This window comes from Sphaerisporangium sp. NPDC005288 (genome assembly GCF_040607475.1).
GTDB classification, from domain to species: Bacteria; Actinomycetota; Actinomycetes; order Streptosporangiales; family Streptosporangiaceae; genus Sphaerisporangium; species Sphaerisporangium rhizosphaerae.
In genome coordinates, this window is record NZ_JBEXGT010000017.1 from 1 (window position 1) to 57,671 (window position 57,671).

General features: G+C 71.2%; 36 protein-coding genes (1 of these 36 running past the window's edge). 19 read left to right on the top strand and 17 right to left on the bottom strand.

The genetic code is table 11. The features are described from left to right. Together ABZU32_RS17655 and ABZU32_RS17660 are read right to left on the bottom strand one after the other, a co-directional pair. The coding region (locus tag ABZU32_RS17655; RefSeq protein ID WP_354923347.1) for a putative Ig domain-containing protein at positions 1–4,185 on the bottom strand (4,185 nt) is incomplete at its 3' end. After that, positions 4,178–5,161 (bottom strand): hypothetical protein, encoded by a 984-nt coding sequence (locus ABZU32_RS17660; protein ID WP_354923349.1) that lies wholly within the window; start codon positions 5,159–5,161, stop codon positions 4,178–4,180. The genes ABZU32_RS17655 and ABZU32_RS17660, both read right to left, overlap by 8 nt. 293 nt (positions 5,162–5,454) lie before the next feature. Here ABZU32_RS17660 and ABZU32_RS17665 point away from each other — a divergent pair, with 293 nt between their 5' ends. Further along, the gene (locus tag ABZU32_RS17665) at positions 5,455–6,189 is read left to right on the top strand and encodes a hypothetical protein (protein WP_354923352.1); all 735 of its coding nucleotides are present in this window, start codon (positions 5,455–5,457) and stop codon (positions 6,187–6,189) included. A gap of 39 nt (positions 6,190–6,228) precedes the next feature. Here ABZU32_RS17665 and ABZU32_RS17670 read toward each other — a convergent pair whose 3' ends face one another. Beyond that, positions 6,229–7,662, bottom strand: coding sequence for an MFS transporter (locus ABZU32_RS17670; RefSeq protein ID WP_354923355.1), 1,434 nt, complete (start codon positions 7,660–7,662; stop codon positions 6,229–6,231). Between the two features lie 216 nt (positions 7,663–7,878). Between ABZU32_RS17670 and ABZU32_RS17675 the strand changes: the two genes are divergently transcribed. The 10 genes from ABZU32_RS17675 (at position 7,879) to ABZU32_RS17720 (ending at position 31,078) form a co-directional block, all read left to right on the top strand. Then, positions 7,879–8,457 carry a helix-turn-helix domain-containing protein gene (locus tag ABZU32_RS17675; RefSeq protein ID WP_354923358.1) on the top strand — a complete coding sequence of 193 codons (579 nt, stop codon included), beginning with the start codon at positions 7,879–7,881 and terminating at the stop codon, positions 8,455–8,457. Between the two features lie 788 nt (positions 8,458–9,245). Beyond that, entirely contained in the window at positions 9,246–10,991 is a 1,746-nt protein-coding gene (locus tag ABZU32_RS17680; protein WP_354923361.1) for a hypothetical protein, read from the top strand. Continuing rightward, a complete protein-coding gene (locus tag ABZU32_RS17685) occupies positions 10,982–11,311 on the top strand; it encodes a hypothetical protein (RefSeq protein WP_354923364.1) in 330 nt (109 codons plus the stop codon). The genes ABZU32_RS17680 and ABZU32_RS17685 overlap by 10 nt, the downstream gene beginning before the upstream one ends. A gap of 37 nt (positions 11,312–11,348) precedes the next feature. After that, positions 11,349–13,916 (top strand): ATP-binding protein, encoded by a 2,568-nt coding sequence (locus ABZU32_RS17690; protein ID WP_354923367.1) that lies wholly within the window; start codon positions 11,349–11,351, stop codon positions 13,914–13,916. Then, positions 13,913–15,067 (top strand): hypothetical protein, encoded by a 1,155-nt coding sequence (locus ABZU32_RS17695; RefSeq protein WP_354923370.1) that lies wholly within the window; start codon positions 13,913–13,915, stop codon positions 15,065–15,067. Before ABZU32_RS17690 ends, ABZU32_RS17695 begins: the two co-directional genes overlap by 4 nt. A gap of 355 nt (positions 15,068–15,422) precedes the next feature. After that, the gene (locus tag ABZU32_RS17700; RefSeq protein WP_354923373.1) at positions 15,423–22,643 is read left to right on the top strand and encodes an amino acid adenylation domain-containing protein; all 7,221 of its coding nucleotides are present in this window, start codon (positions 15,423–15,425) and stop codon (positions 22,641–22,643) included. After that, the gene (locus ABZU32_RS17705; protein WP_354923376.1) at positions 22,640–28,708 is read left to right on the top strand and encodes an amino acid adenylation domain-containing protein; all 6,069 of its coding nucleotides are present in this window, start codon (positions 22,640–22,642) and stop codon (positions 28,706–28,708) included. Before ABZU32_RS17700 ends, ABZU32_RS17705 begins: the two co-directional genes overlap by 4 nt. 1 nt (position 28,709) lies before the next feature. After that, positions 28,710–28,895, top strand: a complete 186-nt coding sequence (locus tag ABZU32_RS17710; protein ID WP_354837141.1) for an MbtH family NRPS accessory protein — start codon at positions 28,710–28,712, stop codon at positions 28,893–28,895. A 67-nt stretch (positions 28,896–28,962) separates the two neighbouring features. Further along, a complete protein-coding gene (locus tag ABZU32_RS17715; RefSeq protein WP_354923379.1) occupies positions 28,963–30,372 on the top strand; it encodes a condensation domain-containing protein in 1,410 nt (469 codons plus the stop codon). 94 nt (positions 30,373–30,466) lie between these two features. After that, the gene (locus ABZU32_RS17720) at positions 30,467–31,078 is read left to right on the top strand and encodes a hypothetical protein (RefSeq protein WP_354923381.1); all 612 of its coding nucleotides are present in this window, start codon (positions 30,467–30,469) and stop codon (positions 31,076–31,078) included. A gap of 8 nt (positions 31,079–31,086) precedes the next feature. On the opposite strand, the gene ABZU32_RS17725 is transcribed toward ABZU32_RS17720, so the two are convergent. Beyond that, positions 31,087–31,758, bottom strand: a complete 672-nt coding sequence (locus tag ABZU32_RS17725; protein ID WP_354923384.1) for a helix-turn-helix domain-containing protein — start codon at positions 31,756–31,758, stop codon at positions 31,087–31,089. A 156-nt stretch (positions 31,759–31,914) separates the two neighbouring features. On the opposite strand from ABZU32_RS17725, the gene ABZU32_RS17730 reads away from it, so the two are divergent. Continuing rightward, the gene (locus tag ABZU32_RS17730) at positions 31,915–32,268 is read left to right on the top strand and encodes a hypothetical protein (protein WP_354923386.1); all 354 of its coding nucleotides are present in this window, start codon (positions 31,915–31,917) and stop codon (positions 32,266–32,268) included. 51 nt (positions 32,269–32,319) lie between these two features. Here ABZU32_RS17730 and ABZU32_RS17735 read toward each other — a convergent pair whose 3' ends face one another. After that, entirely contained in the window at positions 32,320–32,463 is a 144-nt protein-coding gene (locus ABZU32_RS17735) for a hypothetical protein (protein ID WP_354923389.1), read from the bottom strand. Between the two features lie 201 nt (positions 32,464–32,664). Between ABZU32_RS17735 and ABZU32_RS17740 the strand changes: the two genes are divergently transcribed. Together ABZU32_RS17740 and ABZU32_RS17745 are read left to right on the top strand one after the other, a co-directional pair. After that, on the top strand, positions 32,665–33,513 hold the full coding sequence (locus ABZU32_RS17740; protein WP_354923392.1) for a hypothetical protein: 849 nt from the start codon (positions 32,665–32,667) through the stop codon (positions 33,511–33,513). A gap of 131 nt (positions 33,514–33,644) precedes the next feature. After that, positions 33,645–33,953, top strand: coding sequence for a MiAMP1 family antimicrobial peptide (locus tag ABZU32_RS17745; protein ID WP_354923394.1), 309 nt, complete (start codon positions 33,645–33,647; stop codon positions 33,951–33,953). A gap of 50 nt (positions 33,954–34,003) precedes the next feature. On the opposite strand, the gene ABZU32_RS17750 is transcribed toward ABZU32_RS17745, so the two are convergent. From ABZU32_RS17750 to ABZU32_RS17765, 4 genes are all read right to left on the bottom strand, one after another. Next, positions 34,004–35,890, bottom strand: a complete 1,887-nt coding sequence (locus ABZU32_RS17750) for a trypsin-like peptidase domain-containing protein (RefSeq protein WP_354923397.1) — start codon at positions 35,888–35,890, stop codon at positions 34,004–34,006. Positions 35,891–36,148: 258 nt separating this feature from the next. Beyond that, positions 36,149–36,502, bottom strand: coding sequence for a hypothetical protein (locus ABZU32_RS17755; RefSeq protein WP_354837155.1), 354 nt, complete (start codon positions 36,500–36,502; stop codon positions 36,149–36,151). After that, positions 36,499–37,602, bottom strand: coding sequence for a zinc metalloprotease (locus ABZU32_RS17760; RefSeq protein WP_354923400.1), 1,104 nt, complete (start codon positions 37,600–37,602; stop codon positions 36,499–36,501). Before ABZU32_RS17760 ends, ABZU32_RS17755 begins: the two co-directional genes overlap by 4 nt. A 277-nt stretch (positions 37,603–37,879) precedes the next feature. Then, positions 37,880–39,199 carry a YcaO-like family protein gene (locus ABZU32_RS17765; protein WP_354923402.1) on the bottom strand — a complete coding sequence of 440 codons (1,320 nt, stop codon included), beginning with the start codon at positions 39,197–39,199 and terminating at the stop codon, positions 37,880–37,882. A gap of 415 nt (positions 39,200–39,614) precedes the next feature. Between ABZU32_RS17765 and ABZU32_RS17770 the strand changes: the two genes are divergently transcribed. Together ABZU32_RS17770 and ABZU32_RS17775 are read left to right on the top strand one after the other, a co-directional pair. Beyond that, positions 39,615–41,021, top strand: coding sequence for an NADH:flavin oxidoreductase (locus tag ABZU32_RS17770; protein WP_354923405.1), 1,407 nt, complete (start codon positions 39,615–39,617; stop codon positions 41,019–41,021). Between the two features lie 113 nt (positions 41,022–41,134). Continuing rightward, positions 41,135–44,017, top strand: coding sequence for a peroxidase family protein (locus ABZU32_RS17775; RefSeq protein WP_354923407.1), 2,883 nt, complete (start codon positions 41,135–41,137; stop codon positions 44,015–44,017). Between the two features lie 40 nt (positions 44,018–44,057). On the opposite strand, the gene ABZU32_RS17780 is transcribed toward ABZU32_RS17775, so the two are convergent. After that, complete coding sequence (locus tag ABZU32_RS17780) at positions 44,058–45,005, bottom strand: hypothetical protein (protein ID WP_354923408.1); 948 nt, start codon at positions 45,003–45,005, stop codon at positions 44,058–44,060. Positions 45,006–45,153: 148 nt separating this feature from the next. Here ABZU32_RS17780 and ABZU32_RS17785 point away from each other — a divergent pair, with 148 nt between their 5' ends. Beyond that, positions 45,154–45,705, top strand: a complete 552-nt coding sequence (locus ABZU32_RS17785) for an AAA family ATPase (protein WP_354923410.1) — start codon at positions 45,154–45,156, stop codon at positions 45,703–45,705. Between the two features lie 162 nt (positions 45,706–45,867). On the opposite strand, the gene cphA is transcribed toward ABZU32_RS17785, so the two are convergent. Both cphA and ABZU32_RS17795 read right to left on the bottom strand, forming a co-directional pair. Then, positions 45,868–48,594 (bottom strand): cyanophycin synthetase, encoded by a 2,727-nt coding sequence (gene cphA / locus ABZU32_RS17790; RefSeq protein ID WP_354923413.1) that lies wholly within the window; start codon positions 48,592–48,594, stop codon positions 45,868–45,870. 44 nt (positions 48,595–48,638) lie between these two features. Beyond that, a complete protein-coding gene (locus ABZU32_RS17795; protein WP_354923416.1) occupies positions 48,639–49,466 on the bottom strand; it encodes a cyanophycinase in 828 nt (275 codons plus the stop codon). 351 nt (positions 49,467–49,817) lie between these two features. Here ABZU32_RS17795 and ABZU32_RS17800 point away from each other — a divergent pair, with 351 nt between their 5' ends. Beyond that, positions 49,818–50,318, top strand: coding sequence for a hypothetical protein (locus ABZU32_RS17800; RefSeq protein WP_354923417.1), 501 nt, complete (start codon positions 49,818–49,820; stop codon positions 50,316–50,318). An 82-nt stretch (positions 50,319–50,400) separates the two neighbouring features. On the opposite strand, the gene ABZU32_RS17805 is transcribed toward ABZU32_RS17800, so the two are convergent. From ABZU32_RS17805 to ABZU32_RS17815, 3 genes are all read right to left on the bottom strand, one after another. Next, complete coding sequence (locus ABZU32_RS17805; RefSeq protein ID WP_354923420.1) at positions 50,401–50,928, bottom strand: hypothetical protein; 528 nt, start codon at positions 50,926–50,928, stop codon at positions 50,401–50,403. Between the two features lie 726 nt (positions 50,929–51,654). Next, the gene (locus ABZU32_RS17810; RefSeq protein WP_354923423.1) at positions 51,655–53,247 is read right to left on the bottom strand and encodes a glycoside hydrolase family 44 protein; all 1,593 of its coding nucleotides are present in this window, start codon (positions 53,245–53,247) and stop codon (positions 51,655–51,657) included. Positions 53,248–53,676: 429 nt separating this feature from the next. After that, positions 53,677–54,840, bottom strand: a complete 1,164-nt coding sequence (locus ABZU32_RS17815; RefSeq protein WP_354837183.1) for an acyl-CoA dehydrogenase family protein — start codon at positions 54,838–54,840, stop codon at positions 53,677–53,679. A gap of 175 nt (positions 54,841–55,015) precedes the next feature. On the opposite strand from ABZU32_RS17815, the gene ABZU32_RS17820 reads away from it, so the two are divergent. Next, a complete protein-coding gene (locus ABZU32_RS17820) occupies positions 55,016–56,335 on the top strand; it encodes a UDP-glucose/GDP-mannose dehydrogenase family protein (RefSeq protein ID WP_354923426.1) in 1,320 nt (439 codons plus the stop codon). Positions 56,336–56,537: 202 nt separating this feature from the next. On the opposite strand, the gene purE is transcribed toward ABZU32_RS17820, so the two are convergent. After that, positions 56,538–57,065 (bottom strand): 5-(carboxyamino)imidazole ribonucleotide mutase, encoded by a 528-nt coding sequence (gene purE, locus ABZU32_RS17825; RefSeq protein ID WP_354923429.1) that lies wholly within the window; start codon positions 57,063–57,065, stop codon positions 56,538–56,540. Then, positions 57,065–57,671 carry the 3' portion of a 5-(carboxyamino)imidazole ribonucleotide synthase gene (locus ABZU32_RS17830; protein WP_354923432.1) on the bottom strand. The gene runs 563 nt beyond the window's last position, so 607 of the gene's 1,170 nt are visible here — the last part of the coding sequence; the start codon falls outside the window, past its right edge; its stop codon occupies positions 57,065–57,067. The genes purE and ABZU32_RS17830 overlap by 1 nt, the downstream gene beginning before the upstream one ends.

Sequence of the window (57,671 nt, forward strand, 5' to 3'; positions counted from 1 at the left end):
GGTGTAGGCGGTGGGGCCGGTGTTGGCCACCGTGACGGTGTAGGTCACCGTCCCGCCCGGAGTGACGGTGCTGACGTTCGTGCTCTTGGTGATGGTCAACTGCGGGACCAGCACCGTCACCGTGGTGGCGCACCCGGGGTCGGAGCTCCCGGCCGGGCAGGTGTTGCCCGGGGTGGTGGAGGTGACCAGGCTGGTGACGGTCCCACTCCCGGTGTAGGGATTGTTGACCGTGATCGAGGCGGTCGCGGTCACGCTCTGCCCGACCGCCAGGTCACCGGTCCAGGTCACCGTCCCATCAGGGTTGAACGTCAGATTGCCCGACGTCGCCACCGCGTCCCCGTTGTAACTCACCCCGTCGGCCCCCGGCAGCGCGAAGGTGAAGTTCGCATCGGTGTACGCCGTCTGCCCGGTGTTGGTGGCGGTCACCGTGTAATGCACCACCCCCGTCGGCGTCGTCGTCGACACGTCCGTCGCCGAGGTGAAGGCGAGCCGGGGAATCAGCGCGGTCACCGACGTCGCGCACCGGGTGTCGGACCCGCCGGTCGGGCAGTTGCTCCCCGCGCTGGAGGACGTCACCGCGTTGACCAGCGTCTTGTCCCCCGCGTCCGGCGTGTTCACCCGCACCGAATAGGTGATGGTCGCCGATCCGCCCGCGGCCAGGGCGCCGGTCCACGTCATCGCCGGACTGGTGAACGTCACCGTGCCGCTGGTCGCCGAGGCGTCGCCGTTGTACGTCGCGTCGTCCAGCACCCCCGCCAGCGCGTCGCTGAACGTCGCCGCCGCGTACGCCGTCTGCCCCGCGTTGGTCACCGTCACCGTGTACCGCACCGTGCCACCAGGAGTCGTCGTCGCGACGTCGGCGGTCTTCGCGATGGTCAGCGCGAGCAGGCGGACCGTCGCGCGGCAGCGCGCGTCCGTGCTGCCGGAGGTGCAGTTGTTGCCGAGCGTCGCGGAGGTGACGGTGTTGGCCATCGTCCCGTTGCCCGACCCGGCGGGGCCGACGGTCACCGAGTAGGTGATCGTGGCGGTGGCGCCGCCGGCCAGGTCACCGGTCCAGGTCACGTTCGGGCTGGTGAAACCGGCCGTGCCGGAGCTGGCCGTGACGTCAGCGTTGTAGGTGGCGTCGTCGAGCACGTCCGTCAGCGGGTCGGTGAAGGCGACACCGGTGAAGGCGGCCGCGCTGGTGTTGGCCACCGTGATCGTGTAGTGGACGACCGTCCCGGGGGCCGCCGAGGAGGTGTCGGCGGTCTTGGTGACGACCAGCGGCCCGGCTCCGACGACCAGTGAGGCGGCCCGGGTGTCGCTCTGGCCGTTGGCGTCGACGACCCTGACCGTGAACGGGTAGCTCCCGGCCGCGGTCGGCGTGCCCGACAGCAGACCCGTACTCGGGTTCAGCGTCAGCCCCGGCGGCAGGCTCCCCGCGCTCACCGACCACGTGTACGGCGCGGTACCGCCGCTCACGGTGAGCTGGACGCTGTAGGCGACGCCCACCTGCCCCGCGGGCGGCGGCGGGAAGGTCAGCGTCGGCGAGGCGATGATCACCACGGTCGCGGCGCGCGTGTCGCTCTGCCCGGAGGCGTCGACGATCCGCACGGTGAAGGGGAAGCTTCCGGCCGCGGTCGGCGTGCCCGACAGCAGACCCGTACTCGGGTTCAGCGTCAGCCCCGGCGGCAGGCTCCCCGCGCTCACCGACCAGGTGACGGGCGCGGTGCCCCCGGTCATCGTGAGCTGGACGCTGTAGGCGACGCCCACCTGCCCCGACGGGGGCGGCGGGAAGGTCAGGGACGGGTTGGCGTTCGGCGTCACCGCCGTGGAGCGCGCCGAGGCGGGGCCGGGACCGGCGGCGTTCACGGCGGTGACCGTGAAGGTGTAGGCGGTGCCCGCCGTCAGCCCGGTGACCGTCTGGGTGGTGCCGGTGCCGGAGAAGCTCTGCGGCGTCTGCGCCACGTTCCCGATGTACGGCGTGACGATGTAGCCGGTGATCGGGCTGCTGCCGTTGGAGGGCGCCGTCCAGGTGAGCGTCGCCGACAGGTCCCCGGCCGTGACCGAGTTGATCGTCGGCTGGCCGGGCACGGTGTAGGGCACCACGGCGTTGGACTGGGCGCTCGCGCCGCCGGTGCCGACGGCGTTGACCGCCGTGACCGTGAAGGTGTACGACGCCCCGGCCGTCAGCCCGGTCAGCGTCCGGGTCGTGGTGGAGGCGTCGTAGGTCACCGGGGTCTGGGCGACGCCGTTGCGGTACGGCGTCACGATGTACTGGGTGATGGGGCTGCCGTTGGCGGCCGGCGCCGTCCAGGTGACCGTGGCGCTGGTGACGCCCGCGGTGGCCGTGGGCGCTGACGCCGTCCCCGGCACCGAGGTGTAGACGTAGTTCGCCGCGCCCGCGACGCCGTCGCTCACCACCGTGACCGTCACTGTGGCGGCCGACGACCGGGACGGCATCGAGTTGATCGTGAGCGTGCCGTTCCCGTTGTCGGTGAAGCATCCCGCCGCCGGCCCGGAGGCGCAGGGCAGCAGCACGACCGGAGTGCCCGCCTGCTGCTCGGCGGCGGTGCCGATCTCGATCGCGTTCGCGCCCAGGAGGTTGGCGCCGCTGACCGTGACGGTGCCGCCGCCCGAGATCGTCCCGCTGGTCGAGGAGAGCGTGATGCCGGAGGGCGCCGCCGGGATCGTCCCCGCCGTCGTGGTGGTGGCGATGGCCGGGTTGGCGTCGTTGGAGGACGCCGTGACCGTGGAGGACGACTGGATCAGCGCGGGGGTCACACTGCCGCCGGTGACGATGCCGACCACGGTGATCTCGGGCAGCGTCGACCCGGCCGCGAACGGGGTGTTACCGTTCGTGCAGGTGATCTTCTGCCCGGACGGCGCGCCGCAGACCCAGCCGGAGCCGAACGCCCCGACCGGGACCACCCCTGCGGGCAGCGTCTCGGTCACCGAGATCGGGGAGGTCTCGCTGCTGCCCGAGGCGGAGACCCCGGCCGTGACGGTGTAGGTCACCGGGCCGCCCGGCTGCGGCGACGAGCCGTTGTAGCTGGTCTGGGCGACGGTCAGCCCGGGGACGGGGTTGAAGCTCACCACCTTGGCGGTGTCGATCTCGTGGAAGTCGGTCACCGAGCCGGTGGAGCCCACCCAGCCGAACGCGAGCTGGCGGGGGATGCCGTTGGCGTTGAGCCAGGACGCGGACGGATACAGCGTCGAGGAGACCGTGGGGAGCGTCCCCTGCAGGGTCCGCTGGGTGCCGCCGACCGGGGTGAAGGCGAGCTTGTAGGTGCCTGCGGGCACCGACAGCCCCGACGCGGTGGTGAAGGTGGCCGTCGTGGGGTTGATCGCCACCTCGACCGGGATCAGCGAAGCGGCGCGGGTGGAGGCCCGTAGCGTGAGCGCCGAGGAGGAGGTCGTGGTGGCGGTGCTGTTGACCGCGCAGTAGCCGACGGTCCCGGCGCCCGGCCCGCGGACCACCACCTGTCCCGGCACCCTGCCGCCGGTCGTGCTGATGTACGGCGGGTCGGTGCAGCCGCTGCCCTCGTAGACGCTGTTGCTGAAGTTGCCGAACACGTCGAAGCCGACGCCGAGGTAGGCGTTGGCCAGGCCGGCGAGGTTGCCCTGCTTGGTGGAGGAGTAGCCGAGCGCGCCGCCGGGCTGGCCGATGTTCGCGGGCGGCAGCGGGTTGGCCGGGTCCACGGCCGCCGCCACGAAGGTCATGCCGTCGGCCCCGGTGCCCCCGTACTGGTACATGTTGAAGGTCACGTCCAGGCCCTGGGAGGTGGGGACGCTGACCGCGCCGAACAGGCCGCCCTCCTGAAACGTCGAGGTGTTGGTGAACCGCAGCGCCCCGAGCCCGTTGGCGTCGGTGTTGGTCGTGCACGAGCGCAGGCCGGTGCCGGAGTTGCCGCGCGCGCTCAGGCACGCCGCGTTGCTGGTCGAGGTCGACGGCACCGCCGGCAGGTAGACGGGGTAGGTCGCGTCGATCGTGGAGTTCTTGAACGACTGCTCGAACAGCGTCGTGCCGGCCGCGTTGGCGAACCGGGGCGCGAGGCCGCCCGCGCCGCTCAGCGTGGAGGCGACCAGGAAAACGAACGTGACGCGGGCGACGGCGCGGCGGAGGGCGGCCGCCCGCCGGGCCGGGACGCGGCGGGTCCCCCGCGAGCCCGCCGGGACGGCCCCGGAGACGGGGGGTCTATGCATCGGTGCCGTCCTCGGTGGCGTTGAGCGCCGCCGCGGCGGCCAGGACCTTGGCGCGGTAACGGCGCCGCGCGTACCAGACCAGCAGCGCCAGCAGCGCGGCCAGGCCGAGCGCGACCGCCAACAGGTGCACAGGGAAGACGAGGATCCGGGTGGTGGCCGTGCGCCGGGTGCCGTCGCCCGCGGGGACCGACACGGTGGCGTGGCACACGCACATGAGCGGCGGGTTCCAGCGGGTGGCGACCTCGCGGACCGAGCCGCGCAGGACGGTGAAGTCGGGGAAGGTCAGATCGTCCCCGCCGACACGGACGTGCAGCCGGCCGCGGCCCCGGAAGTCGCGGTGGACGGTGCCGACGTCGCGGATCCTCGTGCTGATGGGCACCGGGCCGCCGGTGACGAACTCGGGGGCGCGCACCCCGTCGATCTCGACGGTCCGGTCGACCGGACCGGGGACGGCGATGAGGACGGGCGCGGCGATCGCGCGGTTGACCCGGATGTTGGTCCTGGTGGTGGTGGCCGGGACCCTGAAGATCACGGCGAGATGGTGGTCGCCCGGTTCCGGAGCCGCCGGGACGGCGATGCGGACGGCCACCCTGCGGGTCTGACCGGCCTCCACGCGAAAGCGCCCGGGACGGACCCCGACCCACGCCGCCGCCGCGTAGGGCGCGTGACGGTCGAATCGCAGCGTCCCCCGCTCGTCGGCGACGAAGTCGGCCTTCTCGACGGTCACCACGAAGGAGAGCGTTCCTCTGTTGGTCACCTCGAAGTGCTGGACGGCGGAGACGCCGCCGGCCGGGACGACGAGCCGCGTCGGGCTCACCTGCAGCGAGAACCCGGGCTTCGGCCTGGCCGCCGCGACGGCGGCCGAGCCGGACGCTCCCAGGGCCAGGATGCCCACGACCGCGACCAGCCTCGGCCCGAGCCGGCCGGTCGCGGCGCCCCCGTCCCCGACCTCCCGGCGGCACTCAACCAGCCTCATCCACGCCATCCCCGGTCACGCTTAGTGATCATTGCGGGAAGTATCGGAATGATCACAGACAGTGTCAAGGATGAGAGTCCCGGCGATCAGGTGTCTCCGTGCCTGCCGGGCGATCCGTACGGCTGCCCCATTTATCATCCGCTACGGCTTAAATCGTATATATGCCGTTTACCGGATGCCGCGCCGTCGCCGTAATCACGTGATATCCAGGGGAAATGGGGAAAAGCAAGATAGGGCGTACATGGCACATCTGTAGGCAATGAACGAATTTATGATGCTAATCGGGGGAAATCATGGGTGGTCGGCTCGCGTCAACCGCGCTCGGGTTCGAGATGGCGATCATGGTCGTCCTGGCCACGCCCATGGCGGCGTTCGCGGCGTCTCCAGCCCTCTCTCCGGCCCCCTCTCCGGGCCCCTCTCCGGGCCCCTCTCCGGCGGCGTCGGACGGTGACCGCCGGAGCGGGTCGAACCGGGAGATCCCCGGCAGGGCGGAGTACGAGCTCGGCTCGATCGAGGTGGCGGTGCGCGTGCTGCCGCCCAGCGGCGCGCCGACCCCCTGGCCCACCGTGCCCGGCCCCGGCGGCGGAGGCGGGGCGCCCGGCGGCGATCCCGGGGACACCGGCGCCGGGACACCGACGGCGACGGCCGGCGAGTCCGGCGACCGCGAGGCATACGGGGACGAACGGGCCCGGGACACCTCCGGCATGGACGTCGCGACGATCGACGGCTCCGAACTGACCTCGATCGAGATCGGCGAGGCCGGCGGCGCCCGGCACCGGTCGAGGCGCGCGGAAGAGCGGGCGGCGACGCCCGAGCGAGCTCAGGGCGGCGCCCCGGCCCCCGCCCCCGCGCCCGCCCCGCTTCCCGCCCCCGCGCCCGCACGATCCGGCGGCCTGCCCTTCACCGGCGCGGACACCCGGGTCCTGGGCATCGCGGCGGCGGGCGGCGTGGCCGCCGTGATCGCCGGAGCCGCCGTCCTCCGGCTCTCCTCCCGGCGGAGAAGGACGCAGCGCCCGGGCCGCGACTGAGCCGCCGCGACGGAAGGGCGCCGGCCGGTCGTCAGGCGGTCATCGGGCGGAGGCCTCGCTGAGCGCCTCCCGCCGCTCCAGCCCGTGCGCGGCGGCGCGGCGGCGGGCGGAGGGCACGATCAGGGCCACCGCGAGGGTGGCCGCCGCGCAGATGGTGAGCAGCATGAAGGCCGAGGTGAAACCGGACTCCTGGGGCAGCCCGTCCGGACGGGGGTCGGAGATGATGACGGCGCCGATGACGGCGGCGCCGATCGAGCCGCCGATGGTGCGGATGTTGGTGTTCATGCCGCTCGCGATCCCGGTCTGGCGCGCCGGCACGTTCTGCACGATCAGGCTGGTCATCGCGGAGTAGGCGAGGCCGATGCCGACACCGAAGACGCCTTCGGCCACCGCGATCTGCCAGGGCCGGTCGTGGAAGGCGGCCAGTGCCGCGCTGGCGACCAGGCAGAAGACCGAGCCCCACACGAGTTGGGCCTTGACCCCGAGGAACGGCGCGATGGGGCCGCTGAGGTAGCCGGCGAGCGCCATCGTGACCAGCATGGGCAGCGTGAGCAGCCCGGCCTGGGTGACGCTGGAGCCGAACCCGTAACCGGTGGTCGACGGAATCTGCAGGAACATCGGGACGAAGGCGACGACCGAGAACATGCCGGCGCCGAACAACAGGGCCACCAGGTTGGCGGTCCACACGACCGGTAGGCGCATCAGGCGCATGTCCACCAGCGGATCGCGCGAGCGCGTCTCGACGGCGATCCACGCCGCGAAGGCGAGCACGGCCACGGCGAGCGGCGTCACGACACGGGCCGAGCCCCACCCCCAGGACGAGGCCTTGCTCAGCGGGACCAGCAGCGCCACCAGCCAGGTCGACAGCAGCGTGGCGGCCGGCCAGTCGACGCGGCCGGGCGTGCGGACGGGGGACTCCGGGACGTACCTGTGGGCGAGGACCGCGGTCGCGAGCACGATGACCATCGGGATCCAGAACAGCCAGCGCCAGCTCAGGGCCTGGACGATCGGCCCGGCGAGCACGGTGCCGAGCCCGCCGCCGACCGCGATGACGGCCGACAGCCTGCCGACGGCCGAGGGCACCCGCTCGGGCGGGAACTCGTCGCGGATGATCCCGAAGGAGGCGGGGAACACCGCTCCCCCGAGGCCCTGGATGACCCGGCCGGCGATGAGGACGGCGATGTTGGGGGCCAGCGCGGCGACCGCGTCTCCGGCCGCGATGGCGCCGAGCGCGACGAGCAGCGTGCGCTCCTTGCCGATCATGTCGCCGATGCGGCCGAGGAGCGGGGTGGCGACCGAGGCCGACAGCAGCCAGGCGATCAGCACCCAGGTGACGGTGCTCTGCGTGGTGCGCAAGTCGTGCTGGATGGTGGGGAGCACCGGGCTGACCAGGGACTGCAGCATCGCGAACGAGGCCGCGGCCGCCGACAGGACGCCGAAGGTCAGCCGTGGAGATGAGGTTGTGCCAGCCATGAAGGTCCTTCGATGATCAGGGTGCGGCGCGGCAGGGCACGCCGGCGGGTACGGGGGGCCGTTGTCGCGTCACGCGGGCGGCACGCCGATCTGTTAAAGTCGAGGGGTGCCTCCACAAAGGTGGAGGTTCGCCTCCGAGCAGAAGCGGAGGCACCCCTCCACCATAACGGAGGCATGCCTCCGCTACAACCAGGACCCCGGGCGGAAGGCGCAGACGTGAGCGAGCAGGCATCCGAGCCGCCCCGCGTCGCGGTGCGGCGCCCGCATCGCGCCGACGCGCGCCGCAACTTCGACGCGCTGCTCGACGCCGCCCGTGACGCGTTCGCCGAGCACGGCGCCGGAGCGTCGCTGGAGGACATCGCGCGCCGCGCGGGAGTCGGCATCGGAACGCTGTACCGCAACTTCCCCACCCGACAGGACCTGTTCGACAGCGTCTACGTCGGCGAGATCGAGAAGCTGTGCGACGCCGCGCGCGACGCCGCCGACCTCCCCGCCTGGGAGGCCCTGGTCGCCTGGCTGCGTCACTTCGTGTCCTACATGGCCACCAAGCGGGCCCTGTACGAGTCGCTCAACCGCGACTCCGAGATGTTCCGCTCCTGCCGCGTCGCGATGTACGCCGCCGCCGAGCCGCTGCTCGCGCGCGCCCAGCAGAGCGGCGCGGCCCGCGCGGACGCCTCCTTCGACGACGTGCTCCGCCTGGTCAGCGGCATCACCTCGGCCGCCTTCGTCGACGACGAGCAGCGCGAGCGGGTCCTCGGCTTCGCCCTCGACGGCCTGCGCACCGGCCCCGCCTGACGACGGGCGTACTCACCGGCCCGCCTGGCGACGGCGTACCGACCGGACTCGTCGGGAAACCACCCCGAGTGCTTCTCGAGCTCTTCGAGGAAGACCTTCAGCGCGCCTCGCCCCTTGGCGTCGGGGAACAGCAGGTCCGCGTCGATCCCGTTGGTGTGCGTCAGGAGGTTCCTGATGCACTCGCGGGGACATGACTCCGGAAAGCAGAACCCGCAAAAGGACTTTTGCGAAATATCCAGAAAATGGTGATTCAAGACACCGGTACCGATTCACTGCCAAGACGGCCGTCACGATCAGGCATACATGCCCGTCCGAAATGGCATGTCGCGATTTCGGCACGTCCTCCGGTACTCCACACCCTGATCGCCCGCGTCTATTCGTTGAATCGCCGAAGATCCGCTGAGGCGGCGCCGAAGAAAGGCAGGATCATGGACCTGGCCGCACTTCTCAGCGCGGCTGTCTTGGGTTTGGCGGCCCTCGCGGTGGCCGCCGAAATCGCCCGCCGGTCACTGCGCCGCCGCCGTCGGCGTGAGGACGGGGGATACCCCACTGCCGGGGGGCGAGCGGATCGTTCGCCGCCCTCCCCGCCCCCACCCACACCTCACCGCACGACCACCCCACCCGCGACGCTCCCGGGACCCATACCGCCCTCCTCGCCCCCGCAGGGCCCGCCCCCGGGCGATTGGCCCCCGCAGGGCCCGCCACCACGACACGCCTCCCCGCCCCCACCGCTCCCGCGGCGCAGCCCGGCCTCCCCGCCTCCGCCCCGGGCCGCCGGCGGGCGTCATGTGAACGCCTACGTGGCCCGGGAGGGCTCCGAGGCGCCGGTCGGGGAGCCGCTGGCCCCCGGGGCCGACTACGAGGTCGTGTGCAACGTCGGCGCGCCTGATCCGCGCGGTCTGCTCACGCCGGAGACCGGCTCGGCGTTCCCCGGCGAGATGCTGCCGACCGACGCTCCCGAACTCCAGGCCGTCCTGTACGTCCGCGGCGCGCCGGCGGGCCGGCCCGTCCCCCTCCGGGTGCCGGCGCGCGGCGACAGCCCCTGGGTGCGGCTGCCCCTCCCCCGGCGGCCCGCCGGGACCGCCGTCTACGCGGAGCTGACGCTCTACTACGGCGTCGTCGCCGTCCACGTCACGGCCATCACGGTCCCGGTCGGGGGCCCGCCCGGCCGCGGCGGCCCGACCGCGAAGGCCCTCTACGCGCTGGCGCGGTCGTTCACCGGTCTCGGCCGCCTGGCGTCGCGCCGGGTGAGCGTCCTGGTCTCCGGTGAGCCCACCTCGCCGGCGCTGCAGGTCAACGGCATGAGCTTCGCGCCCAACAGCATCTCGATCGAGGCCAAGGCGGTCGACGACGCCGTCTTCGCAGCCCGCAGGCATCTCTACCGGATGCAGTTCGACGACGGGCCGGTCAGCCGTTACTCCGGCTCCTACGGCAAGTCCAACGACGCTCTGGTGGCCGACCTCCGCGTCCTCGCCAATCTCGGCGTCCGGTTGTACGACAACCTGTTCCCCCGCCCCGACGTGTACGCCACCATGGCCGAGCTGGTCAGGATGGAGGCCGGCAGCCATGCCCGTCCCCCCATTCTGCAGGTGGTCGGTCTCGGTGAACGGCCCGCGCCAATCCCGTGGGCGGTGCTCTACGACCTTCCGCTCGGGGATGTGCCGAGCCGCTACCAGCCCTGCCGCTCCATCGCCGAGTACGGCACCGGCGCGCCCCGGCCGTCGGCGCCCGCCCGCTGCCCATACGAGGCCGACCATCGGGACGGCGACCGCTGGAGACCTGATCAGCTATGCCCCTGGGGGTTCTGGGGCCTGTCCTCCGTCATCGAGCACCCGCCGTACGTCGAAGGGCGTGACCTGGAGCTCGTGGTCCAGGACGGCGACGGCGGGCTGCCGGTGTCGGTGCTGGCAGTGGACTCCGCCGACGGTCTGGACCCGAGGCTCACCCGCCGCCACTTCGACGCCCTGACAACCCGGCTCGGAGGAGCATTCACCCGGCCGACCATCACGACCCTGGACGGGCTCTGCGCCGAGCTGGCCGGCGAGACGATGGACGTGATCTACATGTACTCCCACTGCGGCTACGACATGGCGGCCGACGGCGTGGGCTACGACCTGTACCTCCGCATGTACGGCGACATCCTGACCCCCGCCGATGTCAACCAGTGGACCCGCACGAGCGGCTGGCCGGACCCGCACTGGCCGCGCCGTCACCCGCTGGTCATCCTCAACGGCTGCCACACCACCGAGACCGTCACCGGCACCTTCAGCAGCTTCGTCAGGTCGTTCGCCAACCGTGCCCAGGCCTCTGGGGTCCTCGGCACCGAGATCACGATGGAGCAGGGGCTGGCCGGTTGGGCCATGGAGCTGTTCCTCACCGACTTCGTCCACGGGGCCACGGTCGGCGAGGCGCTGCGCGACACCCGCTGGAAGATGTTCGCCCACGGCAACCTCATGGGCCTCGCCTACACCCCCCATTGCCTGGCCGACCTGACGCTGCGCCGGGCCTCTCGCATGGAGTCGCCATGGTATTGACCATCGGAGTGGTCTGCTTCGGAGTGCTCGTCGGGTTCATCACCTGCCGGACGCTGATCCGCGCCACCGCCAGCGCCTCCATCAGCGATCTCGCCACGGTCGTCGGCGCCGTCGGCGGTGGCGCGGTCACGGTCATCGCCGAGCCGGGCACCGACCTGTTCGGCTGGTACGCCATCGCGCTCCTCGCCGGCTTCGTCGGCTACGGCGCGCTGTACGCCCTCACCCGCGGCGCGGGAAACTTCGCAGTGGTGATGGCCCAGCAGACGGTCGTGGCCGGCGGCGCCGCGACGCCCTCCCCCTTCGGCCCTCAGGCGCGCTGAGCGCCTTCGATTCTCTCCGGAGTGCAGCGTGCCCGACATGCAGTTCGATTTCGACGGTCTGATCCAGGTCATCGCGAACCACCTCTACAGCGAGAAGAAGGTCTTCATCCGCGAGCTGATCCAGAACGCCCACGACGCCATTCGCCGCCGGGCGCGGACCGATCCCGGATTCGGGCGCATCGACATCGAGACCCACCCCCAGGATCTGCGGATCACCGTCCGCGACAACGGGATCGGAATGAGCAAGGACGATCTCGTGGACTATCTGTCGAACATCGGCAAGAGTTTCACCCGGCTGCAGAAGGAAGAGACCGAAGGGCTGATCGGTGAGTTCGGCATCGGCTTCCTGTCCGCGTTCGTGGTGGCGCGCCACGTCCAGGTGCGCACCCGCAAACTCGGCGAAAACAGCGGATGGGTGTGGGAGAACGACGGCAGTAAGAGCTACCGTCTGGCCCCCTGCGACGTCAGCGTTCCCGGCACGACGGTCACCGTCCTGCTAAAGGAGATCGAAGATCGCGGCTTGATCCAGGAGTCGGAAGTCCGCGCCCTGATCCGCAAATACGCGGACATGCTGAGTGTGCCGATCCACCTCAACGGCGGGCACGACCCCGAGAACACCATGCACATGCCGTGGGAGAAGGCCGGACTGACCGCCGCCGAACTCGAGCGCGACCTGACCACGTACCTGGAACGCACGCTGGCCGATTCGGTGCTGGAGCCGATTCCCGTCCGGCTGCACACTCCGGTACGCGCCGAGGGCGTCCTTTACATCAGCCGAATCCGCCTGCTCAGCGTCGACCAGCCGCGGACGATACGCGTCTTCCAGAATCGCATGTTTCTGTGTGAGAACGCCACCGACGTACTGCCGCAATGGGCACGTTTCGTGAACGGCGTCATCAACACGCCTGACCTGACCCCCACCGCCGCGCGTGACAATTTCATCCGGGACGAGCAGGCGGATCAGCTCCGTGACACCCTCGGCGAAGTGATCATCGACCATCTCGACCGGCTGCGCCAGACCCACCCAGAGCGGTTCACCGACATCGTCCGGTACCACCGGCTCGGATTCCTCGCCGCGTGTTATTACTACGAGGCATTCTTTAGGCGGTTCGCGCACCTGCTGCTGTGGCGCACGAATGACCGGGCGATTGAGCGCGGCGACCCCACGCGTCCGGGAACGGCAGAGATGCTCCGCACCCTTCCGGAGATCATCGCCGACATCCCGCATGCCCCTGGGGAGACCGTGCGTCTTGCCTGCTTCACCACGGCCAGCACGGCCAGTCAGTACTTCGACATCGCCAACGCGGCCGGCGGCGTGGTGGTGAACGCCAGCTATCCCTACGAGTCGGAGCTGCTGGAGGCCTACACCCGCCTGCCGGACGTCCACGTGGAACTCGCCCACGTGGACCGGCAGGACGACCCGAGCTTCTTCCGCCGGCTCTCCCCGGACGAGGACTCCGACATCGTCCGGCTGGCCGAGAGCATGACCCTGCTGCTGCGCACCCCCGCGGGGGCGCCCATCCGCACCGAGTCGCGGAGGTTCAAGCCCGACGACATCGCGGCCGTCATCCGCTCCGACGCCCTGAGCAGGGCACAGCAGAAGGCCGAGGAGGTCCGGCTCGACCCGAACGTCTCCGAAACCTTGCGTCAGATAGCGGAGGAACTGCGGCAGATGACCGCCCAGCAGTCCCGGCGGCTGACCATCAACGCCAACAATCCCCTGATACGCCGCCTGGCCCGGCACGATCTGACCGATCGCCGGGTGCACGACCTGATGCTGGCGGTCTACAACAACGCGATCCTGGCCAACCAGGAGCTGATCACGTCCCAGGACGCCGCCATCTTCCATCACCAGTTCCAGGATCTGATCGGCCGAGGGCTCGACCTGCTGGACGCCGAAGGTGAGCTCCAGGCCATCCGTGATCGCCTGCGGGAGGACGAGGAACGACGTCGCGCGACGACGGGACGGCAGCCTCGCCACCGGATCTTCTTCATGATCACGCCGTTCGCCGACCACTATCGTCCGTTGGTCCAGGCCTGCCGCCGTGTCGTAGAGGAACGCTGGCATGCCCAGCTCATCGTCGCCAGCGACCAGCAGGACGACCACCGTCTGCTGGACAACGTCGAACTGCTCATGGGACAGGCGCACGCCTTCATCGCCGAGATCACCCAGGCCAACCCCAACGTGATGTTCGAGCTCGGCGCCGCCTTCACCGACCGGCACAACCGTCCCTTTGCACTGCTCCGCGAGCGCGGCGTCGACCCCGTGCTCCCTGCGGACCTGCGCGCCCTGCTGTACATCGACTACCAGATGGACGACGCGGGGCTCGAGGAGCACCTGCACCGGGAACTGCGCAAGAACACCGACATCCGATCCCTGGTCGACGACGACGGCTGGGCGCGGTACCTCTCGCCTGTACGGTTGCGGCAGCTGCTCCCCCTCGTGCTGGACGCCACCATCATCGAGCGACTCGCGGCGCGGTTCCCGACCACCGCGGACTGGGAGAGCGCCGAAACAGACCATGTGGCGGCCATCCTCGGCAAGCGTGACCAAGATCTCGCCGAACCGATCATCACTCGCGTCCTGCACTCCGGCCGGCCATGATGCAGACGCGGCGGATCAACGAACTGGAGGCGCAGGGAGACGCCGCGATGCATCGAGATCAGCTGAGGGAGGCGGCCTTCCTGTTCGAGCAGGCTCGCCGACTCGCCGCCGAGGACGGACAGGCGGCCCGCGCCTTCGGCGTCGGCGTGCGCACCGCCCGCTGCTGGATGTTCGCGGGCGACCAGGCGCGCGGGCTCGGTCTGCTGCTGGAACTGCTCACCGACATTCCGGTTTCCGCCAACGTCCGTGACATCTATGACGGAAGAATGCTGTCCTACTGGCAGCAGTTCGCCAGCACATGTCCCGACATCACCAAGATCGAGGCGATTGCGGCGGATCTCGACCGCCTGTGTATTGCGATCGGCATGTCGGACAGTCGAGACATCCCCTTTCGTACGGGATATCTACTGGGCTGGCAAGGAAGATGGCAGGAGGCGATCAGTCAATACGAGATAGCCTGGTCCAGGCGCACCGGGCATGGTATGGCGCTACGCGATGTCGCGTCCGCAGTCGCCCTCGCCGCACTGCGGATCAACCGCCGATCCGAAGCGCGACGCTGGCTCGACGCCCTCAAATCAGTGGACCACTCCCACGACGCCCGCATCCGTGCGTCGTTCGTGCGCCTCCGCATCGCCCTCTGGGACAACGATGTGCAAGATGCCCGCGCCTGCGTGCTCGAAGCGGACGATGCCATGCGGGGCGTGCAACGGGATCGCTACACAGCACAGATGACCGAGGTCATTGTGGCGGCGCTTCTGCTCGACCCGCGCTTCGGTGACCCTCTGTCCGATCTCCACCCCGCTGTCCGACGCCTGGCCGATTACCCGGCAAGTGAACACGCGAGCCTTGCCGGCGACCTCCGGTGGCGACTCATCACGGCCAGACTCCGACTCGCGGAGCTGCGGTACGCCGCCGGGATGAGACCCGCGGAGGATCTTTTCTACCGACAGCCGCAGGAACCGCGCCGCCGCGGCGCCGCACGCCTCCCCCGGGAGCTCCGGGGGCGCACGGCGGCAGCCAGGCAAGCCTGCGACGAGGCCATGGGCGCCGCTGTCGAGCTTGACCGTGCCTTCAGGTGCACCATGCGGCAGACCGAGGTGGACGGCCTGCGCCGCCGCGTCGACGAGATCGCCCGCATCCACTCCCTGTGACAGCTCCCGCCCCGTGAGCGATCATCTGGTCTTGCCCAACCGGCCCCGGCCGACCCTGGCGAACAGCTCCACTGGCGCACCGAAGGTGGCCATTCGATCGCATGTCGTAGCCCGAAAATTTTCGGTTCACAACTTTCGATTTTTCTCTGTTTCTTCCCGGCCGGTGTGCCTATTCTGCCGATACCAGGAGTTCTGGCGATCCCTAAAACCGGATGAACTGGTACTTCTATGCCCATCTGCGGGGTGCGGTGGGCCGAAATAGCGGTGCTGGGGGAAAAATGTTTCGGAGCGACGCGGCGGGTGGTGGCCTGCGGGCACCCCGGCGACTCACGCGTATGGACCGGAGAGAACGCACATGACCCACCGAGAGCAGACAAGTCCGGCTTCGCCCGCCCAGCAGGGCATCTGGATCAGCGCGCGGCGGGGCGCCGGTCCGGCGTACCACATGCCGCTCGCCCTGTGGTTCGACGGCGACCTCGACGTGTCCGCGCTGCTGTCGGCGTGCGCCGGCGTGGTGGCCCGGCATCCTGTGCTCGCCACCACCGTCGTGCAGGACGGTGACGGGCTCCACCTGGCCGAGGCCGCGGAGCCGCCGGTCACCGTGGTCGAACTGCCCGACCCCTCCCCCGCGGCCCTCGACCGGCTCATCGCCGAGGAGACCGCCCGCGCCTTCGACCTGGAGAAGGGCCCGCCGGCCAGGTTCGTCCTGGCCCCCGCGGGCCCACGGCGGCACCTGCTGCTGTTCGTCGCCCACCACCTGGTCTTCGACGGCATGTCCAAGGACATCCTGGTCCGCGACCTGGCCCGGTACTACGCCGAGGCGACCGCCTCCCGGCAGCCGTCGCCCTTCACCGACGCGCCACCGCAGCCGTGGGCCCTGGCCGACGCGCCCCGGCAGCCGTCGTCCTTCACCGGCGCGGCCCGCGACGAGCAGGACCGGGTCTCGGCCGCGCTGCCCGCGGCCCGCGCGTTCTGGTCGGAACGCTGGAGCGAGCCCGCCGGCCTCGCGCTGCCCGGGCAGCGGCGCACGGCGAGCCGCTACGGCCCCGGTGAGCAGATCGGCGGCGGCGCCGACGACGAGTTACGCCGCCGCGCCGCCGAGGTGGCGCGGACGGCCGGCGCGACGATCTTCGAGACGCTCGTCGCCGCCATGCAGGCGCTGCTGTTCAGGTACGGCGCCGACAACCCGGCCGTCATGATCGACGTCACGACGCGCGGGCCCGCGGCCCGCGACCACATCGGGCCGTTCGTCAACGAACTGCCCGTCACCGCACGCCCGGAGCCCGGGCAGAGCTTCGGCGCGTTCGTCCGGGAGGTCCGTGCCGGGCTGCGCGAGCTGTACGCGCACCGGGAGGTGCCGATCACCCGGGCGCTCGGCCAGGCGTCGCGCGCCGCCGTGGCACCGGTGTCGATCAGCTACCGCAGGCGGGACGCCGAGCCGGAGTTCCCCGGTCTCGCGGTGTCGGCCGACTGGACGATGTTCGGCGGGGGCGTGCGCAACGCCCTGCACCTGCAGTTCGTGGACGGCCCTGACGGTCTGGCCACCTGCCTGAGGTTCGACCCCGCGGCCCTGGACCGCGGCGCCGCCGAGCGGTTCCGCGACGGCCTGCGCGCGCTGCTCGGCCACGCCGCCGCCGACCCCGAGGTCCGCCTCGCCGATCTTGAGGTCGTCTCCCCGGCCGAGCGGTCGCGGCTGGTCACCGAGTGGAACGCCACCGCGGCGGACTACGGCGCGGCGACGCTGCACGACCTGTTCGCCGAGCAGGTACGGGCTCGCCCCGGCGCGGTGGCGGTGACCTTCGGCGACCGCTCGCTGACCTTCGCCGGGCTGCAGGCGGCGGCCGGCCGGATCGCGCGGCGCCTGCGGCGGGCCGGGGTGCGCCGCGGCGACCTCGTCGCGGTGTGCCTGCCGCGCTCGGACACGCTGCCGGCCGCGCTGCTCGCCGTGCACAAGGCGGGCGCCGCGTACCTGCCGCTGGACCCCGACCATCCGGCGGAACGGCTCGCCATGATCGTGGAGGACGCCCGGCCACGGCTCGTGCTGTCGGACACCGCCATGCCCTGCGCCCTGCCGGGGCCGGTCCTTCTCGTCGACGACGAGGAACAGGACGCGGACCCCGCCGGAGAGGAACAGGACGCGGACCCGGCCGGAGGGGACGAGCAGACTCCGCCCTCACCCGGAGAACTCGCCTACGTCATCTACACCTCGGGATCGACCGGCCGCCCGAAGGGCGTCGAGGTCGAGCACGGCAACCTGGCGAACCTGCTGCTCTCGATGCGCGACCTGCTCGGCTCGGGGCCCGGCGACCGCTGGCTCGCGCTCACCTCGCCCGCGTTCGACATCAGCGCCCTGGAGCTCTACCTGCCGCTGGTCACCGGAGGCACGGTCGTCGTCGCCGCTCCCGGCGCCGTGCGCCGCCCGGAGGCGCTGGCCCGCCTGGTCGCCGAGCAGGGCGTCACGTACGTGCAGGCCACCCCGTCGGTGTGGCGGCTGCTGCTGCCCGGTGGCATCTCGGGGACGACCGCGCTCACCGGCGGCGAGGCGCTGCCACCCCGGCTCGCGGGAGAACTGCGGGCCCGGTTCGGTCGCGTCTTCAACGTGTACGGCCCGACCGAGACCACCATCTGGAGCACCCTCGGCGAACCCGGCGAACCCGGCGAACCCGGCCGGGCCGGTCAGCCCCCTGCGGCCGATACCGGCGAGCCCCGCGCGGCCGTGGGGTCCCGCGAGGTCGGGGGATCCCACGAGGCCGAGAGGTCCCGCGAGGCCGAGAGGTCCCGCGAGGTCGAGGTCGTCACGATCGGACGGCCGATCGCCAACACCCAGGTGTACCTGCTGGACGAGACGCTGCGCCCGGTGCCCACGGGCGTGGCCGGCGAACTGTGCATCGGCGGCGCCGGAGTGGCGCGCGGCTACCGGGGCCGACCGGGCCGCACGGCGGAGCGGTTCGTCCCCGACCCCTTCGGACCGCCGGGGTCGCGGCTGTACCGGACCGGCGACCTGGCCCGTCACCGGCCGGACGGCGAGATCGAGTTCCTCGGCCGCCAGGACGGCCAGGTCAAGCTGCTCGGCCACCGCATAGAGCTCGGCGAGATCGAGGCCCGCCTGCTCGACCATCCGCAGGTCGCCGAAGCCGCCGTACTGCTCACGGGCACCGACGCGCGCACGGACGTAGCCACAGACGCGGACAAGGGCACGGACGCGAGCACGAGCAAGGGCGCGGACGCGGGCGCGAGCTCGGACGCGAGCACGGGCAGGGGCACGGGCGCGGGCTCAAGTGCCGGCACGCACGCCGGCGAGGCACGGCTGGTCGCGTACGTCGTGCCCGTGGCGGGCGCGTCCCCCGAACCCGGGGCGCTGACCGCCCACCTGGGCCGGACGCTGCCCCGGCCGATGCTGCCCGCCGCGTACGTCATGCTGGACGCCCTGCCGCTGAACCCGGTCGGTAAGCTCGACCGCGCGGCCCTGCCCGAACCGGCGGCGGCCTCCCACGGCGGCCGCCGCAGCACGGCCGCCACCGTGGTCCACGGCGAGCACGGCGCCACAGTGCCCAGCGGTACCGGCGCCGCCGCGCCCGGCGAGACCGGCGCCACGGTGCCGAGCGAGACCGGGACTCGCGGTCCGAGCAAGACCGGGTCCGCAGTACTGGGCGAAACCGGGGGCGCAGTACTGGGCGAGACCGGGGTCGCAGTGCTGGGCGAGGACGGGCACGGCGGGCTAGGGGATGCCGGTCTTGGCGAGGCCGGGATCGCAGTGCTGGGCGAGGGCGGGGACGCCGGGCTGGTCGAGGAGATTCGGCGGATCTGGCGGGAGGTGCTGGAGCTCGACGACATCGGCGACGAGGACGACCTGTTCGACCTCGGCGGGCACTCCATCACCATCACCCAGATCACCGCGCGGATCAGGGAACGCCTCGGGGTGGAGATGTCGCTCGACGCCTTCTTCGACGACCCCACCGTCATCGGGGTCGCCGAGGAGATCGCGAGCCTGCGCGAGGAAGCCGGGGGCCAGCAAGAGGAGGCGCCCGAGCCCGCAGGAGTGCGGCCCCGCCCGGCCGGAGTCCAGCCGCCGATGTCGCCGGCGCAACAGCGGCTGTGGTTCCTGCAGCGCTTCGATCCCGAGGATGCCTCGTACAACATGTACCTGGTGCTGCGGCTGCGCGGCGCGCTCGACGCCGGCGCGCTCGACGCCGCCCTGGACGCGGTGGTGGCACGGCACGAGAGCCTGCGGACCTCCTTCTCCGACGGCGGCGCCGACGGCGAGCCGGTGACGGTCGTCCACCCGCCCGGCCCGGTTCCGGTCGAACGGCTCGACCTCACCTCGTTCGCCGACGCCGAGGACCGCGCCCGGAGCCTGGTCGCCGCGCGCACCAACGCGCCCTTCGACCTGGCCGGGTCGCCGCCGCTGCGGGTCAGCCTGCTGGCCCTGGGCCCGGACGACCACGTGCTCTGCTTCGTGCTGCACCACATCATCACCGACGGATGGTCCCTCGGGATCATGCTCGACGACCTGTTCGCGCTCTACCAGGCCCGGGCGGAGGGGCGCGAGCCGAGGCTGGCCGCGCTGCCGGTCCAGTACGGCGACATCGCCCTGTGGCAGCGGGAACAGGAAGCCGGACCGGCCGCCGACGAGGCGCTGGAGTACTGGCGGCGCAAGCTCGCCGCGCCGCCGGCGCTCGAACTGCCCACCGACCTGCCCCGGGGACGGCGGCCCGAGGGGGCCTTCCACCCGTTCCCGATCCCCGAGCGGGTCGTCGCCCGGCTGGAACGGCTGGCGCAGGAGCACGGCGCGTCCCTGTTCATGGTGCTGGCCGCCGCCTACCAGGTGCTGCTGGCCCGGCACAGCGGACAGGACGACATCCTGGTCGGCACGCCCTGGGCGGTCCGCGACCGGGTGGAGTTCGAACCGGTCGTCGGCTACCTCACCGACACCCTGGTGCTGCGCGGCGATCTCGCCGGGGACCCGGCCTTCGCCGATCTGCTCGACGCCACCCGCCGCACGGTGCTGGAGGCGCACGCGCACCGCACGGTGCCGTTCGAGCGGCTGGTCGGAGAGCTGGGCGTGCCGCGGGACGTCCACCACAACCCGCTCCTGTCCACCATGATCATCCTGCACAGCCAGGCCGGTGACGGCGCCCCGCCCGAGCGCGTCGGCGACCTGCGGGTGGAGCTGTTCGACGGTGGGTACCGGCAGGCCAAGTTCGACCTGGCCCTGGAGACGTGGCGTCAGGGCGAGGGCCTGCTGGCCGTGCTGGGCTACGACGCCACCCTGTTCCGGGCGGCGACCGTCGAAGCTCTCGCCGAGCGGTTCGCCACCCTCCTGCGCGGCATCGCCGACGCCCCCGCCACCCCGATCTCCCGCCTGCCGATGCTGACCCCCACCGACGAGACCCTCCTCGCCGCGAGCCGCATGGGCGGAGACGAGCTATCCGACGTCCCCACGACCCGCACCGCGCCTACGGCCCAGGTCTCCCCGGAGGCCGCCGCGGGCCGTACGACCGACGACTCCCCCGACGGCACCTCCGACGGCACCGCGACCACCGTGGAAGCCACCGCGGCCGTAGAAACCGGCGCGACCGTGGAATCCACTTCGACCGTGCAATCCACCTCGGCCCTGCGATCCACCTCGGCCGTGGAGGCCACCGCCGTGGAGACCGTCCCGGCGCTGTTCGCGCGGATGGCCGTCGCGACGCCCGACGCCACGGCGCTGCTCTGCGGAGACCAGCAGGTGGGCTATGGCGAACTCGACGCGAGGACGGCGCGGCTGGCCGCGGACCTGCGGCGGCGCGGGGTGGTCCCGGGCGCGGTCGTCGGCGTCTGCCTCGGCCGCTCGGTCGAGGCGCTGGTCGCGCTGCTCGCCGTGTGGCGGGCCGGGGCCGCCTACCTGCCGCTCGATCCGGAGTACCCGGACGAGCGCCTCGCGTTCCTGGTCGGCGACAGCGGCGCCCGCCTGGTCGTCACCGCCGAAGCGCTCGCCCACCGCCTGCCACCGGGCACCCCCCTGCTCACCGCCCCGTCCGAGCCGGACACCGGCGGCGACACGCGGCGGACGACCCGGCTCGGCGACGACACACGACCGGCCGCCGAACCGGGCGACCCCACGCGGCGGACGACCGAGCCCGGCGGCGACACGCGGCTGACGGCCGAGCCCGGTGACCCCACGCGGTCGGCCGCCGAGCCTGGTGACGACACGTGGCGGGCCGTCGAGCCGGGGGACCCGGCTTATGTGATCTACACCTCGGGATCGACCGGCCGTCCCAAGGGCGTGCTGATCGAGCACGGCGCCCTGGCCGGACGCGTGCGCTGGATGCGGGAGGCCTACGACCTCGGCCCCGGCGACCGGGTCGTCCAGTTCGCCTCGCTCAGCTTCGACGCCCACGCCGAGGAGCTGTACCCGGCGCTGACGGCGGGGGCGTCGGTGCTGCTGCTGCCCGACGGCGCCGCCACCCTGCCGGACGTGCTGCGCACCCCCGCCGGCCGGGACGTCACCGTGCTGGACCTGCCGACGGCCTACTGGCACCGGCTCACCGACGCGCTCGACGACCTGACCTGGCCGGAGCGGCTGCGCCTGGTGATCATCGGTGGCGAGCAGTCGCACGCCGCCGCCGTCGCCCGCTGGCGGGACCGCTTCGGCGACCGGGTCCGCCTGGTCAACACCTATGGGCCGACGGAGGCGACCGTCATCGCCACGGCCGCCGCGCTCGGCGCCGCCGACGCCGGCCGGCGTCCGTCCATCGGGCGGCCCATCGCCGGCGCGACCGCGCACGTCCTCGGCCCGCACGGCGAGCCGGTGCCGCCGGGCGTCCCAGGCGAGCTGTACCTGGGCGGGGCCGGGCTGGCGCGCGGCTACCTCGGCCGTCCGGCGCTGACCGCGGACCGGTTCGTCCCCGATCCGTACGGCCCGCCGGGTTCCCGGCTGTATCGGACCGGCGACCGGGCGCGGTGGCGGCCCGACGGGACCCTTGAGTTCCTCGGCCGTTTCGACGGGCAGGCCAAGGTGCGCGGCTTCCGGGTGGAGCCGGGAGAGGTCGAGGCGGCCCTGCTGGCCGACCCGCTGGTGCGCCAGGCGGCGGTGGTCGCCGACGGCGACCGGCTGGTGGCGTACGTGACCGGTACCGCCGCCCCGGACGATCTGCGACGGCTACTGTCGGCCACCCTGCCGCCGCACCTGGTGCCCACGGCGTGGGTGGCGATGGACGTGCTGCCGCTCACGGTCACCGGCAAGGTGGACCTGGCGGCGCTGCCGGCGCCCGCGCCGGCACCCGCCGTCGCGTTCGTGGCCCCCCGCACCGACGCGGAGGTCCTGGTCGCCGGAGTGTGGGCGGAGGTGCTCGGCCTGGAGGTCGTGGGCGCGTTCGACGACTTCTTCGCCCTGGGCGGCCACTCGCTGCTGGTGATCAGGGTGGCGGCCCTGCTGCGCGACGCCGTCGACCTCGAGGTGCCGATCCGCACGGTGTTCGACCGGCCGACCGTCGCCGGCCTGGCGGAGGCGGTGGAGAACCTGCTGGTCGAGCAGCTCTCCGGCCTGTCGGAAGCCGAAGCCGCCCGCCTGCTGGACACGGAGGTCCTCCATTGAGCGGCACGCGCACCGGCGCCGGAGAACGGCCGGCCACCGAGGACGAGCCCACAGTCCACGACGGCCTGCCGACGGGCGGCGAACCGCCCGGCGACCGGAACGGACGGCCCGCAAGCCAGAACCAGCCGCCCACGACCCCGGACGGACCGCCCGCCGGCCAGGAGGGGCTGTCGACGCACGACGACAGCCCCTCCGCCGGCCGGAATGGGCCGGCGGCCGACCAGAACCAGCCGCCCACCGCCCGGGACGGACTGGCCGCCGGCCAGGACGAACCGCTCGCCGGTCGGGGCGGGCCATCGGCGAACGAGGACGCATCGCCCGCCGGCGGGAACACGCCGCCGGCCGGCCAAGACGTGCCGACCGGTGGCCGGGACGGGCTGTCGGCGACCAAGCGGGAGTTGCTGGCGCGGCGGTTGCGCAAAGGGGCGGCGGCGCCGCCGCGGCGGACGATCCCGGCGCGTCCCGCCGGGGAGCCGCCCGTGCTGTCGCACGCCCAGGAGCGGCTGTGGTTCCTGGAGCAGTTCGCGCCCGGCACCACCCAGCTCACCATCCCGCTCAGGCTCCGGCTGCGCGGGCCGCTGGACCCGGATCGGCTGGCCGCCGCGCTCGCCGGCGTCGCGGCCGGGCACGACGTGCTGCGCACGCGCTACCCGGCGACCTGGGACGGCCGCCCGGAGGCGGTGACCGACGACGCCGCGACCCTGCCGCTGACCGTGCGCGACGCTCCCGGCGAGGCCGCCGCGAAGGCGCTGGCCGAGGAGTTCCTTTCGGTGCCGTTCGACCTGGCCACCGGCCCGGTGGCGCGGGCGCTGCTGGTCAGGCTGGCCGAGGACGACCACGTGCTGGTGATCGGCGTGCACCACATCGCCGCCGACGGCTGGTCGGCCGAACTGCTGGTGGGCGAGGTCTTCGCCCGGTACGAAGGCACGGTCCCTGCGGCGCCCGAGGTGGGGTACGGCGACTACGCGGCCTGGCAGCGGAGCCTGGAACCGCCGCGGCGCGAGCTCGCGTTCTGGCGGGAGCGGCTGGCCGGGCTGGAACCGCTCGACCTGCCGACCGACCTTCCCCGTCCGCCCGAGCGCACCTACGCCGGCGCCGCGCACGCCTTCCCGCTCGGCGCCGAGCTGACCGGGACGCTGGCACGGCTGGGCCGCGAGCACCGGGCCACGCCGTACATGACCGTGCTCGCCGCGCTCGGCGCGCTGCTCGGCCGGTACGCGGGCGCCACCGACGTGGCCGTCGGCTCCCCGGTCGCCGGGCGCCGGCTGCCGGAGCTGGACGGGGTGATCGGCTGCTTCCTCAACATGCTGACGATGCGGGTGGACCTGTCGGGCGACCCGAGCTTCGGCGAGCTGCTCGACCGGGTCCGGGACATGTCCGTGGACGCCTTCGCCCACCAGGACCTGCCGTTCGAGCAGCTCGTCGCCGAACTCGACCTGCCCCGCGACGTGTCCCGTTCGCCGCTGTTCGGGGTCATCTTCGCCATGCAGAACTACCGCACCGGGGCGGTGCGGCCGCCCGGCGGGCTGAGCGTGGCCGACTTCCCGGTGGACGCCTGGGCGACCCGCTACGACCTGGAGCTCTACCTCGCCGACGACTCCGAGGGGGGCCTGTCGGGGCTGCTGGTCTACAACACCGACCTGTTCGAGGCGGCCACGGTCGAGCGGCTGGCCGAACACCTGCGGACCCTGCTGGAGCGGGTGGCCGCCCGGCCCGAGCTCCCCCTGTCGCGCGTCGACCTGCTCACCGAGGACGAGCGGCGCCTGGTCGTCGACGGCTGGAACGACACCGCCACGGAGTACCCCGGCGAGGCGACCCTGCACGGGCCGATCGCGGCACGGGCGGCGAGCACGCCGGACGCGGTCGCGGTCCGGTTCGAGGGGCGTTCGCTGTCGTACCGGGAACTGGACGCGGCCGCCACCCGCGTCGCGCACACGCTGCGCGGCCTCGGGGTGGGCGTGGGCTCGGTGGTCGCCGTCTGCGCCGAGCGGTCGCTGGAACTGCTTCCCGCCCTGCTCGGCGTGCTCAAGGCGGGCGCGGCCTACCTGCCGGTCGACCCCGACTACCCGGCGGAACGGGTGTCGTTCATGCTGGCGGACGCCGCTCCCGCCGTGCTGCTCACCCAGCGGCGGATCCGGCCCACGCTCCCGGACACGACGGCGCGCGTCCTCGACCTGGACGACGTCCTGGACCCGGACGCCTGGACCGGCGCCTCCGGACCGCTGCCGGAGGTGCGTCCCGGCGACGTCGCCTACGTCATCTACACCTCCGGCTCCACGGGACGGCCCAAGGGCGTGCCCAACACCCACGGCGGCATCGCCAACCGCCTCGACTGGATGCAGGAACGCTTCGGTCTCGACGCCGGCGACGTCGTCGCCCAGAAGACCCCGCTGAGCTTCGACGTGTCGGTGTGGGAGCTGTTCTGGCCGCTGCGCCAGGGCGCGCGCATGGTGCTCGCCACCCCCGGCGGCCACAAGGACCCGGCGTACCTGCGCAAGCTGATCGTCACCGAGGGGGTGACCACCACCCACTTCGTGCCCTCGATGCTGGCGGTGTTCCTCGGCGAGGCGGGCGCGGCCGGCGCGGCCGACATGGCGCGCGCGGCGAGCATGGCCGGCGCGAAGAGCATGGCCGGCGCGGCGGGCTGCGGGTCGCTGCGCCGGGTGATCTGCTCGGGCGAGGAGCTCCCGGCCGACCTGGCCCGCCGCTGCGTCGCCGCGCTGCCCTCGGCCGAGCTGCACAACCTGTACGGGCCGACCGAGGCGGCCGTCGACGTGTCCGCCTGGCACTGCCGGCCCGCGGCCCTGTCCGGCCTGGCCAGAGTGCCGATCGGCACTCCCATCGCCAACACCGCCCTGTACGTCCTGGGCGAGTCCATGGACCCGGCGCCGGTCGGGGTGCCCGGCGAGCTCTACATCGGCGGCGCGGGCCTCGCCCGGGGCTACCTGAACCGGCCCGCGCTCACCGCCGACCGCTTCGTCCCCGACCCGTTCGGGCCGCCGGGGTCGCGGCTCTACCGCACCGGCGACCTGGTCCGGCGCCGGCCCGACGGGGCGCTGGAGTTCCTCGGCCGCCTGGACACCCAGGTCAAGCTGCGCGGCCTGCGCATCGAGCTCGGCGAGATCGAGGCGGCGTTGCGGGCGCTGCCCGACGTGCGGGACGCCGCCGTGATCGTCCGCGAGGACCGCCTGGTGGCCTACCTGGTGCCGGACGGCGCCGACGTCTCCGCCGTCCGGGCGGAGCTGAAGAAGACGCTGCCCGACTACATGGTGCCCAGCGGCTACGTCGGCCTCGCGGCCCTTCCGCTCAGCCCCAACGGCAAGCTGGACCGCAGAGCACTGCCCGCGCCGGTCGCCGGGCGCGACGCCGCGGTCGAGTTCGCCCCGCCCGGCACGCCCACCGAGCTGGCGATCGCCGAGATCTGGTCCGAGCTGCTCGGCGTGGAGACCGTCGGGCTCGACGACGACTTCTTCGACCTCGGCGGGCACTCCCTGCTCGCCATCCAGGTCGTGGCCCGGCTGCGCGGCCGCGTCGACGGCGAGGTCGGCGTGATGGACGTCTTCAAGCACCCCACCGTCCGCGAGCTGGCGGCGCTCGCCGACGTCCCCGCCGAACGGCGCGGGCCCCGCGAGCTGCTGCACCGGCTGACCGCCGCCGGCAGCACCACGCCGGTGGTCAGCTACGTGTGCGTGCCGTACGGGGGCGGCAGCGCGGTGGTGTACCAGCCCCTCGCCGACGCCCTGCCCGACGGGCACGCACTGTGGTCGGTGGCGATCCCCGGCCACGACGTGGGGGTGGATGAGGGCACGCTGCCGTTCGACGACCTCGCCGAGGCGTGCGTCCGCGAGATCCTGGACAAGGTCGAGGGCCCGGTCATCCTGTACGGGCACTGCGGTGTCGGCTCGGCCCTCACGGTCGAGCTCTCCCGGCGGCTGGAGGCGGCGGGACGCGACCTCGTCGCGGTCTACATCGGCGGCATCTTCCCCTTCGCCCGGCCGCGCGGGGCGCTGCTGTCGCGCATCTCCCGGCTGGCCGAGGCGGAGCGGCTGCGCGGCGACCAGCGGTACGTCAACTGGCTGATCTCGATGGGCCTGGAGATGGGCGACATCGACCCGGCGCAGGCCCGGCGGATCGTCCGCAACATGCGCCGGGACTCGCGCGAGGCCGAGGACTACTACTCCCGCCTGCTGGAGGGCGGCGCCGACCGGCTGCGCGCCCCGGTGATCAGCGTCGTGGGGACCGAGGACCCGGCGACGGACTACTACCAGGAACGCTTCCGCGAGTGGCACTTCCTGACCCCGGCGACGGCCGTCGTCGTCCTCGCCGAGGCCGGTCACTTCTTCCTCAAGTACCGCGCCGAGGAACTGGCCGAGATCGTCACCACCACCCACCAGACCCTCACCGAACCCGGACCGCCGGACGTCACCGCCCCCCAGGCCCTGGCCGAACCCGACGCCACCGCACCCCACCGGGTCCCCGCCGAACCCGGACCGGGAGACGGCACCATCCCCGACCAGGTTCTCGCCGAACCCGGACCGGCAGACGGCACCATCCCGGACCAGGTTCTCGCCGAGTCCGGATCGCGGGACGCCACCACCGCCTCGCAGTCCCTGGCCGCACCCGCACCGGGGGGCGGGCGCGCGCGGGAGCCCGAGGCCACCTGGTGGCTGCACGACACGTCCCGCTCGGACACGCCGGTGACCTCCGGCGGCGTGCGGCCCAGCATCCCGCGTTTCCTGGCCGTCGCGCTCAGCCAGCTGACCTCCGTCGTCGGGTCGGCGCTGACCGAGTTCGCGGTCCCCCTGTGGGTCTACACCACGACCGGGTCGGTGGCGATGTTCGCCCTGATGGCCGTCGTCGGCCTGGTGCCGGGGCTGCTCACCGCGCCCGTCGCGGGGGCGATCGTCGACCGGGCCAGCCGGCGCCGGGTGATGCTGGCCGGCGACGTGGCCGCCTTCTCCATCCAGCTCGCGTTCGGCGTCCTGCTGTGGACCGGCCACCTGTCTGTGGGGTTGATCTATCCGCTGCTGGGCTGCCTGTCGGTCGCCCTCACCTTCCAGCGCATCGCCTACATGTCGGCGGTGCCGCAGCTCGTGCCCAAGCACTACCTCGGGCACGCCGTCGGGATCATGCAACTGGGCAACGGCACGGCGCAGCTCCTGGTGCCGATCTTCGCGGTGGGCCTGCTCGCCGGGATCGGGCTCGGCGGCATCCTGGTCCTGGACGTCGCCAGTTACGCGGTCGCGATCGTCACGCTGCTGGCCGTCCGCTTCCCCGCCACGATGCCCTGGCGGCGCCGCGAGTCGATCAAGGCGGAGATCCTGGGCGGGCTGCGCTACTCCCTCGGGCACCGCGGATTCGTGGCGATGCTGCTGTTCTTCGTGGTGCTGAACGTGTTCCTCTCTCCGCTCCTGCTGATGTTCTCGCCGCTCGTGCTGTCCTTCGCCGGCCTCGCCGACGTCGGGCGCATCGCGTTCCTCGCCGGGGTGGGGACGTTCGCCGGGGCGCTCATCATGATCGTCTGGGGCGGCCCGCGGCGCATGCGGCTGCGCGGGGTGCTGCTGTGCACGCTGATCCTCGGCTGCTTCTGCCTGGTCACCGGCCTGCGCGCCGATCTGACCGTGATCGCGGTCGGGGTGTGCGGCATGACGCTCTGGATCACTCTGCTCAACGGCATCTACACGACCATCGTGCAGGTCAAGGTGCCGCAGCGGTTCCACGGCCGGGTGTTCGCCATGAACACGCTCATCGCGTGGTCCACCCTGCCCATCGGCTTCGGGCTCGTCGCCCCGTACGCCGCGGCGGTGCTCGACCCGCTGCTCGCCCGCGGCGGCGCGCTGGCCCCCACCATCGGGGCGCTCCTCGGCACCGGACCCGGCCGCGGCATCGGGCTCATGTACGTCCTGTTCGGCGCCGTCATCGTGCTGATCGTGCTGGTCGCGACCCGCGTCCCCGCACTGGCCCGCTTCGACCAGGAGGTCCCCGACGCCGTGGCCGACGACCTGGTCGGCGTCCAGGCGCTGCGAGGCTCCACCCCTACCCGTACCGAAACGACGGAGGCGTGACATGCACCAAGTGGTCGTCAACGACGAGGACCAGTACTCGCTGTGGCCCCTCGACCAGGAGCTCCCCGCCGGGTGGCGGGCCGAGGGGTTCACCGGCGGCAAGGAGGAGTGCCTGAGCCACATCGAAGAGATCTGGACCGACATGCGCCCGCGCAGCGCGCGACTCCGCGAGGACGGCGCGGCATGACGGCCGCGGCGGCCGGCCTCCTCGCCCGCCGAAACCGTCCGGCGGGACGGCCACGGTGACCGGGGGCGTGAGCGGGGCGGTGACCGGGTCGGTGACGGTGCCGTTCCACGGCGAGCGGGGCGGCGAGGCGGCGCTGACCTGGGGACAGCGGCTGATGTGGCGGGCCGTCCACCTGATGGGCGACAGCCAGTCCTACCTCAACTGTCCCTGGGTGCTCCCGGTCTACGGCAGACGCGACCTGGACGCCGTGCTGGCCGCGCTGCGCGTGCTGCTCGGACGCCACGAGAGCCTGCGCACCACCTTCGCCGGCACGCCGGACGGCCCGGTGCAGCGGGTGGCGCGCGACGGCGAGCTGACCGTCGACCTGGTCGAGGCGGGCGCCGAGCGCGGGCTGCGGGTGGCCGAGCGCCTCGGCGCGGAGATGAGCGCTACCGCGTTCGCGCACGGCGAGGAACCGCCGCTGCGCTGCGCGGCCGTGCTCAAGGACGGCCGCCCGTTCGCGCTGGCGTTCAGCTTCTCGCACCTGGCGGTGGACTACCAGGCTCTGAGCCTGCTGACCGAGGAGTGGAAGGCGCTGCTCAAGGGCGAGGACCTGCCGCCGGCGGGCTGGCAGCCGATGGACCAGGCCGGTCTGGAGAGCGAGGAGTCCTGGCAGGCCCACTCCCGCAGGTCGATCGAGTACTGGCGCTCGATCCTCGAAGAGGTGCCCCTGGAGGTGTTCGACCACGACCCCCGCGAGCCGGAGGATCCGAGGTTCATCGAGGTCGGCATGGAGTCGGTCGCGCTCGCCGCCGCGGCCACGAGGCTGGCCGCCCGCTGGACGGTCAGCACGACCAGCGTCCTGCTGGCGGCCTGCGCTACCGTCCTGGCGGTGGTCAGCGAGCGCCCGAGGGCGGTCATGCAGCTCGTCCACAGCAACCGCCGCGACGCCCGCACCCGCACCATGGTCGGCACCGTCGGTCAGGACGCCCTGTTCGTCCTCGACCTGCCCGCGACCGACTTCACCGCCGCCTGCCGGGCCGCGCACGCCACCGCGCAGGGCGCCTACCGGAACGCGCGGTACGACCCGTTCGCGATGCAGGCCATGCGCGAGGAGATCGGCCGGCGCCGGGGCAGGGAACCCGACCTGGACGCGTTCTTCAATGACCGCCGGGGCATCGGCACCTGGCCCTCGCTGCCGAAAGCCGCCCTGGAGGAGGACCTGTCCCTCCTGGCCGGCAAGACCCGCACGTACGTCACCAACGCCTGGCCGGGCGTCCGGTTCAAGGTCTTCTTCACCGTGGGGACGGCGGCCGGCACCGGCCAGCTCAGCCTCATCATCGACACCGCCTACCTGCCACGGGAGACCGCGAGGACGATGCTGCTCGGCATCGAGGCCCTGCTGCTCCGCAGCCTCACCGAGGACGTCCCCATGACCGCCGTCCCGCGCCTGTGCGGGCGGCCCGTCACGACCGCGAGCCGTGCCCCGTCGTTCTGAACCGGCGACCAGGGCCCCTTCGCGAGTGAACTTCACGACGGGCGCGGGCGTCTCATGGCATGTGACCAGACGGGTGATGATGACGGTGCCGTTGGTGTTGTCGTTGCTGACGGGGTGCGGCCTGGCCGGGGCCGAGGCGGCGGCGATCCCCAAGGGGTTCCTGCTGACCGAGTCCCGGGCGAGCGCGCCGCGCCCGTCCGGGACGACGCAGGAGGACTGGTGGAAGGTCAGTGACAGCACCTCCTGGCGGCTGGAGCTCAACCCCTGCGAGGCCAGGCGGACCTCCTACGACGGCCGTGTCGCCATGCGCACCATCACCCATCTGTCCAGCGGGCCTGGCTACGAGAGCGAACAGCTCGTGCTGTACCGGACCGCCGTGTCCGCGCACGACGCGTTCCGCGAACTGCGGAGCGAGGTGAGGACGTGCCCCCGGAAGGGCTCCCCGGCGAGCTCCAAGGTGGACTACGCGGGCAGGCTGTTACGCCTCGGGGACGAGGCGATGGTGGTCGGACGGTACTTCGTACGTAACGGCACGCGCCGGCGCGTACCCGGCCGCCTGTGGATCGTCACCCGCCGGGGCGCCGCCGTCTTCCTCTACACCTCCGACCAGGTCCCCGAAGACCCGGCCTCATTACAGAACCAGCTCACCGGCCAGGCGAGGGAGATGGCCGTGAAGGTGTGCGGCCTTCCCGGGGTGTGCGGCTGAGCGGGCGTTCACCCGCCGGAACCTGAGCGCAGGACATCGTGCAGCCTGAGCGGGGCGGGGGGCGGCAGCGGCCCGGCCCGGCCGGCGCCGTCGGCGCGCAGGGCGTCCAGCAGGTACGCCACCAGCCGGCGGGACGCCGCCAGCGCCGCCTGCCTGGACTCGGCGACGATGCCGCCGTTGGCCATCAGCAGCAGTGTGAGGTCCTCCGGCACGAAGTCGGCGCGCAACCGTCCGTCCCGCTGGGCGCGCCGCGTCAGCTCGGCGAAACCGCGCAGAGCGCGGCCGTGTTCGTGGTCGACCTCCAGGGCGTTGGGGAACGCCGTGAGGAACGCCGCGCTGAAGCCCCGGTCGACGGCCTGCATGGCGCACACCTTCTCGACGCAGGCGCAGAACCCGCGCCAGGCGTCCTCATCGGCCAGGGCTTGGTCCACGACGGCGACGCATGCCGCGAACTGGTCGGTGAAGACCTCGGTGACCAGTGACTCCTTCGTCGGGAACCGGCGGTAGAGCGTGGCGACCCCGACGCCGGCGCGCCGGGCGATCGCGGCCATCGGCACGTCGAGCCCGCGTGCGGCGAACAGCTCACGGGCGACCTCGACGATGCGGTTGCGATTCTGCAGCGCGTCGGCGCGCAGGCCCGCCGCCACCTCGCCGGAGCCGTCGCCGGGCCTCTCGGACATGCCTGGCATGCGAGATGCCTCGGTGCTCATGACTCTCACTTTAGGCCAACCGGATGGGGTGCTCCACTTATCGTGCTAGCGTCACCGGCAACCGGAGGCACCCGTCCACTTACCGTCGGCCGTCGACGGATAGGCGCCGCCACCACGGAGGGTTTCGTGAAGTACAAAGGACCGCTCCCGAAACGCATTGTCGGCCGCGCCAACGCCTGCGTCACCGCACTGCGCTCCTCGCCTCGATGGGGCAGGCTCGTGAGCAGGCACCTCACGGTCGTCACCTACACGGGGCGACGCTCGGGACGCACCTTCAGCACCCCCGTGGGCTACCGGCGCGCGGCCGGCATCGTCACGATCGGCGTCCAGTTCCCCGAGCGCAAGACGTGGTGGCGCAACTTCCTGGACGAGGGCGGCCCTCTCTCCCTCCACCTGGACGGGACCGACCGACCAGGGCACGCGGTCGCCCGATGCGACGAGAAGGGCCGCGTCACCGTCACCGTGCGCCTCGACGCCTGAGGCGGGGACATCGTCCGAACCGCCACCGAACGGCGTCCGCCGGCCCGGCCGTCAACCTGTGCGATCGGCCGCCCTGGATGCGCGGGTCGTCGCGCCGCCGAGCAGTTCTTCCAGCCGCTCGCGTTCGGCGTCGGTCAACTCCTGGCTGTCTTTGTCCAGCGATTCCGCCGTAAAAAAGTCGAGATTCTTACCCAAAGGAGCTCACCTCCATTCTCGGTCGTGATGCCCGGCAGAGCGTCCGGAAAACCTGATCCGGCACGGAAGCCCGCGCGCTCGGAGTATGCCCGAAGGCCGGCGGGGGGCTCATCGGGCAAAGCCGCATGAAACAAAACTCTACCGGATCGTTCAGAGCCTTCCGCTGTACGACTCCCCGATCACTTTTGTTACGTTGGCGGCATGGACGGTGCAAGAACGCACGAGACTTGCCGCGCCTGCCAACACGCGGCCTATGGGCCTCTCGGCTTTTTCCCCGAGCAGCTCGGCCGGGCGACGCCGTTTCTCGTAAGCTTATCGATCTTCGTGTTGACAATGTCCCTCGGAGATCTGCTTCTGCCGACGACCATCGACCCTCGCGTCAGGGTCTGCCTGTGGGTGTCTCTACTCCTTTTCGCGATCATAGTGGCGAAGGTCACGTCGCGGTGGAGGCAGGAAAGGATCGAGCAGACAGCGCATGATCTGCAGGAGATCCGGATCGCGGACGAGCCCTTGCGGGAAGGGCATCTGGAACTCTCGCCGCTGTGGACGGCAACCCAGTCGCGAATGAACTTTTACCACAATCTCGCCATCAACCATGCGCGGCAAAGCTTCCGAGCCGCTCAAATCGCCATTCTGGCCGGATTCGCAGTGCTGTTGATCGCTGTCACGATCGCAGTGACCAACCACAAAGCGGCAGGCGTCGCGGCCGCGCTCGGGGCGATCTCGGCGGCGCTCGGGGCCTATATCGCACGCACCTTCCTCCGCTCACAGGAGACCGCGGCCGGCCATCTGCACACCTACTTCGACCAGCCGGTGAGGTTCTCCCGCTACCTCGCGGTCGAACGGCTCATCAACGAGATGAAAGATCTCGAACCCGACCAGCGTGCCGCGATCAGCGGTGAACTCCTGCGCACCATCATCGCCCCCGAAATCGTGCCATCCGGCGAGCCGAGCGGCGCGGCCGCTCCGCCGGAGCATGACGGAAGTGGCGTCCTGGCCGCGTTGAGCCGGATCCGTCGCGCCCATGGAGCCGTCCCGAGAAAGCCGTGACCGTATCGCCTTCCGGACCGCCCCTCACCTCGGAAACCCATGCTCCTGCCCACCACACGGCAGGTTTCGGCTACTCATAGTGACGGTATGCATACTCCTGGTAAACGACCGAGCACTCCGGGAGGATCACCGTGAAGCGAATCGCCCTCGTTCCCCTCATCTCCGCCGCCATGGTCGCGGTCATGGGCGGCGCCGCCTACGCCTCGCAGTACGTGGCCTACGAGGGACCCGCCTTCACCGGCCGGTCGGTGGTCATCGACCGGTGCGGCCCGTCCAACATCCCCTTCCACGGGTCCTACAAGTGGTACGGCGACGGCCAGAGCGGCCGGATGTACAACCAGCCCGACACCCAGGGGGTGATGCACTTCGAACTCGCCTCCAACCGGTACGCCGAACAGCGCACCCCCATCGGTTGGCAGAGCATCTTCATCGTGTGCTGAATAACCCCGTAAGCGCACGCGGGAGCCGTCCCTGACCGGCGCAGGCGTGCTCAGCCGACCGCGAGCTGGACGCGGTCGGTGAGCACGCCACCGATCTCGCGGGCGACCTCGGGATGAGTGAGGTACTCCTCGATGTCGTGCGCCCGCTCGGCGGGATTGGCGACGGAGGTCTCGACCGGCTCTCCGTGCCAGTCGTCGCCGAGCGGGCAGCCGATGGTGACGGGATCGGTCGGACACCACGCGTTGAACCAGCGGGCCACCCGGTCCAGGCGCCGGGGACCGCTGGCAAGCAGGCGGTGGTTGACGCCGTCCATGCCGAGCGGGCTTCCGACGGTGACGAGCAGTTCGACGTCCGCCGCTGGATCGAGGCGGGTGAGCAGGTCCACCGCGACGACCGTGCCCAGGCTGTGGCCGACCAGGAGCACCCGGCCGCTCTGCGGCATCGTCTGCGACACGCAGTCCAGGACCGTCTCCCTGACCCGCTGGTCGTCGAGGTAGGCGGCGACGTCTGCGAAGATCGCGGCGATGGCCAGCCGGTCCAGATCGGTGACGGCGGCCAGCCAGCTCAGGCCTTGATGGACTGCGTCGGTCACCCCTTCCTCAGGGACCGGCCCCGCGGCGGCAGGCATGCCGGCGCGGGTCGCGGCATCGACGATCAGCCGTTCGTACAGCGTCCGCGCGGTGCCGGAGTTCGGAGCGGTCGCCGTGACCGGATCGGCGACGAGCTCCTCCAGCGAGTGCGGGGCGGTCCTGAGCGGCCGCAGGGCCTCGGCGAGCCGGTCCCCGTAGAAGGGGAAGCAGACGTCGGCCGGGTCGATGGTGGGCAGTCCGGCGCGGGTGAGACCGCAGTTCAAGCCGGCGGTCCAATATCGGCGCAGGCGCTCCGGGTCGCGTCCTTGCTGGCTGCGGCCGTGTATGAAGACGAGGTGGAGGTCGCCCCCGAACGCGGTGGCACGGGCGGGCAGGCCGGCGCGAGCCGCGCCCGCCGGAGACGGCCCGGGACGAGGAGCGGTCTCGCCGATCGGGCCGTCGACCGAAGGCGCGGCGGCCGACGTCGACGCCGGCGACGGCTCCGTGGTGGCCGGCCGAGGGGCGGCGCCGTCACCGAACCCCGACTCCGGGCCCATCTCCGCCAGGAACCTCCCGTGGGCGTCATCGAGCGGCAGCGAGGCCAGATGCTTGAGGATGGCGCTGATGCGGACGCCCTCATTGGAGATCCAGTCGACGGCGTCGTCACCGTCACCGGGCTGCCAGACCTGGCCGTCTCGCCGCAATATGCGGCCCTGGTCGTCGGTCCTGGGCACCCCGCCATGGTGCAACGCCGTGACCTCCCACTGGTCGTTGTAGACAGGGGAGCCGGAGCTGCCGGGCTCGGTGTCGGTCTGGTACTGCAGGAAAGCCTCGAGCCGGACCTCCAGGCTGTTCTCGCGGATGGAGATCTCCTTCAGCCGGCCGCCGGGGTGACCCACGATGTTGACCGGTTCGCCGAGAACCAGCTTGCCGAGCTGGACACTGAGCCTGTTCCAGCCGAACATCTCCCCCACCGGCCGACCGGACGCGTCAGGGTTCACCAGGACCAGGGCGTAGTCGAGGTCGTGGTCGGCGACGAAGAGGGTGTCGGGGTCCAGAGTGAACCGCTTGGCCGGTTCAGGGATGTTGTCGACGCTGACCTGGGCGTCGAACTCCACGAAGGCCTGCCGTGCGGCCTCGGCCCGGGGGAACACGTGATGGTTGGTCAGCAGGAGCCACGGCGAGACCAGGAAGCCGGTGCCGATCGGCAGCTCTCGGCCGTTCTCGCCGACCGAGATCCTCCCGACGGTTCGCGCGGCACGGGCTCCGCGCGGAAGGAAACTCCATGCCTGCAGGTCCTTGGCCACGCCCAGGATGCGTTCGTGCATGGAGGGCCGGTCCAGGGACGCGGCCCGCGTGGCCTCCATGACCGCCTCCACCGGCACCCCTTGACGCTGGATGAGGCGGGCGGCGCGGGCCGCGAGCGACTCCGGTGAATCGGGGAAGGCGTCACCCTGCTCCTGCCGGCGGTGGACTTCGTCTCGTACGGCAGTGCTCCGGCGATACCGTTCGGCGGCGGCGCGGGCGTGCTCTAACCCCTTTTCCCGCACTTCGTTAGGTATGTCCATGTCAACGCACGCTCCGATCCGGATCCCTGACGCCCGCGGCCGACCGGTCGTCCCGCTTCATGTCTCGATCGTGAGCACGCCTTCCGCGCAGGAGAGCACGGTGACCTCCAACGGCGCGCGGTCGCTTTCGGGGAACGAGATGCGCACCCGGCCACCCTCCTGGCGCTGCCAGCGGCCTCGCACCTCATGCGGGCGGTCGGCCGCGCCGGGAAGAAGTGCGACGAACGTCCCGTCCGCCCGGAACTCCAGGCCTCGCCGCGGCCGCCGGGAAGGACGAAATGGATGGTCCTGTGCGCGGTAGACCGACGTGGTCTCGGTGTCCTCCTCGTAGGAATGGAGCCAGGCGCCGACGATGTCCGGCGGCGTCCCGCTCAGCGCTGCCCCCTGAATGATCGCGATGCCCCCTCTCACTCGCCCGGCCGGCGGCTGACCATGCCGAGGGCGACGCGAATGTCGTCGAGGACCTCCGCGGTCAGCCGCTCGCTGTCGTGCAGCAGGCGCTCCACCTCACCGTTGTGGCTCGGCCGCCGCATCTCGGGCACCGCCGTACCGGCGGCCGGGGCGGGCGCGCGCCTCACCGGCGCGACGAGGAACGACGCCCGCTCACCGTCCAGGCAGGCGTTCATCCGGGTGGCCTGGCCACGGGTGAACATGAACATGGCCGCGTCGTCGGTGTAGTCCATGTAGTTCACGAACATGTCGCCGTTCGGCCCGTTGTCGCATGTGATGCGCGGGAAACGCGGCGTTCCCTGGTTCGAGTCGGCCTGGTTGGGGGTGTCGTCGACCTTGTCGTCGCTGGTGCACGCGCCGTCATCGTCGCCCCAGATGTGGTACAGGTTCAGCCAGTGACCGATCTCGTGCGTGGCGGTACGGCCACGGTCGAAGGGCGGCGCCGCGGTACCGGTCGTCCCGAAGGCGGAGTGCAGAATGACGACCCCGTCGGTCTGCGGCGGGCCGCCGGGAAACTGCGCGTAGCCCAGCAGACCTCCTCGAAGCTGGCAGACCCACAGGTTCAGGTACCGGTCGCTCGGCCAGGGGTCCGAACCGCCGGTGGCGTTCGCTTTCACGGCGTCGTCCCAGCTGAAGTCGCTCTGGTCGGTGGCGGTCCGGACGATGCCGTCCGTCGGATCGCCGTTCGGATCCTGGGTGGCGAGGCGAAACTCGATCTTGGGATCGGCGACCAGCGGCTTCCAGGGGTCCGGCACCTCGGCCACATCGGGGTTGGCCGCGCGGAAGTCCTGGTTGAGGACGGCGACCTGTCCGTGGATCTGCTCGTCCCCGATGTTCTGCACAGGAACGCTCCGGTTGTGCACCACGTGGACGACGACCGGGATGGTGACCACGTCGGTCCGCGCAGGGGCGAGCCGCCCTCGCTCGTACTGTAAAGCGCGGTTCTCGATCAACGCGCGCCGGGCGCGGTAGGTCATGCTCTCGTTGAGCAACCTGCGGTGCACGAGCATGGTCCCGCACAGATCGCGGGCCGGAAGCCGTGGATAGCCGGGTTCGGTCATGGCGATTCCTCCCTGGTCCCGGGGATCGTTCGGCGCGACTCACCCTCGGCGAGCGCCTTCGTCGCGGCCTTCGAGGACACGGCCCGCGAGACCGGGCGGACAGACCTGGTGGCGACCAGCCCAGAGCCCCGCGGTTCCGCCGTCGCGTGCCCATAACGCCATCATGCGAGCTGTCCGGCACCCAAGGTAACCAGGAACATCGCACCGTTAGGTTGATCAAGCGGAAAGACTCGCGCGTCACACCATGCGCACGGCAAACATCCGGCATCAAGGCGGCTCAGCCCGCGTGGTACCGCCGAACGAGGGCGCGCCCACGCGGACCTGGCAGGACCAGGTTGCCATCGATGATCAGCATGAAGCGTTCCAGCCCGGGGACGATGACGTGCACCGCGACGATCCGCTCCGGCAGGACGGCCACGACGCGCCGGTACGGCACGTGGCCGTGCGCGACCAGGATGGAGATCAGCTCACGTAGCTGCTCACGGGGGTGACCGGGCACGCCGCCGGGATGGCCGTAGGGGATCGTGCGGGCGCCGCGCAGGTGGTCGGTGAGGTCGAAGCGCTCGCACGCGCGCAGTTCCGGATGGTCGGCATGCCACACCGGCTCATCTCGGAGTGGCGCGCCGGACCGCGCGAGCGTCTCGCCCAAGGTCATCTGGACGAGCTCGGTGAGGGCCCGCCAGGCGGCGTAGGAGGCGCTGAGCGAGGCGCCGGCGCCCCGCCGATGCGGATGGCGAGAGGTCGGGATGGTGTAGGCGAGCATGGTGGGGACGCCCAGATCGCTGGTGATGTCCAGCAGGTGCACCGGCGAACCGGTGAGCCGTTCGGCCGCCGAGTACGCGTGCGCCAGGTCGTACGGGAGAGTGGCCGGATCTATCACGTTCGGATGGAAATCGGCTTCGCTGAGAAACGCCCGTACCAGGAGCAGGGAGAGGGCGTCACGCTCGATGGTCTCGTTGAGGGCGTGCAGGAGCGCCTCGGCGGCGGTGACGCCGACGGCCGAACCGCTGTTGCAGCTGTAGCGCATCAGGTGGCCGTAGTCGCAGGTGTCCCCGGCCTGCTCGCGGAGCCGGCCGGCGTGGGTCTCGACGAACCAGGGCGCCCGCAGGAACAGGGGCACCGGGATCTCCCGTCCTCCACCCAGCGGACGGTAACGGTGGCAGGCCAGGCGGCTGCGCGGCGCGCGCGCCAGCAGTACGCCGCAGGCCTCACGCCGCAGTGGCCCAGCGACGATGTGAGCGGGCTCGACCAGCTCCAGGGACGTGGGATCGAACAGGGCCGGGCCGGTCAGATAGTGTTCCAGCGCCTCGAACAGCGCTCCTGTGCGCGCCGCCTCGCGCCGCCCCTTGCCCATCCCTTCGGCCATCGGCGGGCCCGCGCGCTCTTCGGTGGGCAGCGGGCCGGCGTTCTCGTCGGCGAGCAGCCGGCAGGACCAGGCGGTGGGATCGCCGCCTGGTCCCATATCCCTGAGTACCGGTGTGAGGCCGAGCTTCGCGAGCGCCACCGTCACCCGCCGCGTGGCATCCCGCAACGGCACAACGCGCTCCACCTCGAACGGCGAGTCGCGTCTCCACTGTGGTTCGGTCGATCGGGACATGGAGCCGCCCTCCGCTCGGATATGGCACGAGACGGTGGGCATGGGAAACGTCCCACGCCCACCCCGGGGTATTCCACAAGAGCGCCATGAATAGCCGTACACGATCGCCGCGCCGGTCCGCGGTCGCCGGCGTGGAGGTTTTCCGGCATCGAACGGCGGGCATGTCTGCCGACATCGCCGCCGTTCACCGCCGGCAGGCGCGGACCTTGCAGCCAGGTCCGAGCGACGCGATCGCCGACTCCGCGACCCGTGAATCGCGAGTCGTCATCTCCGGGATCAGACCTTCCAACCTGGCCGGAGCGCCGTCCAGTTCCCATTTCTCCGGAGTGACGTTCAGCCGCAGGCACGTTCAGCCGCACGCACCGGGACGCTGAACGTCGTCGCGGCGGAGAGCCGTACGGCGGAGGGAGAACCCATGATCTTCGAACCGTTTGCGATCGGCGGCGTCACCTTCAAGAACCGCGTGATCCGGTCGTCGATCGGCGGGAGGACGGCGTATTACGACGGAACGGTCAGCAACGCGTGGAAGAACTTCGAGCTGCGCTTCGCGCGGAACGGCGTGGCCGCGATCGTGTCGGCCACGCTGAACGTCAACCCCGTGCGGTGGTCACCGCTCGAGTATCCCCAGATCAGCCACGACAAGTTCATCGCACATCTGCGAGAGGCGATCCACGCCATCCACGCCGAGGGCTGCAAGTACGTGATCCAGATCGGCGACGGCGGCTCGCACGTCCAGACGAGCCTGTTCAGCCAGCCTCAGGACGGCTACGGCCCGTCGTCGGGCTTCGACCTGCTCTTCGGTTACCGCACCAGGCGGACCGAGATGACGCTCGCCGACATCGAGCAGACGGTCTACGAGTTCGGGCAGGCGGCGCGGCGCGTGCGCGAGGCGGGCGCCGACGGCGTCGAGATCACCGCGTCGAAAGGCTACCTGATCCATCAATTTCTGAACCCGGCCATCAACCGCCGCCAGGACCGATATGGCGGCTCCGTCGAGAGACGCTTCCAGCTCCTGCGGGAGGTCATCGGCGCGGTGCGCCGGCAGGTCGGAGACGACTTCCTGGTCGGCGTGCGGATATCGGCCTGGGACCGCAACTACCTGCCGGTCGACATACGGTGGCCGGTGACCAGGCCGCTGCGCGCGTTCTTCCGGGGCAACGACATCGCCACCTACCTCCGCTACGGCAGGTGGCTGCGGGATCTGGGCGTCGGCTACCTGCACGTGAGCAACGGCTACGGCTTCATCAACCCCGGCGAGACCCCTGGCCGGTTCCCGGTCGACGAGATTCGGCAGTTCGCCAACTCCACCCGTCACCTGTCGGCCAAGGCGGCGGTACGGGCGACGATTCTCAACGTGGTGCCCAAGATGGTGCTCGACCGGATCCTGAGCATCGGATGGACGACCGGCGAGGCGGCCAACCTCCATGACGCACGGCGGTTCCGGCAGGAGGTCGGACTGCCGGTGATCGCCAACGGCGGGTTCCAGAGACGTTCCCTGGTCCAGGAGGCACTCGACTCCGGCGCGTGCGACCTCATATCGATGGCACGGCCGCTGCTGGCGAACCCCGACCTCATCGAGTTGTTCCGTCAAGGCGGGGAGGCTCCCGCCCGGCCGTGCACATTCTGCAATCGTTGCGCGATCCGCACGACGCTGTTCCCGCTCGGTTGTTATGAGCCTCTGCGCTTCGACTCGGACGCGGAGATGGAGGCGCAGATCTTGGACTGGTCGGCCCGGCCCGACATCACCGAGCCGCTCCCCTGGGACCCGTCCGGCCCGGCGATCCCATCACCGGCCGGACCTTTCTCCCACCATCTGGGGTGAACTCCCATTTTCCCGAACAGTAGGTATTGGGCACAAGCGGAGCAAAATGCTGCCGACCACACGTTTTGTGGGCGACGTGCCCGGCGAGGAATCTCCGGGGAAGGGGGAGCCCAATGAGCAAGGTCGAGAAACGTGAACGCCCCGCCGGCATCGCACGGAAAGCCGTGTGGCAGGAGCGCTATGTCGGCGGCACCCCCGAGGCGGAGCGGCTGATATTCGAAAAACTCGCCCAAGACCTCATGCTGGTGCAGCTGAGAACCAAAAAGGCCACCGGCGCCGCCGATATCGCGAGGGCTTTCCAGGCGAAAACGATTCTCGGCGTGGAGAACGCGAGGCTCACCTTCCGCGACGACCTTCCCAGCGATCTGCGAGCCGGCTTCGCTCAGCCGGGGGCCGAATATCCGGTCGTCGTCCGGCTGTCCAATGCCGGCGGTGCCCACCAGCCGGATGCCGCGCCCGACCTGCGGAGCGCGGCGCTACGCGTCCAGACGGCGCCCGGGGAGGCCCACGACCTCCTCATGACCAACTTCCCGACCTCCCATGCCGCCAATGCACGGGAGCTCGTCAAGTTCGCGCAGGCCATGGCCGGCGCGAACTCGACGCCGCGCAAGGCGTTCGCGTGGTTCGTCACGCTGCCCATGGCGATCGGCTGGTCCTCCGCCGCGCGCATGCGGCGGAACCTGAGGGCGGCGACCCGGCGCACCGTCCGCAGCCTCGCGCTCGAGACGTTCTGGAGTCGCAGCGCGATTCTGTGGGGAGAATCGGGGCCGGTGCGTTACCAGCTCCGCCCCGCCATGCCGGCGCCGCCGGCTCCCGCACCGTCGCGCACCGATCCCGACTACCTCCGCCACGAGCTGTCCAGGCGGCTGACCACGACGGACGTCGTCTTCGAGCTGTGCGTGCAGCGCTACGTGGACGCGAGGCGCACGCCCATCGAGGACGGTGCGGCCGACTGGCGGGAGGAGGACGCGCCCGTCATCCCCGTGGCCACGCTGAGGATCGCTCGTCAGGACACCGCCACCGCCGAGGCGCGTGCCGCCGAGCGACGAGTCGACGATCTCGCGTTCAATCCGTGGAACACCACAGAGGAGTTCCGGCCCCTCGGCAACCTCAACCGCGCGCGCAAGGCCGCCTATGAGGCCAGCAGCGCCCATCGCCTGGGCGACCGCTTCGTCACGCCGGTGCCGTGGCACAACACCGTGCTGGGCGTGCCCGTACGAGCCGGATTCCGGCTCCTCAACCGGGTCGTCCCCTGGCACCGGCTTCCTCCGTCGCTCGGCCTGGTCAATCTGGCCGCCCTGCGGCAGGCACTGCGCCAGGACAACCTCATCGATACCGACATCAGGCAGGCCCCGCCGGAGGCGGGGCCGGTGCCCCCACCCACCGATGAGCGGCTGCGCGTCCGGCGCAGCTATGACGGCAGCCACAACGATCTCTCCGCGCCGGCGATGGGCAGCGTCGGCTCCGCCTTCGGCCGCAACCTCCCCCCCGTCCACCGCCCTGACCTCTTCGACACGCCGAACCCCGTCGTCGTGAGCCGTGAGCTGCTCCACCGTGACGGCTTCGCACCGGCGCGGTCGCTGAACATCCTCGCCGCCGCGTGGATCCAGTTCCAGGTGCACGACTGGGTCGACCACAGGCGCCACCCGTTCGGGAGCAAGACCGTGGAGGTGCCGCTTCCACCGGGCATGAGGTGGCGGAACACCCCCGAAGGGCCGCTCGAAGAAGTGATGCGCTTCGCCGAGAACGAGGGCATCCCTCATGCCGAGGGCACCCGGCCGCCGATCCTGTTCGGCAACAGCGCGTCGCACTGGTGGGACGGCTCTGAGGTCTACGGCGGGGACGAGACCGTCGCCACGTCACTGCGGGAACCGGGCGGCGCGGAACTGCGTCTGGAAGACGGCCACCTGCCGTCCGCCCCGGACGGCACCCCGATCACCGGCTTCAAGGAGAACTGGTGGCTCGGCCTCAGCATCATGCACACCCTGTTCGCCCGCGAGCACAACGCCGTGTGCCAGGCCTTGCGCGCCGAGTACCCCAACATGAGCGACGACAGCGTGTACCACACCGCCCGGCTCGTCATCTCCGCCCTCATCGCCAAGATACATACCGTGGAGTGGACTCCGTCGATCCTGGCCACCGACCTGATCGACACCGGGCTGCACGCCAACTGGTACGGCCCTCCGAAGAACTGGCTCACCCAGTTGGGCCTGTGGCTGTACGACGCGCACGCCCTCAAGGGCATCCCGCGGACCCTGCCCGACCATCACAACGTGCCCTACTCCCTCACCGAGGAGTTCGTCACCATCTATCGGATGCACCCACTGATCCCGGACGACTTCGAGACCGCCGACCACACCTCCGGCCGACGGCTGGAGAACCTGACGCTGAACGACATCCAGGGCGCGGCGACCGAGGCGGTCATGCGCAGGACCGGCCTGGCCAACTCGCTGTACTCGTTCGGCATCGCTCACCCGGGTGCGATCACCCTGCACAACTACCCGCGCGCGCTCCAGGCGTTCGAGCGTGGCGGTGAGGTGATCGACCTGTCCGTCGTCGATCTCGTACGCGACCGGCGCCGCGGCATCCCCCGCTACAACGACTTCCGCGCAGGGCTGCACAAGCCGCGCCTCCGGCGGTTCGAGGATCTCACGTCCCGGCCGGAGACGCTGGTGCGACTCAAGGACGTCTACCGCACCGTCGACGAGATCGACACGATGGTCGGACTCTTCGCCGAGAATCCGCCCACCGGCTTCGGCTTCAGCGACACCGCCTTCCGCCTGTTCATCCTCATGGCCAGCCGACGGCTGCAGAGCGACCGCTTTCTCACGGTCGACTTCAGACCGGAGATCTATACGCCAATGGGGATGGACTGGATCGAACGCAACGGCATGACCAGCGTCATCCTCCGCCACTGCCCCGAACTGGCGGCCTCCCTGCCGAGAACGGCCGCCGCCTTCAAACCATGGCGCCCGACTCCCGGTCCGCGGCTCTGACGCGTCGAAGCGCGATCCTCCGCCGGCCTCCCTGAGCGTCTCAGGGAGCGGTGAGGACGTAGCCTCCCACGGAGGCGGGGATGACGAAGGAGTCCAGCCGCCGCAGCCGATGTGTCGTGCGGTCCAGCCGGTACCAGGTGTGCGTCCTGCGGTACGCGCTGCCCGACCCGCGGTCGATGCGGGTGAGGACATCGACGTGGCCGGCCTTGTCCCAGCGGGTCGCCAGAAGCCTCTCGCCCTTGCCGAGCCGGAAGGGAATGGTGCTCTTCTTGCCGGTGGCCAGGTTGCGAAGGAGCACCGCGTTCTTCTGCGAAGCGCTGTCACTGGGCCGGATGCCCGCCACGGTGACGCCCCCGGGGCCGAGGGCGCCCCGGGTATAGACCGATCGCCGCAGCTTCACCTTCCACGTGCCGGTCGCGTAGAGCACCGCCGTGCGGTTGTTCCCGGCGAGCATGCGCCCTCCGTCCGGGCTGAACCCCCACGACTGGTACCCCTTGGGCAGCGTGAAAGCCTTGCCCTTGGTCGTGTCCACCAGCCGCTCCACCTCCCGCCCGGACGGCAGGAGGCCACGCAGGCCGACGAACCGGCCGCCCGGCGAAAGGGTCAGCCAGGTCATCTGCATATCGTCCGGCCAGTGCACCTTGGAGGCCGGACGCGCCTTGCCGGTGGCGGCCTTCCAGATCATCAGCACGCCGTCGCGCTCACGGAAGTAGGCGACCAGTGCGCCGTCCTGCGACACGTCGACGACCGCCTGCGTCACGTACTCGCCGGGCGCCACGGTCCTGCGCGCCTCGGGCAGCGCGACGACGCGGCCGTTGCTCAGCCACACCTTCCACGGCCCGCACGGATGCCGCCCGCCATCAGACTGCGAGCACGCACCCATGCCGACATAACGGACCACAGGCGTGGCCGCCACGGCTTCGGCCGGAGCACCGGCCACAATCGCGACCGCGGCCATGAGCGCGGCGATGACCGCCCGTAACCTCATTTCGACATCCTCCGAGCACTTCCCGTATCCCGTCAACCCACCGACGCCTACGGCAGAACCGACGTCTCCAGTCGACCGCCGGCCACCGACCCCCGGCCACTGGCCATCGGCCATCGGCCATCGGCCATCGGCCCGATAGCGTGGCCGGATGGCGAAGGTCTTGGTCACCGGGATGTCGGGCACCGGCAAGTCGACCGTGCTCCGGCGGCTCGGGCTGCGGGGCCACCGCACCGTGGACACCGACACCGACCAGTGGAGCCACTGGGTGACGCTGCCGGACGGGTCGCCCGACTGGGTGTGGCGGGAGGACGCCATCGGCGCGCTGCTGGCCGAACCCGACCACGGCGGGCTCTTCGTCGCCGGCTGCAAGTCCAACCAGGGCCGGTTCTATCCGCTGTTCGACCACATCGTCCTGCTCAGCACGCCCGCCGACGTCCTGATGGCCAGGATCGCCGCACGCACCGACAACCCCTACGGCAAACGAAGCGAGGAGCGGAACCTGATCCTGCACCACCTCGCCATCGTAGAACCCCTCCTACGAGCCACGGCCACCACCGAGATCGACACCCGCGCCTCCATCGACGAGGTCGTCACCCACCTCGAACACCTCGCCGACACCCTGGCACCATCGCCCTCCGGAACTGCACTCCTTCGTCAACGGCTTACGCCGCGACTTCGCACGCCGCCAAAGCCGGCCTGACCTTGCCTCACAGCTCAGGAAAGGTCGAAGGCCACACGAGGCCGGAAGGCTGTGGACGGCTGCTGCGGTGTGCTCGTGGCCGGCGTTGTCGTCACCGTTGTCGTCAGGCCCATCTCCTGTAGTCGGCGGCACAGGCTCGAAGCGTTCCGAGAATCCTCGGTGTCAACACCGACCCGGCGTCTCGATGGAAGGAGCAGGCGGGGCCGCGTCGGCGGACGCGGGCGGGACTGCGCCGACGGGCCAGGGGCAGGCGTTCAGGGCCTCGAGGGCCTGGCGGGCCATGGCGAGTTTCTCGTAGAGGAACAGGACCGGGTGGCCGGCGGCCATCGTGACCGCGATGCGCAGGGCAGCCTGCGGTCCTTCGGCGGTGGCGAGGCCGATGCCGGGCCGGGCCCGGCGCAGGGCGGCGGTGATCAGGCCGGTCATCTCACCGGGCCGGCGACCGCGCTTGTCGGCGTCTTCGTAGACGACGACCCGGCCGAACCACGCGGCGACGGCATCGGCCGAGCGGGCCACCAGGTCGTCGCGGCGGTCGCTGGGCAGCGTGATCGCGGCCACGGGCTCGCCGCCCCAGACATCGCTGATCATGCGGCCTGTCGCGTCGAGCGCGGCGGCGTTATGGCCGTAGTCCACGATCACCGGCCCGCCGCCGACCAGGTAGACGTGGCCGCGCCCCGGGTTCGACTCGCCCGGCGTGAACGTGCGCAGAGCGCGCCGGATGTCCTTGGCGCTGACCCCAAGCCCGCGGCAGGCCGCCACCGCGGCCAGCGCGTTGGCAATCATGTGCGGGGCGAGCCCGCCGAACGCGCCGGGCAGCTCGACCACGCTGAGCAGCGCCCGCTCCCTGTTCGCATCGAACTCGACCAGCTCGCCGTTGCGAAGCTCGTAGGCCAGGCCGCCCGCCTGCCGGTGCCGTTCGATGACCGGGTTGCCGTTCACCAGGCTGAAATACCTGACCACAGGCGCGTGCCTGCGCACCCGCGGCCGGTCGGCGAGCGCGGCGACCATCGGATCGTCGGCGTTCAGCACCACGGTCCCGCCCTCGCGAACCTCCTCGGCGACCAGCGCCTTCACCTCGACCAGCTCGTCGAGATCTTCTACGCCGTCCGCGCCCAGGTGGTCGGCGGTGATGTTGGTGACCACGGCCACGTCGGCCTGGTCGTAGCCGAGCCCACCGCGGATGATCCCGCCGCGCGCCGTCTCCAGCACCGCGGCCTCGATGCTGGTGTCGTCGAGCACCATGTCCGCGCACCGCGGGCCCGAGGCGTCGGCGTCGTAGACCAGCCGGCCGCCGGAGTACACCCCGTCCGTGGTGGACATCCCCACCCGCATCCCGGCCTTGCTCAGGATGTGCCCGATCATGCGGACCGTCGTGGTCTTCCCGTTGGTCCCGGTGACCGCGACGACCGGGACCCGAGATGGGGCGCCGGGCGGGTACAGGCTGTCGATCACCGCGCCGGCCACGTCCCGCGGCGCGCCCTCGGCCGGGGACAGGTGCATCCGCAGCCCCGGGCATGCGTTGACCTCGATCACGGCCCCAGGCTCAGCCCCGCAGTGACCGGCCCCGCCGCACCGTATCGGTGCCGCGATGTCGGCCAGCCGCACGTCGATGCCGCAGACGTCCAGGCCGACCACTGCCGCGGCCCGGCGGCACACGTCGGCCACGTCCTCGTGCACCAGGTCGGTCACATCGCGACTGGTTCCGCCGGTGGACAGGTTGGCGTTCCGGCGCAGGGTCACGAGCCGGCCGCGGGCCGGGATCGACGCCGGGCCCAGACCCTGGGCCTCCAGGTGCGCGAGCGCCCGCTCGTCCAGTTCGATCTTGGTCAGCTCTCGGGAGTGGCCCTCGCCCCGGCGCGGGTCGGCATTCACCACGTCGACGAGTCGGGCGATGTCGGAGGCGCCATCGCCGGTCACCGAGGCCGGCCGCACCTCGGCCGCGGCCACCATCTGGCCGTCGACCACCAGCACCCGGTAGTCGGTGCCGGGTACGAACTTCTCCACGATCACGCCCTCGCCATCGGCCGCCGCCTGGGCGTAGGCCTCAGCAGCGGCCGCGGCGGTGGTCACGCCGACGGTCACGTCGACACCGTGGTTGCCGTGGCGCGGCTTGATCACGACCGGCCCCCCGAGCCGGCCCAGCGCCCCGACGGCGTCGGCCGCGCTCCAGGCCACCACCCCATCGGGCACCGGGATGCCCGCGTCGGTCAGCAGTTGCTTGGCCAGTGTCTTGTCGGCCGCGATGTCCACGCCGATCGCCGACGTCTGCTCGGTCAGCGCGGCGCACACCAGCCGGCGATAGCGCCCGTAGCCGAGCCGCAGCATGCTCAGCCGGCCGACCCGGCGGACCGGTATCCCCCGGCGGCGGGCCGCGCCCGCGAGCGCAGCCGTGCTCACGCCGAGGCGCTCCCGCTCCACGACCCGAGCGATCCTGGCCAGTTCGAGCGGCAGGTCGGGGATGCGTTCAACAAGAATGTGCTCGACCGTGGTGATGGCCAGTTCCAGCAGCTCCGCCGGCACCGAGGACTGCGCGGGCTCGTCCTGCGGGCACTCGGTCATCACGTCGTAGCGGCCGTCGGCGCCGGCCCACATGGTCCGGCCCAGGTGCACGTCGCGGCCCACCAGGCTGGACAGCTCCAGCGTCACGTGCTCGGTGACGTGGCCGAAGTAGGTGCCCCGGGCCATCGCCTCCAGGAACCCTCCCGGACGCCCGGCCGCGCAGTGGTGCTCGGCCAGCCCGGGCAGGGCCGCGGTCAGCCGGCCGGCGAAGCCCGGGTACTCGGTGGTCTTCCGGCCGGTCAGCTCCTCGAGTTCGAGCCGCGCGACGGTGACCGGCCGAGTGCTGAATGAGTTAGGTCCGCTCAGGTGACGCAGGCCGTCGAGACGCACGTGACACTCCCCTAGGGTTGGGCGGATGGGCGAGCCGGCGGTGATCAGTACCGGTCGTGCGCAGGTCCGATGGTGGCCTCGCGGGTCGCGATGTCGAAGACGCACCCGGCGGGCAGCAGGTGCAGCCGGACGCCGAACAGGGTGATCGGGTCTTCGTCCCCGGCGGCGTGGATGACCGTGGCGTTCCGCCCGTCGGCCACCGTGGCCACGCCGGTGCCGAGCACCTCGAAGCGGGTGCCGTCGACCAGGATCCCGGTGTTCTCGCCGATGCCGACGCCCAGGTACTCCAGGTCGAGCGCCATGGCGCTGAGCAGCCGGGGGAGCCGGCCGCGCTCGCTGAAGTGCATGTCGATGATGAGCGCCTTCGGGAGCAGGCCGAGCCCGGGGCCGGTGCGGACCGTGGCGGCGGACACGCCGGGGCCCTCGCCGCCGAGGATCATCGTGCGGCCCATGGCGGTGGCGCCGGCGCTGGTCCCGGCGATGACCGCGCCGCCTGCGCGCAGCCGGTCGCGCAGGATCTCGTTGGCCCGCGAGCCGACCAGGGCGCGCAGCCGCGACTGGTCGCCGCCGCAGAAGAACACGCCCGTGGCGTCGTCGAGGAGCTTGGCCGCGTTTTCGCCGTCGGCGTCGGAGCGCCCGCGCAGCCGCAGTTCCCTGGTGTGGTCCACGCTGAGCTTTCTGAACACCCGCTCGTAGTCGGCGTGCACCTCCTCGGGCGCCTCGGTGGCCGTAGTGACCAGCACGATCCGGGCCGCCTCGCCGCCAGACAGCTCCACGAACCGCTCGAGCAGGCCGGAACCGCGGCACTCGGCGCCCCCGATGATAAGCAGGCGGCCCGGATCGCCGGGCTTATCCCCCTCGTCCGCGTGCATGCTCCATGCTCCCTCCTCGACCCATTGTTACCCTTAGTTGCCACATATCAACCGACAGCAACCAGGTCGCCCCATATGGGCCGGTTTAGGAGCGCGGGTGAATCATTGTTCCGCGCCGCCGTCGCCGCCCTGGCCCTGACCGGTGACGGCCACCAAGGCCAGGAATACGTCCTCACCGGTTGACGAACATCGCTCCGGCGCGGACCAGGGCGAGGAGGTGGGGGACGTCGACCGCGCGCCCGATCATGAGGTGAGCGGCGGTTAGGCTTGCGGGCGTCTCGCGTCACTTCCCGCTGCTTTCGGTACTCCCACGGAACAGCGACGGAACAGAGCAGAAGCTTGGAGGCGCCCGTGGCGATGCCCAGGAAGGGCTCACGGCTCATCAGCGTCGACGGCACCGCCTACCGCTGGCGGATCCGGCACAAGCCCACCTACCACCAGGGCAACGACTGGAGTCCCCTCACCGTCACCGTTCAGCGGGCCGAGAAGCCGGGACGTGTCCTCGTGGTTTCCCTTCCCTGCGCCCGGCCGGACAACTGGCTCGGACAACGGACGATCGCCGTCCGCCCCGCCCTCGTCGCCGGATGCATCCGCCGAGCCATCGAACAGGGATGGCCCCCCGGGCGACCAGGCTCGGCATTCACTCTCACCATCACCGAGGAGGAACTGACCGCACTCCTGGGCGAGCCACCTCAGTACCTGGTCCCCTTCCTGTGGGGCATGATCCCCGAAGGCGGAGGCATCGCGGACCTCCCTCGCTGCACCGAAATCTGGAGCCGGGAGAAGCAGACCACCGACCAGGCACCTTCTGATCCGCAGGTAAGGGCAACCGGGTCACCGCCCTCCGACTGAGCTTTCCGCCCGACACTGCTTCCACGCCGGCGCCTGGGGGTTTCGCGAAACCGGCGAGGAGAGCATTGGAGCCGGCGAGTCGCTACTCGCCTTCTCCGACCGAGGCGACTTCTCCTCCCTCCCCAACCTGATGACCTCCTTCAGGCAGCGGCGGCCGGGCGGCCAGGCGAGCTACCGGCTCAGGGCGATCAGCGAACTGACGTCGCGCCAGATTGATGAAGGCCAGACGCGCGTCCTCAATGCTGCCGCGAGACACAGCCCACTCCTTCTCCGAGGTGATCTCGCGCATGCTGATCTTCCGGTTCGTCTCCCAGAAGACCTGATCGATCCGATGTGCCACGGATACCAGATCTGGGCGGCTGACCAGCGTGAGGACGGTCAGCGCCTCGTTCCACGCGACCCAGTCCGTTCTGGTCCCATCCCTCCAGGCGGACAGGAAACCGAACTGCACCCGATTGGACTCCCGCATGATGCCCAAGCAGGCGTCCACCTGGCGATCACGCAGCCAATGCTCCTTCTGAGCACGTCTGGTGAGCACCCCACCGATCACCACCCCGAGCAGAGTCCCAAGGATCCCGCCGAGTACCGGAACAATCGAACCGAGCTGCACGAGTCCTCCCGACGCCGGGTTCACGAGTTCAACGCGAGGATCTCAGGGTCGCTCTCCCGAGACCATCGACTCAATCTCGACGCCCTCCAGGGCCACGATCCGCCCCATGGCCAGAGGAGTTCTGATTGCCCATGGCCGCATGCGACGGGTATCTGGGTCAGGGTGCACGACCCGAACCCGGCACGACTACCTGTACGGTCGGGAACGGCTCCCGACGACCCGAACGCCGAGTCCGGGCGCGGCCTGTGGCTACTCGACGCACTCGCCCCAGGCTGGGACGTCGCCCTCACCCCCATCGGCAAACAGGTCCGATGCCTGCTCCCGTCACCGGAAGCCGTACGGTCAGAATCGCGGTAGGAGATGACGCCGAAGCGTCACCCCAGAACGAATCTGCGGGTCTCGCCGGTCAGCTCTCCTTCACCAGCCGACCAGTGGTGGTAGCCGGGAGCCTGAGGGACGGAGCCTCTCGCCCGGGGGGCGAAGGGGGCGGAGCCCCCTGGGAAACACAGCCCATGATCTGTCGGTCCCTCGGGCGCGCGGGGCGGTGCACGCCTGGAGGCGAACGGTAGGCCTAGGTCGCGGGGCGCTACAGGCCTTATCGATCGGCAGGGGGTGGTCGGCGCGCGCCTCTCCTAAGATCATCCGCCATACGGCGAACCCGGTCCGGGCTTCCCCGGGACCGGGTTCTTGCTGTTCAGGAGCCTGACCGCCCCCTCCCGGGAGCCGTCAACGCCGGTGCCCCGGCAGAACCAGCAGGGTGATCGAATTCGCCGGGTACGCCGCATTGACCCGGCCCTGGTGCACCGTGAGATCGTCACCGCGCACGATCGAGTTGAGATCGGCCGTGCTGTAGGTGAACCGCTGCGCCCTGGCGTCGCCGTGCAGTCCGGCGATCGACAACGGGGAGGTCAGCTCACCGCCGGTCTTGTTGACGACCATCAGGGTCAGCGCCTTGTCGCGCGAGCGCTGCGCCCCGTACACCGCCAACTGCCCTTGATCGCTGCTGGTCGCCGACACGCTCACGTCACCGAACCGGCTCCCCGCGCCGTCGTAGTTGCGATACATCCGGAACGCGTAGGCGCCGGGCTGCGTCGGCTGGGGTTCGCCCCAGATGGTCGCGAGGTCGAGACCCTCACGCCCGAAGATGCCGAGAACGTCGGCCTGCGCCAGAGCACCGTTGATGTCGTCCAGCGCGCCCCAGTTGTACTCGGTGATCGCGGTCTTCGTGCCGGGGTAGTACTGCGCGACCCACTCCTTCATCTTGCGGATGAACTGGAGCGGCGGCGCGTTCACGCCCGTGGGGCCGATCCAGGACTCCTCCACGTACGTCGGGTCCCACAGCGAACGCGTGGACCGCAGCCGCCACGCGTTGGACTCGGCGTCCTTCCCGCCATTGATCTGCGGGTAGTAGTGCTGGTCGAAGTAGTTGAGGATGCGCTTGCCGCCGTGCGCGTCGCTGTAGTCCTTCATGTTCTTCAGCCACCACTGCGACAGGTTGAGCCCGCCGTGCGCGGCCGCGTCGGCGCCCGGCCCACATCCGTCCACCCCGGACGCGACCCACTCGCAGTATCCCCAGCCGGACGGGCCGAGCACCGCCGCGCTCGGGTCGGCGGCCTTGATGGCCGCGGCGGTCGCGGTTCCCTTGCTGCCCAGCTCGTCGTACGAGACCGCCTCGGGGTGCACGTCGCGGTGCGTGGAGTTCCACAACACCGGCTCGTTGTCGAGCTCGTAGATCGACACGCCGCCGCGCGCCGCCTTGCCGAACTGGCTCACGAGATGCGAGACCATCTCGCCGTCGAACGAGGCGTCCACCGGGATCGAGGTGTCCTCGGGCACCGCCCCGGTGAGGTTGGCGTTGTTGAGCCTGCCGTTGCCGCAGCCGGGGTCCCACTGGTCGAATCCGTCCTGAGCGGGGAACCGGCCGGCAGGGAATCCGCAGGCGAACGGGTGCTCGGCGGGCGAGTCCTTGGCCACCCACCCGCTCATCGGCACGGTGACGACCTGTTTGGTGCCGCGGTCCCGGTTGGTCTGGACGAACGCCTCGACCGTCTTGTCGGGCCCGGCGACGATGTTCTCGAAGTACCAGTCGCTTCCCGTGTTGTAGGTGTGGTTCTTGAAGTTGTAACGCGTGCTCGTGTTGCCGCCCCAGCGCGCCACCGGCAGGCCGATCTCGGCGGCGAACGCCGGGTCGGCGCCGTTCATGCCGTAGATGTCCGGACTGATCGCGTGCCGGGCGGCGGACAGGTCCACCGACAACGTGGGACCCGCTGCGGCCACAGCCGGGTCCAGGGCCGCCTGGACGGTCAATGTCCCCGCCACCAAGGACACCGCTACGCCGAGCGTCGTGGCCGGCCGGAGCTTCCGCTGCCGTCGAGCACCCATCATCGACGCTCCCGTCAATAGATCCATCGGTCGACAATCGAGGAGCCTGACCTGATGCTTTACCTGAGTCAAGGCGCCGCGGTCGCACGGAGACCGGGCGGCCAGGCGGTACCGAGAAATCCTGCCCCTGACTAGGTGCGTCTCCTGGTCAAGCCCTGCCCGCCCCGTAACGACCCGGCCGCGGTTCAGGAGACCAGCCTGAAAGTTGCACGCGGCCCACGAATCACCGGGTGTTGCCCACGACGGGGGGGCACCGCACCGTCTCTCACAGATCAAGGACGGAACAGTGATCGTTCGGGAGTCCTGCGAGGACACGGCGAACCCCGTCGCCCAGAGGAGGGAGACGGGGTTCGCGCACTTCAGGGGCTACTTGAGGAGCTGGCGGGCCATGACCATGCGCTGGATCTGGTTGGTGCCCTCGTAGATCTGGGTGATCTTGGCGTCGCGCATCATGCGTTCGACGGGGTAGTCGCGGGTGTAGCCGTAGCCGCCGAGGAGTTGGACGGCGTCGGTGGTGATGTCCATGGCGGCGTCGGAGGCGGCGCACTTGGCGGCGCTGGAGAAGAAGGTCAGGTCGGCGATCTTCTCGCCGTGCATGGCGGCCTCGGACTTGGCGGCGGCGGCGTAGGTGAGCTGCCGGGCGGCCTCCAGCTTCATGGCCATGTCGGCGATCATGAACTGGAGTCCCTGGAACTCGGCGATGGGCTTGCCGAACTGCTTGCGCTCCTTGACGTACCCGATGGCGTAGTCGAGGGCTCCCTGGGCGATGCCGAGGGCCTGCGCGGCGATGGTGACGCGGGTGTGGTCGAGCGTGGCCAGGGCCGTCTTGAAGCCGGTGCCCTCCTCGCCGATCATGCGGTCGGCGGGGATGCGCGCGTTGTCGAAGATGACCTGGCGGGTCGGCGAGCCCTTGATGCCGAGCTTCTTCTCCTTGGCCCCGAAGGAGACCCCCTCGTCGGCCTTCTCCACGACGAAGGCCGAGATGCCCCGCGCCCCGGCGTCCGGGTCGGTCACCGCCATGACCGTGTAGAACTCCGACACGCCCGCGTTGGTGATCCACATCTTGGTGCCGTTGAGCACGTAGTGGTCGCCGTCCCGCACGGCGCGGGTCTTCATCGCCGCGGCGTCGGAGCCGGCCTCGGGCTCGGACAGGGCGTAGGAGAACATGCCCTCCCCGCGCGCGACCGGACCGAGGTAGCGCTGCTTGAGCTCCTCGGAGGCCGACAGCAGCAGGGGCACGGTGCCGAGCTTGTTGACGGCCGGGATAAGGGACGAGGAGGCGCAGGCGCGTGCCACCTCCTCGATGACGATCACCGCGGCGAGCGCGTCCGCTCCGGCCCCGCCATACTGCTCGGGGATGTGCACCGCGTGCAGGTCGGCGGCGACGAGGGCCTTGTAGGCGTCCCACGGGAACTCGCCCGTCTCGTCGACCGTGGCGGCGTGCGGGGCGATCTTGTCGTCGGCGAGGGCCCGGACGGTCTCGCGCAGCATCGCGTGCTCTTCGCCGGGCGCGTAGAGAGGGAAGCTCATGTTCAAATACTAGGACGTCCGACTATACGGTGCCTGACTCAGGGGTATATGAGACACACCTGCACGGCGAAATGTCCGGTTTGTACTGTTGCTCCGGGGCGGGGGGCCGGTAACATGCCTCGGCAACGTTACGGTAAAGATTGGGTCGACAGCGGTACATGGAGGGAGCACGCACGTGTCCTATCGCCTGACGGTCCTCGGGACCGGATATCTGGGTGCCACACACGCGGCGTGCATGGCCGCGCTCGGCTTCGATGTGCTCGGGTTGGACGTGGACCCGGACAAGGTCGCCCGCCTTCAGGCGGGGGAGCTCCCCATCCACGAGCCCGGCCTGCAGGAGCTGCTGCAGCAGGGGCTCGCGTCCGGAAAGCTGCGTTTCACCACCTCCTACCAGGAGGCCGCCGAGTTCGGTGACGTCCACTTCATCTGCGTGGGCACGCCCCAGAAGAAGGGGGAGTACGCCGCCGACGTCTCCTACCTGGACGCGGTGGTCGAGTCCCTCGCGCCTCACCTGACCCGCGACTGCCTGGTGGTGGGCAAGTCCACCGTGCCGGTGGGCACCGCCCAGCGTCTGGCCGACAAGCTCATCCGGCTGTCGCCGGCCGGAGAGGCCGTCGAGCTCACCTGGAACCCCGAGTTTCTGCGCGAGGGCTTCGCCGTCCGCGACACCATGCACCCTGACCGCATCGTGCTCGGCGTCGTGTCCGAAAAGGCCGAAAAGATGATGCGGGAGGTCTACGAGTCGATGCTGTCGGAGGGCACGCCTCTGATCATCACCGACTACCCGACCGCCGAGCTGGTCAAGGTCGCGGCCAACGCCTTCCTCGCCACCAAGATCTCCTTCATCAACGCGATGGCCGAGGTCTGCGAGGCCGCGCACGCCGACGTCAAGGACCTGTCGCTGGCGCTGTCGTTCGACGAGCGCATCGGGGGCCGGTTCCTCAACCCCGGTCTCGGATTCGGCGGCGGCTGCCTGCCCAAGGACATCCGGGCGTTCATGGCCCGCGCCGGCGAGCTGGGCGCCGACCAGGCGCTCACGTTTCTGCGCGAGGTGGACGCCATCAACATGCGGCGCCGCGCCCGCATGGTGGACCTGGCCCGCGAGCTGGCGGGCGGATCCTTCCGCGGCTGCACGGTGGCCGTGCTGGGCGCGGCCTTCAAGCCGAACTCCGACGACATCCGCGACTCGCCCGCGCTGGACGTCGCCGTGAAGATCCGCGAGCAGGGCGGCCAGGTCACGGTGTACGACCCGGTGGCGCTGGAGAACGCCCGTCGCGCGCACCCGGCCCTCGGGTTCGGCGCCTCGGCGCTGGAGGCGGCCAAGGACGCGCACGTGGTGCTGCTGCTGACCGAGTGGCAGGAGTTCATCGACCTCGACCCCGACAAGCTCGGCGAGGTCGTGGCCGCCCGCAAGATCGTGGACGGACGCAACGCGCTGGACGCCGAGACCTGGCGGGCCGCCGGCTGGCACTACCGCGCCCTGGGCCGCCCGTAGTCCCGGCGCACCGCACCCGGACCACGCGTTACGTCGACAACGAAAGCACCGAGGCCGCGCCGGGAACCGTCCCGGCGCGGCCTCACGCTTCTGATCGCGGAGCACTTCCGATCGCGGAGCGCACCCGATCGCGGACGCACCGATAGCTGGTGCACCGATCGTGGGCGCACCCGATCGCGGCTGCACCCGATCGCGGAGCCGGTCAGCTCGCGGGCTCTCCGGAGGCCAGGGTGGCGGCCTCGGCGCGCAGGCGTTCGCCCTTGGCGTGGGCCTGGTCCCTGAGGGACGACTGGAAGGCCAGCATCTTGGCCCGCAGGCCCTCGTCGGCGGCGGCGAGGACGCGCACGGCCAGCAGCCCGGCGTTGCGGGCGCCGCCGATCGCAACCGTGGCCACCGGCACGCCGGCGGGCATCTGGACGATCGACAGCAGGGAGTCCATGCCGTCGAGGTACTTCAGCGGCACCGGCACGCCGATCACCGGGAGCGGCGTCACCGAGGCGAGCATGCCGGGCAGGTGGGCCGCTCCGCCCGCCCCGGCGATGATGACGCGCAGGCCGCGCTCGGCCGCCCGCTCGCCGTAGGAGATCATTTCCTGCGGCATGCGGTGCGCGGAGACCACGTCGGCCTCGAACGGGACGCCGAACTCGCCGAGCGCCTCGGCGGCGAGCCGCATGACCGGCCAGTCGGAGTCGCTGCCCATCACGATGCCGACCTGCGGATTCCCCGCCATCAGACGTACTCCCCCGTGGCCAGGTGGACGGCGGCGTGCCGGGCGCGGGCCCGTACCTCGTCCACGTCGGTGCCGAACGCGGTGACGTGCCCGATCTTGCGGCCGGGTCGCACCTCCTTGCCGTAGAAGTGGACCTTCACCCCCGGATCGTGCGCCATCACGTGCTCGTACCGGCCGAACACGTCCGGATCGTCGCCGCCGAGCACGTTGGCCATGACCACGACGGGCGCCACCGGGGCCGGGGAGCCGAGTGGCAGGTCGAGAACCGCCCGCAGGTGCTGCTCGAACTGCGAGGTGCGGGCGCCCTCGATGGTCCAGTGGCCGCTGTTGTGCGGGCGCATGGCCAGCTCGTTCACGATGACCCGGCCGCCGGGGAGCTGGAACATCTCGACGGCGAGCAGCCCGGTCACGCCGAGCTCGTTGGCGATCTTCAGGGCGATGTGCTGGGCCTGGGCGGCGTGCTCGGGGTCCAGGCCGGGCGCCGGGGCGATGACCTCGACGCAGATGCCGTCCCGCTGGACGGTTTCGACGACCGGGTAGCTGACGCCCTGCCCGTGCGGGGAACGGGCCACCAGCACGGCCAGCTCGCGCTCGAACGGCACGAAC

What these genes read in the sequence shown, in the direction of transcription:
- ABZU32_RS17660 (WP_354923349.1), bottom strand. Translation starts at nt 5,161, where the DNA reads ATGAGGCTGGTTGAGTGCCGCCGGGAGGTCGGGGACGGGGGCGCCGCG.
- ABZU32_RS17665 (WP_354923352.1), top strand. Translation starts at nt 5,455, where the DNA reads ATGGGTGGTCGGCTCGCGTCAACCGCGCTCGGGTTCGAGATGGCGATC.
- ABZU32_RS17670 (WP_354923355.1), bottom strand. Translation starts at nt 7,662, where the DNA reads ATGGCTGGCACAACCTCATCTCCACGGCTGACCTTCGGCGTCCTGTCG.
- ABZU32_RS17685 (WP_354923364.1), top strand. Translation starts at nt 10,982, where the DNA reads ATGGTATTGACCATCGGAGTGGTCTGCTTCGGAGTGCTCGTCGGGTTC.
- ABZU32_RS17690 (WP_354923367.1), top strand. Translation starts at nt 11,349, where the DNA reads ATGCAGTTCGATTTCGACGGTCTGATCCAGGTCATCGCGAACCACCTC.
- ABZU32_RS17695 (WP_354923370.1), top strand. Translation starts at nt 13,913, where the DNA reads ATGATGCAGACGCGGCGGATCAACGAACTGGAGGCGCAGGGAGACGCC.
- ABZU32_RS17700 (WP_354923373.1), top strand. Translation starts at nt 15,423, where the DNA reads ATGACCCACCGAGAGCAGACAAGTCCGGCTTCGCCCGCCCAGCAGGGC.
- ABZU32_RS17710 (WP_354837141.1), top strand. Translation starts at nt 28,710, where the DNA reads ATGCACCAAGTGGTCGTCAACGACGAGGACCAGTACTCGCTGTGGCCC.
- ABZU32_RS17725 (WP_354923384.1), bottom strand. Translation starts at nt 31,758, where the DNA reads ATGTCCGAGAGGCCCGGCGACGGCTCCGGCGAGGTGGCGGCGGGCCTG.
- ABZU32_RS17740 (WP_354923392.1), top strand. Translation starts at nt 32,665, where the DNA reads ATGGACGGTGCAAGAACGCACGAGACTTGCCGCGCCTGCCAACACGCG.
- ABZU32_RS17750 (WP_354923397.1), bottom strand. Translation starts at nt 35,890, where the DNA reads ATGGAGGCCACGCGGGCCGCGTCCCTGGACCGGCCCTCCATGCACGAA.
- ABZU32_RS17760 (WP_354923400.1), bottom strand. Translation starts at nt 37,602, where the DNA reads ATGACCGAACCCGGCTATCCACGGCTTCCGGCCCGCGATCTGTGCGGG.
- ABZU32_RS17765 (WP_354923402.1), bottom strand. Translation starts at nt 39,199, where the DNA reads ATGTCCCGATCGACCGAACCACAGTGGAGACGCGACTCGCCGTTCGAG.
- ABZU32_RS17770 (WP_354923405.1), top strand. Translation starts at nt 39,615, where the DNA reads ATGATCTTCGAACCGTTTGCGATCGGCGGCGTCACCTTCAAGAACCGC.
- ABZU32_RS17775 (WP_354923407.1), top strand. Translation starts at nt 41,135, where the DNA reads ATGAGCAAGGTCGAGAAACGTGAACGCCCCGCCGGCATCGCACGGAAA.
- ABZU32_RS17780 (WP_354923408.1), bottom strand. Translation starts at nt 45,005, where the DNA reads ATGAGGTTACGGGCGGTCATCGCCGCGCTCATGGCCGCGGTCGCGATT.
- ABZU32_RS17785 (WP_354923410.1), top strand. Translation starts at nt 45,154, where the DNA reads ATGGCGAAGGTCTTGGTCACCGGGATGTCGGGCACCGGCAAGTCGACC.
- ABZU32_RS17795 (WP_354923416.1), bottom strand. Translation starts at nt 49,466, where the DNA reads ATGCACGCGGACGAGGGGGATAAGCCCGGCGATCCGGGCCGCCTGCTT.
- ABZU32_RS17815 (WP_354837183.1), bottom strand. Translation starts at nt 54,840, where the DNA reads ATGAGCTTCCCTCTCTACGCGCCCGGCGAAGAGCACGCGATGCTGCGC.
- purE (WP_354923429.1), bottom strand. Translation starts at nt 57,065, where the DNA reads ATGGCGGGGAATCCGCAGGTCGGCATCGTGATGGGCAGCGACTCCGAC.